This is a genomic window from Jiangella rhizosphaerae (assembly GCF_003579925.1).
Lineage (GTDB): Bacteria > Actinomycetota > Actinomycetes > Jiangellales > Jiangellaceae > Jiangella > Jiangella rhizosphaerae.
The window spans coordinates 1-57,498 of the sequence record NZ_QUAL01000016.1; the positions used below are offsets into that span (position 1 = coordinate 1).

Genomic DNA, 57,498 nt, shown 5'->3' on the forward strand with positions numbered 1-57,498 from the left:
GGCGCCGCGGCCGGACGGGGTCCGCGGGCCGGGGCGCGGGGCCGGGTCCCCCGCCGGACGCACGCCCGGCCGGGGACCCGTGGGTGACGGCGCTGGACGCCGAGGGTGCCGCCATGGAGGTCAGAGCCTCGCCGGGTCGGCCGCCGTCGCCGCGAGCAACTCGTCGGCGAACTGCTCCGGCGTCAGCTCGCCGATGAACAGCCGCTCCGACAGCGACGTCAGGCTCTCGAACGCCCCGGCGGTGAGCTTCTCGTCCAGCTTGTCGGCGAACTCCCCGGACGCGACGGCGTCGGTGCGGGTCTGCAGCATGTCCTGCACCAGCGGCGGCAGCGCGGCGGTGTCGACGTCGAGCTGGTCGGCCAGCATCGGCGACGGGTACCACGAGATGTCGACCAGATCGGTGTTGACCTCCGGCCCGGCCAGGTACTCGGCCAGCGTCAGCGCCGCCTCGCGCCGATTCTCGTCCTCCCACGCGTCGGCGCTGATGTACACGTAGTAGCCGGCGCCGGCCAGCGTGCGCACGCCCTCGCCCGGGTAGGTCGACAGCGTGGTGGTCTCGATGACGGACTCGGCGAGGTTCCCGATGGTCCAGGTCTCGTTGTAGAACATCGCCGCCGCGCCGGAGTTGTACAGCTCCAGCGCCTGCAGGGTCTGCAGCGTCTCAGCGCCCTCGGGGAACGCGCCGGCCGAGCGCAGCTCCATGACCTTCGCCGCGGCCGTCACGATCGCGTCGCGGGTGGCGGCGTCGCCGGTCGCGACGCCGTCCAGGCCGTCCGCGCCCAGCTCCCGGGCCAGGAACAGCTCGAACAGGTACCGCTCCGCGGTCCCGTTCACGGCGAGCGGGATGACGTCGGCGGCCACCAGCTCCTCGACGGCGCGGAGCACGTCGGCCTCGTCGGCCGGCGGCTCGACCCCCGCCGCGTCCATGACTGCCTTGTTGATCAGCAGCACCTGGGCGTACGCCCCGATGGGCAGCCCGTAGACGCGGCCGTCCCAGGTGACGGAGTCGAACGCTCCGTCCTCGTAACGGTCGCGGATCTCCGGGTTCTCGTCGAGGTAGTCGGTGAGGTCGGCCAGCCGGCCGTCCTCGACGTAGGGCGAGGTGTCGCGCGTCCCCCAGTGCAGGAACACGTCGGGCTCGCGGCCGGCGGCCATGTCCGACGAGACCAGCGTCTTGATCTCGTTGCCGGCCGCGGTCTCGACGGTGAGGTCGATCTCGGGGTGCTCCTCCTGGAACCGCTCGACGGCGGGCTCGAACGCCCGGGCCTGCGGGACCTCGCCGGTCCAGCCGTGCGCCAGGCGCAGGCTCACCGTCCCGCCCTCGGTCGCGCTGCCGGTCGTGTCGTCGTCCGACGAGCCGGCGAAGCACCCGGTCAGCAGCAGCGTGCCCACCGCGGCGGCCGCGACTCGCGCCGTCCATCCAGCCATCATGACAGGTGTCTCCTTCTCAGGTGTCGATGCGCGACAGCGCGATGTCGTCCACGTGGAACCGGCCGGTGTCGCCGGAGTAGGCGCCGAACTGCAGCAGCGCCAGGTCGCCGGTGGTGCCGCGGAACGGCACGTCGGTGGCGAGGATCACGCCGTCGACGGCGACGCTGTAGCGCTGTGCCGGGACGTCGATGCGCAGCGTGAGGTCGTACCAGCGGCCGGCCTGGTAGGGCCCGATGCCGCTCCAGGCGTTCGTGCGGTAGACGCCGAACGTTGCGTCGTCGAGGACCGCGGCCATCGGCCCCTGCACGCCGGCGGCGTCGCGCAGCCACGGCCCGTAGCCGATCGCCGTCGTCTGTTCGGCCCGCATGCGCAGCCGCAGCACCAGGTCGCCGCCCTGCGCGGCGAACGGCAGCTGCGTGGTGAACGACGACGACCCGGTGGCCGGGTGGTCGATCCGCAGGCTGCGGCCGGTGCCGTCCGGATCGGCGACGACGGCGGCCGTGCCCGGCGTGCCGGTGGTGGTCCAGCCGGCCGGGAGCGAGCCGGTCGCCGTCGTGTCGAAGTCCTCGGCGAACAGCACCGTCTCCGGCGCGACGACCACCTCGTGCGGGGCCGACCACACCAGCGCGCCGGTGCCGGGCGCGGCGGCGTCGGCCAGGCCGAGCCGAACCTGATGCGTCCCAGCCGGCACCGGGCCGCTGATCGGGATCACCCGGCCGTCCATGCCCTGCAGGTCGAGGGCGTCGCCGAACCGTTGGGCCGTGCCGAAGACGGCGCGGCCGGTGGCGTCGGTGGTGATCTGGCTCTGGCCGGCGGTGAAGGTACGGCCGGCGAGGCCGGGGCCGGCGTCGAGGACCCAGCGCACGGTCGCGTCGGGGTCGACGTTCGCGGCCCGTGCCACGCGCGCCGTCAGGTTCATCACCGCCTCGCCGTTCTCGAGGCCACCGGTCGTCGAGGTGAGGTGGAAGACCGCATAGGGGTCGCCGACGGACCAGTGGGTGCCCGGGATCCCCGCCTCGCGGGCGATCTGGTCCGCCGCGGCCGGCCACTCGGTCCCGGCCGGCACGCGGACGTTCCCGCTGAGCGTGTTGTCGCCGTTGAGCCGCGAGACCACGCCGTCGGCCGCCGGGCCGGAGGAGCCCTGCCAGTAGGTCTCGCGCACCGTGTTGTCGAACGCGCCGGTCGGATACGGGCGGTTGGTGAAGTCCTGTTGCAGCGTCAGGGTGGCCGATCCGGTCGACACGTTCTGGGCGACGTCGATGCCGCTGGACCCCTCGTCGAGGTAGAGGGCGAGGACGGAGTTCGCGACGAGGTTGCGCTCGATCGTCGTGCCCGGCTGGCCGCCGAGCGTGTAGATGGCCCCGCCGTCCTTCAGCGTGGCCATGGCGCCCCGGATGCTGTTGCCGACGATCGCGTTGTCGCCCGCGATGGAGCCGGCCAGGACCTGCGGCTGTGCCCAGCCCCAGCCCAGGCTGATCGCGCTGTACGGCAGATCGGCGAGGTCGTTGCGGGCGATGAGGACGTCCTGGGTGTAGCCGGCGAAGACGCCGACGGCCGAGGCGTAGTCCAGGCCGACCCGGGTGATGTGGTTCGCCGTCACGTCGATGCCCCGGATGATGTCGCGCTCGTCGTCGGGGTCGTAGTTCCTGGTGTCGTACGGCGACGTGGTGTCGTAGGTGAGCGAACCGTCGGACAGGTCGACCTCGCCGATCTGCACGCCGCTCCCGGCGATGTCCTCGATCCGGTTGCGCGCAACGGCGACGTCCCGCGACCCGCGGGCGACGTCGATCGCGGCGTTGCCGAGCCGGGTGAAGGTCCCGTCCGTCACGTCGACCCGGTGCGCGTACTCCAGGTGCACCGCGCCGGGGGTGACCAGCATGGGCGCCACCCGGTTGTCCTGGCCCGGCTCCGGCAGCCGGACCAGGTTCCCCTGGATGTCCGGGTGTCCGCCGAGCGGGCCGCTGGGCTGCAGCCACGTCGAGTGGGCGAAGGTCAGGCCGTCGAACACGATGTCGTGCACCGGCTGGCCGGCCGTGCCGTGCACCGTCACCAGCCGCTCGACGGCGGGCAGCACGACGTCGGCGGTCGTGAGGTCCTCGCCCTCGCGCGGGATGTAGTAGACGGTGTCGGCGACCGGGTCGAGGTACCACTCGCCCGGCTCGTCGAGGAACGTGTAGTCGTTCTCGATCCAGGCCGGCGGGGTCGTGGTGGCGGTGCCGCCCTTGCGCCGGTTGTAGCCCCAGCCGGGCTGCGCCATCGTGACGCGGGTCCGGCCGTCGGAGGCCTGCGACACCGACGCGACCAGGTTGCGCGGCTGGGTCCAGATGCGCCGGTACACCAGCTCGACGCCCTCCGGGCGCTGCCAGCTCAGCGGCGCGGTGTCGGTTGTCAGATGGCCGGTGTCGTCGGTCGACGTGGTGCCGGCGAAGGTCTCGGTGCGGGCCCGGGTGGCGCGGACGCCGTCGACGTAGAGCTGGCGCGCCGTGAGCCCACCGGCCGGTGCCGACCAGATGCCGGCCGCCGCGTCGTGCACCGTCCAGCCGTCGACCAGCCGGCCGCCGTCGAGCACCGGTCGCTCGCCCGGCCACGCGGCCCACGTGACGGGGTGGCCGGCCCGGCCGGAGTCGCGGGCGTCGAACGCGAGCGTGTCCGGCAGTTCGTACCGGCCGCCGCGGAGCAGCACGGACACGCCGCCGTCCGGAATCGTGGAGAGGTCGCGGACCGCCTGCTGCGCCGCCATGAGGGTCCGCAGCGGGGCCGCCTCGGTGCCGGGGTTCGCGTCGTCGCCGTCCGGCGCGACGACGATCGTCACGGCCGGTTGCGCCCGCGCCTCGTCCGGCGGGACGGCCACCGGGAGCGCGGCCAGCAGCACGCCGCTCAGGGCGGCGACCCAGGGTCGGCGGGTCGAAGCACGCATCGTTGCGCCCTTCCTCGGCAGTCGTCGGTGAATGCGGTCCCGCCGAGGCTATTGATGGATCTGTGGTTTCAACAAGGTGCTATTGAGACGAGCTGTCGATCAGTAGGCGCCGCGCGAGGTTGACTTCGAGCTCGCGACGAAGGTGCACTGCCCGATGGGCGACGAGCCGAACCGGGGCGGCAATTCGCGCCGCTGGATCGTCACCGCGGTCGAGGACAGCCTGCGCCGCCTGCAGACCGACTGGATCGACCTCTACCAGGTGCACCGGCCCGATCACACCACGGACGTCGAGGAGACGCTGTCCGCCCTGAGCGACCTCGTCCACCAGGGCAAGATCCGCGCGTTCGGCTGCTCCACGTTCCCGGCCGAGGAGATCGTCGAGTCCCATCACGTCGCCGAACGCCGCGGGCTGCTGCGGTTCCGCACCGAGCAGCCGCCGTACTCACTCCTGGCCCGCGGCATCGAGACCTCGGTGCTGCCGACCTGCCAGCGCTACGGCATGGGGGTGCTGACCTGGAGCCCGCTCGCGTCGGGCTTCCTGTCCGGCGCCCAGCGCAAGGGCCGGCCGGTCGACCTCACCTCGGGGCGGGCGAAACTGACGCCGGCCCGGTTCGACCCGGCGCTACCGGTCAACGCCGCCAAGCTCGAGCTGGTCGAGCGGCTGGTCGAGGTGGCCGACGATGCCGGATGCACGCTGCCGCAGCTGGCCGTCGCGTTCACGCAGGTGCACCCCGCTGTCACGTCGACGATCATCGGGCCGCGCACCATGGCACAGCTGGAGTCGCTGCTCGACGGCGCCGAGGTCACCCTGGACGACGCGATTCTGGACCGCATCGACGCCATCGTGCCGCCGGGGACGAACGCCTACCATCCCGACGGCGCGTGGAGCCCGGTCTCGCTGTCCGACCCCGCCCGACGGCGCCGCCCGCTCGAGGAACGCAGCGCCGCCTGACGCCGGCCACACCGCACGCGAGCGCGCCTGCCGAAAATGTGTCACCACGATGATGGAGATGCGGCTCGTGTGTCACAAAGTGCGCCCAGACAATCGAGCCTTGAAGCATTGCGCCGTCGGAAGCACGGCCCATTCCGGCCGAATGGCCGATCAGAAAGAAGATGTGCGAGAAAAGAAGATGATCGGCGAAAGTAGCGGACACGGGCGGCCACCCTGCTTACCGCCCGTGTCGACGCCTGGCGGCTACTGCGAGGCGACCTGCAGCCACACCCCACCCGGGGCTGAGCTCATCGCACTCGCGACGCCGACCCGATCTCGTGTGATCCTGCACCACAGGTCACACGACTTCTAGTTACGCGTTCCCGCGCAGCCCCCGCCGCAGGCCTGGCCCGCCGCCTACGGGCCCAGCCTTGACTTCCCCGTGTACCGCCCCCGCTCGGCAAGTCGAGCGTATGGTGGGACGATTCTCACCCCTCAGAGCTCGCCGACCTCGACGCGCTCCACTGCGGACCCTTGCCCGTTGAGCAGCGCACGCACCTCGGACTCGCGGTACCGCCGGTGGCCACCGAGCGTCCGGATCGACGTGAGCTTGCCGGCCTTGGCCCACCGGGTCACCGTCTTCGGGTCAACCCTGAACATGGCCGCCACCTCGGCAGGAGTGAGGAGGGGCTCGGCGTCTTGTGTCCTGGTCGCCATCGTCACCTCCTTAGATCCCATAGCGGGAGGTTTCCCGCCACACCGGATATTCCACCTTGTCGACCCCTGCGAAGGACACCGCCCGTACGGCTCGACCCGAGCCAGCCATTCGGCTGATGTCCACCCAGGGTGTCTCTAGCCTACGTAAGGTTCACGTAAGCCGCGAACCGACCCAAGTCGTGCCGAGTCGGCCTAGCCGGCATCGGAGATCGTCCGCCTGCCGGCACCACCCGCCTCCACTTCTCGCGCCGTTCGTCCACCCTTGACTGCGAGACACAGCAGTGCCCCACATGCCACGGCGGCGACCGGAACGATCAGCGTCGGCTTCATTGCATCAACATAGCCCTGTATGAACACATCGTGGGCCATTTTGGCGATCTTTTCCGCGACTTCTTCAGAAACTCCCGGTGGAAGTGCCATGTCAATTCCGCTCTGCGGCGCGCTGACCTGCAGTCCGCCCTCCGCCGCACCTTCGAAGCCGTCGACGAACGGCTGACGAACGTCGGCCGGCAAAGCGGTTGCGGCCGCAACGGCCCGGGAATGCAGCTGGCTGGCGAGCAGCGCCTGCAGCACCGCTCCGGCCACCGAACTGCCGACCACCTGACCCAGTTGCCGGTTGGTGTTCAGCACCCCGGACGCGGCGCCGGCCACCCGGCCCGACACGTCGCGCATCGCCACCGTGTTCATCGGCGCGAAGATGCCGCCCAGGCCGAGCCCCGCCACCAGCAACGACGGCAGGAAGTGCCACCACTGCGCGGAGTCCGTCGCCACCAGGGCGAAGGACAGGATGCCGGCGCCGTAGAGCAACAGCCCGGCGATCAGTATGTACTTGCCGCCGACGCGGTCGGTGAACCGGCCCGCGGCCGGCGCCACGAACATCGACACCACCGACATCGGGGCGAGCGTCAGCCCGGCCTCCAGCGCGGTGTGCCCGAGCACGGTCTGCAGATAGATGGTGATCGGCAGGAACGTGCCCACCATCCCGATCGCGACCAGCCCGGCGACGCCGTTCATCACCGAGTAGTTGCGGTCGCGGAACAGCGCGAACGGGATCAGCGGCTCGCGGTCCTGGCGCAGCGCCTGGAGCACGAGGAAGACGGCCAGCAGGAGACCGCCGGTCACCAGCAGTGCCGGGATCGACACGAACTCCCACACCTGCCCCCACCCGAACCGTTCGCCCTCGACCAGGCCGAACGTCAGGAAGACCAGCGCGGCACTGGCCAGCGCGACACCCGGCAGGTCGAGGCGGTGCCGCTCGCGCCGTCCCGCCTCCGGGATGATCGACCATGCCATCGTCAGCACGACGGCGCCGACCGGCACGTTGACGAAGAAGATCCACCGCCAGTCGAGCACCGTCACCAGCAGCCCGCCCAGTGTCGGGCCGGCGACGGTGGCGACCCCGGCCACGGCACCCCAGATGCCGAACGCCGTCCCCCGTTTCTCCGGCGGGAAGGTGGTGATGAGCAGCGCCGAGGTCTGCGGCATGAGGATCGCCGCCCCGATGCCCTGCAGCACCCGGCAGGCGATGAGCATGGCCGGGCCCTGGGACAGCCCGCAGGCCAGCGAGGCCAGCGTGAACACCGCGACGCCGATGATGAACATGGTCCGCTGGCCGCGCAGGTCGCCCAGCCGGCCGGCGGTGATGACCAGCACCGCCAGCATGATCACGTAGGCGTTGATGACCCAGAGGATCTCGTCGAGCGACGCGCCCAGCTCGTCCATCATGCTCGGGATGGCGATGTTGACGATCGTCACGTCGAGCAGCGTCATGAAGAACCCGAGACACAGCGTGAGCAGGATCGCCCAGGGATTCCCGTGCCATCGCCTCACCGTGCTACCTCCTCGCCGCCGCTGCCCGATCCCTCCTAGAGTGAGCTTGACACCCAGCCCGCCCACCCCGCGGGCCCGGACGTGAAAGGGTCACCACCATGACCAAGGCGTCGCCCCTGGTGTTCGGACGGCACTCCGGACACGAACAGGTCGTCTTCTGCCACGATGCCGGAAGCGGCCTGCGAGCCATCATCGCGCTGCACTCCACCGCTCTCGGACCCGCCCTCGGCGGTACCCGGTTCTACCCGTACGAATCCGAAGAGGCCGCACTCGAGGACGTCCTGCACCTCTCCCGCGGCATGACCTACAAGAACGCCCTGGCCGGCCTCGATCACGGCGGCGGCAAGGCGGTCATCGTCGGCGACCCGGAGCTGGACAAGTCCGAGACGCTGCTGCGCGCCTACGGCCGGTTCGTCGAGTCGCTCGGCGGCCGTTACATCACCGCGTGCGACGTCGGCACCTACGTCGCCGACATGGACCTCGTCGCGCGCGAGAGCCGGTGGGTCACCGGCCGCTCGCCGGCCGAGGGCGGCGCCGGCGACTCCAGCGTGCTCACGGCGTTCGGCGTCTACCAGGGCATGCGCGCCGTCGCCGAGCGGCTGTGGGGCGGCACCAGCCTGGCCGGCCGCCGGGTCGGCATCGCCGGCGTCGGCAAGGTCGGCTCCAAGCTGACCGGCCTGCTGCTGGACGAGGGCGCCTCGGTCGTCGTCACCGACGTCTCCGAGCAGGCGATCGAGCAGCTGCGCGCCGCGCACCCGCAGGTCGACGTCGTCGGGACCGCCGACGAGCTGCTCGGCGCCGGCATCGACGTGTACGCGCCATGCGCCCTGGGTGGTGCGCTCGACGACGACACGATGACGTTGCTCGCCCAGGGCCGGGTGGCCGCCGTCTGCGGCGGAGCGAACAACCAGCTGGCCCACCCCGGCATCGAGAAGAGCCTCGACGACGCCGGCGTGCTGTACGCGCCGGACTACGTCGTGAACTCCGGCGGCGTCATCCAGGTCGCCGATGAGCTGCACGGATTCTCCTTCGACCGGGCCAAGGCCAAGGCGGCGAAGATCTTCGACACCACCCGCGAGATCTTCCAGCTGGCCGCCGACGACGGCGTGCCGCCGGCCGTCGCCGCCGACCGCCTCGCCGAGCGCCGCATCGCCGCCGTCAGCCGATTGCGCGACGTCTACCTGGGTCGATGACGCCCGGACAGGCGCTAGTTGGTACCGGATGAGGCGGAACAGCCTCAGACCCTGTACCGTTGTCCCTACGAGTAGATGTCATTCGAACGGAAACGAGGGCGTCCAGTGAGCTGGTCGCCCCGGTTTGTGCGAGGGGGTCGACCCTATGGGGCGCGGCCGGGCGAAGGCCAAGCAGACAAAGGTCGCCCGTCGGTTGAAGTACCAGACTCTGGACACCGACTTCGGCGCTTTGCAGCGCGAGTTGGGCGCTGACGGGCATGCCGGCAACGACAACGACCTCGACGAGGAGAACACCGACGAGTACGAGGCGTACTCGCGCTACCTCGACGACGATGACGACGAACCTCGTCGTCACGCGGGTTGACCCGGGTCGCTAGCGATATCGCACCGTCCGGGCGGTCTGCCGGCCTCGGGTGTCCGTGGCCGGCAGTCCGACCGAGCTGATCAGTCGCGCGCGATCACCCGCGGTAGGCGCCGTGCAGCGTCGCCGAGCCGTCGCCGTCGACCACCTCGCCGGCGACCCACGCGGGCACCCCTCGGTCCGTGAGCAGCCGTACCGCGGCGTCGGCCGCGTCGGCCGCCACGACGGCCACCATGCCGACACCCATGTTGAGGGTCTTCTCCAGCTCCGGCTCGGACACCCCGCCGACCTCGCCGACCAGCCCGAACACCGGCTGCGGCGCCCACGTGGCGCGGTCGAGCCGGGCCGTCACGGTGCCGGGCAACACTCGGGCGAGGTTGGCGGCCAGCCCGCCGCCGGTGACGTGCGACATCGCGTGCACCTCGACGCCGGCCGCCAGCGCCAGGCAGTCCTGCGCGTAGATGCGGGTCGGCTCGAGCAGTTCCTCGCCCAGCGTGCGGCCGAGCTCCGGCACGTCGCGGTCGAGCGCCCAGCCGGCGCGTTCGAGGAGAACGTGTCGCACCAGCGAGTAGCCGTTCGAGTGCAGCCCCGACGACGCCATCGCGACGACGACGTCACCGGCCCGCACGCGGTCGGCGCCCAGCAGCGCGTCGGCCTCCACGACGCCGGTGACCGCACCGGCGACGTCGTACTCGTCCGGGCCCAGCAGCCCCGGGTGTTCGGCCGTCTCGCCGCCGCTGAGCGCGCAGCCCGCGGCCACGCAGGCCTGGGCGATGCCCTTGACGATGGCGGCGGTGCGCTCCGGGACGACCCGGCCGCAGGCGATGTAGTCGGTCATGAACAGCGGCTCGGCCCCGCACACGACGATGTCGTCGACCACCATGCCGACGAGGTCGAAGCCGATGGTGTCGTGGACGTCCATCCGCTGGGCCACCGCGACCTTGGTGCCGACGCCGTCGGTGCTGGTGGCCAGCAGCGGCCGCCGGTAGGCCTTGAGCGCGCTGGCGTCGAACAGCCCGGCGAAGCCGCCGAGGCCGCCGACGACCTCGGGGCGGCGGGTCTTGGCGACCCACTCCTTCATCAGCTCGACGGCGCGGTCACCGGCCTCGATGTCGACCCCGGCACTGGCATAGGTGGCACCCGCGGGCGCGCTCTCGCTGCTCGACACGGGTAAAAGGGTATCCGGTGGCTGGTGCTAGGCTCGCGCCCAGCGTCCGGGCCGATCGGCGACCCGGCTCGGCAGGAGAGGAGGTCGCGATGTACCGCCAGGTGTCCCGCGCCGCCCTCCACGGTGAGGACGGCGCCTGACTCTCCAGGAGGAGAGCCATGCACAACGTCAGCATCACCCGCCCCAGCACACCCGAACAGGCGCTCGCGCTGCTCCGCGGCGCCCGGTCCGACCTCGGCACGCCCATCTCCGACCTCGTCGTCACCGACCACCACCTCACCACGGCGTTCGCCAACCGCAACCGCCGCCCCGAATGGGTCTGGACGGCATCGCGCGAGGGCCGGGTGGCCGGCCGGGTCGCCGGCTGGGGCGCGCCGGCCAACGACCAGCCGTGGATCCTCGACCTCTTCGACCTCGGCGACGAGCCGGACCGGATCGACATCATGGCCGCACTCCTGCAACGCGCGGCCGCCGACCTGCGTGCCGGCGGGCTGGAGCAGGTCGAGCTGAACCTGTTCCCGCCGGCCGGCTGGCGCGACGATCCCCCCGCGGCCCTGCCCGACCTGCTGGCCGCGGCGAAGGCGGCCGGCTTCGAGATCCTCGTGACGCGGCGCCGGTTCCGCTGGACGCCCGCCGCCGGCGTCCCGTCCGTCGGCGACGGGCTGCGCTTCGAGCCGGTCGCCGGGCCGGACGACCCCGTGCTCGCCGACGCGTACCGGCGCACGTTCGTGGGCAGCCTGGACGCCCACACGCGGCGGTCGCTGCAGACGCGCGACGCCGCTGAGCTGGCCGCCGAGGAACTGGCCGACATGGTCAACTACGCCGGTCCGGTCGACGGCTGGCGGGTCGCCTACGACACCGGCGGCGCGCTGGTCGGGCTGGTCACCGGCAACCCCGGCGCCAAGGTGTTCACCGGCTACGTCGGTGTGGTCCCGGAGCAACGAGGCCACAGGTACGCGCGCGAGCTGCTGGCGTGGATGACGCGATGGCAGGCCGAGCACGGCGCCGAGAAGGTCGTCGGCGAGACGGATGACGAGAACCTCCCCATGCGGCGAGCGTTCGAGGCGGTCGGGTTCGAGGAGGAGAGCGCCCGCATCGACCTCGTCGGCTGACGATCCTCACGTTGGCGTAGGTCCCCGTCCCCCTGCTGCCCCATTCTCTTGCCGCGAACCCGCGCCTCAAGTCCGCCATGGAGTCGCTTCGCGACGAGGGGCGGACTTGACCCGCGGCTTCGCGGCCAAGAACGGGCAGCTATCAGGGGGACGGGGAGGATGTGGGTACGCCTCGGCGTTGGCGTGCCCGTTTCGCGCGCTCTGTCGGGCTGTGGACAGCGATGATCATCGGCGATCGCCGACATCACGAGGATTCCGCGAACATCAACATGACTGTAGGGGTGTTGACGCTGGGGTAATCCTCGTGATGGCCCCCCGAATCACGGTGAAATCTCACCAGGTGGACACTCCACGACACCAACGTCACACCGTTACGGGGCCAACGGCCCGGTAGCCGTCGCCGCTCTTCCCCCGTCCCCCTGATAGCTGCCCGTTCTTTGCCGCGTGCGCGCGGGTCAAGCGGTCCGCATCGGCGCGAAGCGCCTCCATCGGTCCGCTTGAGGCGCGCGTGCGCGGCCAAGACAATCGGGCAGCAGGGGGACGGGACCAACGTCAGGGGACGGGGCCAACGCGGCCGAGGACAACCAGGCCCGTCACGCCGACGCGGCGAAGAGCGCACGGTGAGCAGCGGTCCACGCGATCCGGGAGCGCAGCTCGTCGAGGTGACCGGCGGCCACCCAGTCGGACTGGGGCTGCTGCCCCGCCTCGGCCAGCCGGCGGACCGCGTCGAGGCCCTCGCGCTGGACGGCGAGCACGTCGTCGACCAGCTCGTCGGCCGAAGCGGACGCCGCCGGCGACCCGTAGGCCGCGGTGAACAGACGCAAGCGGCGCCCGCGGTCGGGCGGCGCCGGGTACCGCAGCCAGCGTAGGCACTCGGCGTCGTCGCGGAAGGGGGCGAGGTACTCCAGGGCGTAGGCGAGGTCGTAACGGCGCGGACCCGGCCGGGCGAGGTCCCAGTCGATGATCGCCACCGGCCGGCCGTCGCGCCAGACGACGTTCCACGGGCCGAAGTCGCCGTGCAGGATCACGTCGGCCGGGCCCAGCCCGGCGGGCGGCGCGGCGAACCACGTCACCCCGCCCGGCGGCTCGAAGTCAGCCACGGCGTCGTGGTAGTCACGCAGCAGGTGGGCGAAGCGCACCAGGCCGTCGTCGGGGACCACGTGGGCCCAGCCCTGCGGCCCGGACTCGCCCTCGACGTGCGTCAGGACCTCGCGGCCCTGCTCGTCGACGCCGAGGAAGCGGGGCGCGGCCGGGAAGCCGGCCGCCTCGAGGTGCCGCAGCAGCGCGTGGACCGCGGGCGACCACGGCTGCAGCGGCCGGCGGACGGTGTCGCCGATCCGCACCACGCGGCGGTGCGGATCGCCCTGCAGGACCTCTTCGGCGCCCGGCACCGGATCAGGTGGTGCCCTCGTTGCCGTAGACCGTCACGTGGACGTGGTCGTAGTGGTTCGCGGTGTCGTCGCCGCGATCCTCCATCCAGCGCCAGCCGTCCTCGGAGCGCTCGACGGTCCAGATGCGCTGCTCCCAGATGATCTCGCTGACGCCGAGCTCGCGGTAGTGGTCCTGGACGAACGCCGCGATCTGGTCGCCGACGGAGCCGCGGATCATGATGTCCAGCGCCCGGCCGTCGCCGTGCTCACCGCTGTCGCCGGGGCGCAGCCCGCCGTACGACTCCACCTCCGGGAACGCCGCACAGACGGCGCGGTGCACCCGGATGGCGTCCTGCGTGAGGCCTTCCTCGACCGCGGAGCCGGACTCGCACTCGGCGGCGGAGATGCCGCCGGACGGCTCCTCGGCGGGCGGCTCCTCCGAGAGGTACTCGGTGGCCACCCAGTACGGCTCGCCGTCGAGCAGGATCTGCGACCAGGTGCCCTCGGTGGCGCCGGTGATGTCGACCTGGGTGCCGGTGCCGAGGACCGTCACGACGTCGGCCTCGAGGTCGGGGCTCGTGCGCACGTTCAGGCCCGCCGTGACGAAGAGCTGCCCGGCGACCGTCGGCTCCGGCGTGGGGGTCGGGGTCGGTGTGGGCGTGGGCGTCGGTGTGGGGGTCGGCGTCGGTGTGGGGGTCGGCGTGGGCGTCACCGTCGGGGTCGGTGTGGCCGTGGGCGTCGGGGCCGCGTTCGGCGTCACCGGCGGCAGCGGCGGGCGGTCCTCACCGCGGCTGGCGGATTCCTCACGCTCGGGTAGGCCGAGCGACGCGCTCGCGTCCTGACCGGCGTCGGCGGAGCCGTCGGGCCACACCGTCACGCCGGCGACTGCGGCCCCGGCCAGCACCACCGGCGCGGCCATGAGCGCGAGCCGGCGACGGGTGAGGGCCGGCAGGCTGGCGAGCGCCGGCAGACGGGTGAGCGCCGGCAGCTTGGTGCGTCGATGACGCGAGCGTCCGTGACGAGCTCTCGGCACTACGTGATCTCCATCCTCAGGCCGATACCATTTCGTGACCGAGGAGCAGGCAACCACATTTCGGGCGATTTGTCACAACCCGGCCTCACGGACGCCGCAGCGCATCGGCGGCTCCACCAGCGCTGAGCAGGGAGTTCAGGCCGTCGGCGGGATCGCCGAGTGATGCGGCTCGCGCCAGGCCGTCGCGGTCAGGGGTCTCGCAGCCGGGGATGGTCTCCTGCTCGAGGACGTCCTTGCCGGCGCGGGCCGGCGGCTCGATCGGGTAGACGCCGTCGAAGCAGGCCCGGCAGAGGCCGTTCTTCGGCACCGTCGACGCCTCGATCAGGGCGTCGAGCGAGACGTAGCCGAGGGAGTCGGCGCCGATCGAGCGGCAGATCTCGTCGGTGGACAGGCCGGTCGCGATCAGCTCGGCCCGCGAGGCGAAGTCGATGCCGTAGAAGCAGGGCCAGGTGACCGGCGGGCTGGAGATGCGCACGTGCACCTCGGCGGCGCCGGCCTCGCGCAGCATGCGCACCAGCGCCCGCTGGGTGTTGCCGCGGACGATGGAGTCGTCGACGACGACCAGCCGCTTGCCGGCGACGATCTCGCGCAGCGGGTTGAGCTTGAGCCGGATGCCCAGCTGGCGCAGCGTCTGCGACGGCTGGATGAACGTGCGGCCGACGTAGGCGTTCTTGACCAGCCCCATGCCGTACGGGATGCCGGACTCCTCCGCGTAGCCGACGGCGGCCGGCGTGCCGGACTCGGGCACCGGGATGACGAGGTCGGCCTCGACCGGGTGCTCGCGGGCGAGCCGGCGGCCCACCTCGACGCGGGTCTCGTGCACCGACCGGCCGGAGATGTGGGTGTCGGGGCGGGCGAGGTAGACGAACTCGAACAGGCAGCCCTTCGGCTCGGCCGCCGCGAACCGATGCGAGCGCAGCCCGTCCGCGTCGATGACCACCAGCTCGCCGGGCTCGACCTCGCGGATGAACGACGCGCCGACGATGTCGAGGGCGGCGGTCTCGCTGGCGACGACCCAGCCGCGCTCGAGCCGGCCTAGGACGAGCGGCCGGACGCCCTGCGGGTCGCGCGCGGCGTACAGCGTCGACTCGTCGGAGAACACCAGCGAGAACGCGCCGCGCGCCAGCGCCAGCACCTCGATGGCGCTCTCTTCGAGCGTGCGGTCGGCGTAGGAGCCCATGAGCGCGGTCATGAGCGCGGTGTCGGTGGTGTTGCCGTAGCGCAGCTCGCCGCTGGACGGCCCGACCCGCTCGCGCACGATGTCGAACAGCTCGGCGGTGTTGGTGAGGTTGCCGTTGTGCGCCAGCGCGACCGTGCCGGCGGGCGTCGCGCCGAGCGTGGGCTGCGCGTTCTGCCAGTGGCTGCCGCCGGTGGTGGAGTAGCGGGTGTGCCCGACGGCGACGTGGCCGACCAGGGTGTTCAGCGTCGACTCGTCGAAGACCTGGCTGACCAGGCCCATGTCCTTGTAGACGAGGATCTGCTCACCGTTGCCGACGGCGATGCCGGCCGACTCCTGGCCGCGGTGCTGCAGCGCGTACAGCCCGAAGTAGGTGAGCTTGGCGACCTCTTCGTCGGGTGCCCACACCCCGAAGATGCCGCAGGCGTCCTGCGGCCCCTTCTCCTGTGGGTTGATGTCGTGCGTGAGTCGTCCATCGCCCCGGGCCACGGCACCCAGTGTACGGAGCCGGCCCCGGATTGCGAGCGGAGGGAAGAACACCGGGGCGGCGGGTGGTTGCCTTAGGACATGAGCCCCACGACGGTATTGATCACCGGCGCGACCGATGGCCTGGGCCGATGGCTTGCGCTGCGGCTGGCGACGTCGGGCGTCGGCGTCGTCCTGCACGGCCGGAATCCGGCGCGTCTGGACGAGACCGCCCGCGAGATCCGCTCCGAGGGCGGCCGCGAGCCGGTCGGCGTCGTCCGGGCCGACCTCGCCGACCTCCGCCAGGTCGACCGGCTGGCCGACGAGGTGCTGGACCGCTTCGCCGGGCTGGACGTCCTGGTGAACAACGCCGCGGTCGGCTTCGGCGAACCCGGTGCGGGACGCGAGCTGAGCCCGGACGGCATCGAACTGCGGTTCGCGGTCAACTACCTGGCCGGCTACCACCTGACCCGGCGGCTGCTGCCGGCGCTGGTCGCGGCGGCGCCCGCGCGCATCGTCAACGTGGCGTCGATCGGCCAGGCGCCCATCGACTTCGCCGACCCGATGCTCGAGCACGGCTACGACGGCTACCGCGCCTACCGGCAGAGCAAGCTCGCGCAGATCATGTTCACCATCGACCTCGCCGAAGAGCTGCGCGGCAGCGGCGTCACGGTGAACGCGCTGCACCCGGCCACGCTGATGGCGACGTCGATGGTCCGCGAGGCCGAGCTGACGCCGTTGAGCACGCTGCACGACGGCGGCGAGGCGACACTGCGGCTGATCGCCGACCCCGACGTGGCCGACGTCAGCGGCGTCTACTTCGACCAGACGATGGCGGCGACGCCGAACCCGCAGGCGCTGGACCCCGACGCCCGCCGCCGGCTGCGTGAGCTGTCCGACGCGCTGGTCGCCCGGGCCCTCGCCCGGCGCGCCTGATCGGGCTTGGCCGCCCGGGTGGGCGGACGACGTCGTCGAACGCGGCGGTGAACGGCCTGTCAGCCGTTGTGCGCCACCACCTGGCCGACCATCCACTCCACGGCCGGCCCGACCGTGCCGTTGGCGGTGAGCAGGCCGGGCGGGTCGCCGACGTAGCGCTCGGACAACAGCCCGCGCGTCTCCAGCCGGTCGACCAGCGCCGCCTTCACCGCGGCGCGGTCGAGCCGGTCGGCGACGGAGAACGCGAGCACGTCGAGAGCGTCGTGCGTGACGTCTGGGTAGCGCGCCTTGAGCCGCCCGACGTCGGGATCGGCGTCGTGCAGGTGCAGCCAGGTGCGCACCACCGGCGGCACGCCCGTGCTGCCGACGTAGACCACCGGGCGGTCGGCGCCCGGCCGCAGCCACACGTACACCCAGGAACCGACGCCGACCAGGTCACCGTTGCGCACCTGCAGGAGGATGGCCTCGTTCTCCATGCCCGCAGTCTCTCAGCGCGAGTCCGCACCGGCGACGCGAATCGACGTGCTCGGCGGGCGGCCGGGCCGGGGACCGCGCCCGGCCGCCCGTCACGGCGTCACTCGTCCTCGTCGCCGTCCACCGACGGGCCGCGCGGCGGGATGGCGTCGGCCAGGCTCGGGTCGATGTCGGCGAGCGTGCCGTCGGCCGCCGCCTGGGCCACCGCCATCATCGCGAGGTAGGCCTGGCGGATGAGGTAGCCGGCGCTCTTCTGCCCGATGCCGCCACGCAGCTCGACCAGCAGGCTGGCGCTGCCCTGCAGGCCGAACGAGTTGCGCGCGATGCCGGCGAGGTCGTCGCCCGGGTACTGGCTGACCTCGCCGTGCCCGTACGCCGACAGCGCGTCGAAGACCGTCACCGCGACCTGCTTCGACGCGTCGACGACGGCCGGCGCGACGTCGGGGTTGGTGGGCCACAGGATCGACGTGGTGATGAGGCTGCCGTCGTCGGCGACGTAGGAGCCCTGGTGGTGGTAGTCGACGGTGATGTCGGGCTGCCACTCGCGCACCAGCGTCTGGATCGCCGCGGCTTCGGGCACCGGGTTGTCGGCGGGATCGATCGCCGGGTCGTGGTGGCGGTTGATGTCGTAGCCGACGCCGGGCCGGCAGAACGCGCCGGAGCAGCCGGGGTCGACGTTCTGCCGCTGGTAGCGCTCCGTGCCGTCGGGGTTGGCGCGGACGACCACGCCGAGGGTGATCTCGCCGAGCAGGTCACGCACCCAGGACGCCTGCGAGGTGCCCAGCTGCTGCAGCACCCGCAGTGCCGCCTCGGTGCCCAGGGGCTCGTTGCCGTGCTGCTGGGTGATGTAGAGCAGCTTCGTGGCGCCGGTGCCCACCTGGGCGTACCAGATGTCGCGGCCCTCGTTGGTGGTGCCGATGCTGCTGACGTCGACCCGGCCCCGGCTGCGCTCCTCCAGCCGGTGCAGGGCGTCGGTCAGCTCGGCGTACGTGTGCAGGCGTTCGAGGGAGACGTGCTGGGAGTCCTCGACCCACGGCCCGTTCGGGACGGTGCCGGGCTCGGCGACGGCCGGTGCGGCCGACAGCGTCAGGGCCAGGGTGGCTCCGAGGCCGAGGGCGAGACCGGCGAGTGGTCGGCGACGTGGACGCAGCATGGCAGCTCCTGAGGATGGCGCCGTCCCGCTGCGGAGGACGATGACACGGCGGACGAACAGGACACCCCTGCTCTTACCGGCCGAAATGACCCGTTGTCAAGATCCTTCCGGCGGCTCGTCACGCGACAGGTCGATCAGCTTGCGGACGGTGCCGAGGTTGCGGGCGGTGCCCACCGGCCCCTTCACCCGGCCGAGCGCTTCGGCGAGCTTGCTGCGCCCGATGCCGTCGGGGCAGTGCAGGTACAGCGTCGTGCCCACGACGCGGAACTCGTCGGCGCCGGACCGCACCCGCTCGGCCGCGGCGTAGGCGCCCGCGGCCGGCTCGTCGCGCAGGAACGTGAGCAGCAGCCGCGCCGGGACGGCGTCGGGGAACGGGTTGGCGTCGACGGCCGCCGCGAGCTCGTCGTGCGTACGGACGAGGACGGCGACCTCCAGGCCCAGCTCGGCCTCGATGGCCCGCTCGATCGCCGCCTCCAGCTCGTCGCGCCCGGCGTCCGGGGTGCCGCTGGTGAAGACGACGTTGCCGCTGTTGATGTAGGTGGCGACGTCGGTGTGGCCGACCCCCGCGACGAGGGCGCGGAGGTCGGCCATCGCGACCTTCTTCTTCCCACCGACGTTGATGCCCCGCAGCAGGGCGACGTGGCGCGTCACGGCCGGGCGCCCGTCAGCCGGGCAGGCGCGACAACCGGTCGAGCAGCAAGGCCTCGGCCAGGCAGCCCTTGGCGAACATGCCCAGGTGCAGGCTCTCGTCGAGCCCGTGCGCGCGGGTGTCGGGGTCGCCGGCGCCGGTGGCCAGCACCGTCGCCTCGGGGAAGGCCTCCTGGAACTCGGCGATGAACGGGATGGACCCGCCCATGCCGGCGCGGACCGACGCGACGCCGAAGGCCTCGGTGAGCGCGGCCTCGGCCGCCTCGAAGGCCGGACCGGACGTCGGCAGCACGCAGCCGCCGCCCACCGCGCCGTCGGTGACCTCGACCTGCACCCCGAACCCGGCGTGGCTGCGCAGGTGCTCAGTCAAGGCCTCGAGCGCCGCCTGCGGGTCCTGCGACGCGGCCAGCCGCAGGCTCACCTTCGCGCTGGCCCGGTGGATGAGGATGTTCGCGGCGTCGGCGACCGCCGGGGCGTCGATGGCCAGCACCGAGATGGCCGGGCGGCTCCACAGCCGGTCGGCCAGCGGCCCGGTGCCGGACAGCTCGACGCCGTCGAGGACGGCGGCCTCGCCGCGGTAGCGCTCCTCGGGGTACTCGACGTCGGCCGCGGGGTCGGTGACCAGCCCGGCCACGGCCACGTCGCCCTTCTCGTCGTGCAGCGTGGCCAGCAGCCGGCACAGCGACGTGAGGGCGTCGAGTACCGGCCCACCGAAGACGCCGGAGTGCACGGCGTGCTCCAGGACGCGCACCGTGACCGTGCAGTCGGCCAGGCCACGCAGGCTCGTGGTCAGCGCGGGGGTGTCGGGCGTCCAGTTCGCGGAGTCGGCGACGACGATGACGTCGGCGGCCAGCCGATCGCGGTAGGTCTGCAGGAACGTCGTGAACGTGGGCGAGCCGATCTCTTCCTCGCCCTCGACGAACAGCACGACGCCGACCGGCGGGCGGCCGTCGAACGCGCGCAGCGCCGCGAGGTGCATGGCGACGCCGGCCTTGTCGTCGGAGACGCCGCGGCCGTAGAGGCGTCCGCCGCGTTCGGTGGGCTCGAACGGGCCGCTGGACCACTGGTCGGCGGGGCCGGTCGGCTGCACGTCGTGGTGGGCGTAGAGCAGGACGGTGGGCGCGCCCTCCGGCGCCGGCCAGGTGGCGATGACGGCCGGCGCGCCGCCGTCGACGCTCACGACGTCGGCCTGCGCGGCACCGGCGCCGCGCGCCAGCTCGGCCACGGCCTCGGCGCTGGCGCGGACGTCGCCGGCCCGGGTGGGGTCGGCGCTGATGCTGGGGATGCGCACCAGCCGCTCGAGGTCGGCGCGCACGGACGGGAGAACGGCCTCGACGGCGGCCCGGAGATCGGTCATGGACACTCCCTATCACGTACCGGCGTTGATCTTGGAGTTGTTCGTGCATCTATCGGGCATTTCACCCCACAATTGCCGAACAACTCCAAGATCAACCGGCGGGTCGGACGGTTGCCTCGGCGTGGTGTCGCGTCAGAGCTGCTCGCGCAGCCTCTCGGCGGCGTCGATCAGCGTCTCGCGGGCGTCCTCGTCGGCGATCCGCTCGGCCACGGCGGCGAACCGGTCCAGCGACTCGCCCGCGGGCCCGGTGAGGCCGCGCCCGGCCAGCCGCTCGGCGGTCGACAGGTGCGCGAGCAGCTGGGCCGCCTGCGACCGATTGACGGCGCCCGCCGCGGCGTAGCGCTCCACCAGCGCCCGCACGCCCTCGAACGTGACCGGCGTCTGCACGCCGACCAGGATCGGGTCGTGGTCGCTGGCACGGTAGACGGTGCCCGGCTGGAACAGCTCGCTGGCGAAGTAGTTGTACCGCGAGTACTCGAACAGCACCGACTCCACCGAGTTGATGTTCCAGACGTCCGCGCCGGTGACGAGGCCGGCCTCGACGACGGACGGGCTGGCCAGCACGTGGTCCAGCGAGCCGACCTTGCCGTCGAACACGTAGGTGTGCTCGCCGGCGTACTCGTTGTTGAGGTCGGTGTAGCCGGCGTCGTACAGCGCCCGCATCGGGTTCTCGCCGCTGTAGGCGTTGAAGTCGCCGAGCAGGAAGGTGTCCTCGGTGCCGGTGGCCGCGGCGCGCGCGTCGGCGAAAGCCACCAGTGCCTGCGCCTGCGCGGTGCGGTCGGCGTCGAAGCAGCCCTCCGGCAGGTCGCCGCACTCGCCCCCCTTGGACTTGAAGTGGTTGACGATCGCGGTGAACTCGTAGCCGGTGGTGAGCGTCCGGAACTCCTGCGCCAGCGGTTCGCGCGCGTTGTGGAAGGCCGGGTCGTCGATGAGGATGACCGACTCGCCCACCGGCTCGACCACCGCCGTCCGGTAGATGAACGCGGTGCGGATGACGTCCTCGTCGGACGGCAGCCGCGCCGGCGACGGCACGTACGCCCAGGTGCCCGCGCCGGCCTGCTCGTTGAGCGCATCGACCAGCGTGGCCAGCGCGACGTCGCGGTCCTGGCCGAACGCGGCGGAGTTCTCGATCTCCTGCAACGAGACGACGTCGGCGCCGAGGCCGTTGATCGCCGCGACGATCTTCGCCTCCTGGCGCTCGAAGTTCGTCTCGTCCCACGCGCCGCGGGCGTCGCAGCCGCCGGCGACGGTGATCGGGTTGCCCTCGCGGTCGGTGTACGGCTCGCAGCCGGGCACGTCGACGCCGAGGGTCGTGAAGTAGTTCAGCACGTTGAACGCGGAGAGCTGGAGGTCGCCGCCGACCTCTTCCGGCGCCGCGTTCGCCTCGCGGGTGTTGCCGGTCCCGAACGTGACGACGTCCGGCGCCGGGCCGGCGACCGGCGAGGTCGGCTGGAAGTTCCACTGGAACCGGTAATCGAAGATCACGTCGTCCTGGAACGTGACGCCGGCGCCGGTGCGGGCGGGGTCGTCGTTGGTGAGGTACGGCACCAGGCTGCCGGTCGCCGTCCGGTTCGACTGGCCGTCGTCGAGCGTGACGGCGCGGGCCGCGTTGGCCGCCACGGCGGCGGCGTACTCGGGCGTGCCCGGCGCCGCGACCTCGGTCTCCTGCACCAGCGGGCCGCCGAAGCCCAGACCGATGGAGCCGAACGCGCTGCTGCCCCAGCCGCCGAGCGCGTAGGTGTCGGAGACGACGTAGCCCTCGGCCGGGCGGACCAGCATGCCCTCGTAGACCTCGCGGCCGGCCTCCGTCGCCGGCAGCGTGAACGGCACCGGCTTCACGGCCTCGGCCGGCTCGGTGAGCACGTCCAGGCCGTCGGACGCCAGCTCGATCTCGGTCAGCCCGAAGTACTCGGTGACCTCGCCGGTGACGCGCACGTGGTCGCCGATCTCGACCTCGTCCGCCGTCGACGGCGAGTAGACGAACACCGCGTCGGACGCCGTCCGCGCGCCCTCGCCGCCGCTGCCCGGCGTCTGGACGTAGTAGCCGGCGAACCCGCCGGTCGGGTACGCGGCCGTGACGACGCCGCTGGTGACGACCGTCGTGCCGGCCAGCGGGGACGCGGCGCCGGTGCCCTGGATCTCCGCGATGGTGGCCGGTTCGGGCTCCGGGTCCGGATCGGGGTCGCCGCCGTTGACCGCGCCGAACGTGCTCGCCAGCGGGCCCGTCCACGCGCCCTGGACCTTCTGCAGCGACTGACCGGCCGGCGTCGAGCTGGCCTGGGAGACGCCGATGTCCACGCTGGTCATGCCGTTCGCCGGGCCGCCGGTCGCCGTCATGCCGCCCTCGTAGGACAGGAACTCCGCGACGGTGCCGTCGGGGCGGACCAGCGCGATGCCGTCGGGCGAGCCGTTCTGGATGCCGTCGGTCGGGTAGGTCGCCACGACCACCCCCGCCGCGGGGACGGCGCCGCTGAGCGTGCGGGTGTTGTACGGCGCGCCGCCGTTGCCGTTGTAGAGGACGATCTGCCAGCCGGTGAGGTCGGTGCCGGGCTCGGCCTGGATCTCGATCGCCTCGCCGGTGTCGGTGCCGGCGTTGTCGTAGTGGAGTTCGCTGATGAACGGGTCGCCGTCGGCCGCGCCGGCCGACAGGACGGGCACGGCCGCCATGCTCGCGCCGGCCAGGCCGGCCGCGGCGACCGCCGCGAGCCAGCGGAGAGGACGTCTGGTCGAGTGCATCGGTCGTACCTTTCGGGTCGAGGGATCGGGCCTCGGTGAGGGTGTGGCGCCCCGCCGGGTGGGCGGGGCGCCACGGTCGCGCTGCATTCGGCCGAGGTGGCCGGCTCGTGGTCGGACGGTGCGATCAGGCCGCGTGGCCGCCGCTACCGCCGGCGTCGCCCTTGCGCCGCGAGACGGCGAACAGCGCGCCGCCGATCGCGAGCACGGCGACACCGCCGATGACCCACCAGAGCACGCCGGACGAACCGGTGTCGGGCAGCTCCTCGCCGTCCTCGGTGCCGTCCTCGGCCCCGTCCACGGTGCCGGTGTCGTCGCCGTCCTCGGCGCCGGTGTCGGCGCCGGGGTCGTCACCGAGGTCGAGCGTCACCGGCAGGGTGACCGTCGTGCCGGTCTCCGGCAGCTCGACCACCAGGTCCGACTGCGTCAGCTCCTCGGCGGCGTCGGGCACGATCGCGGGGACCGTGACCCGGACCTGCGCCCGGCCGACCTCGTCGGTGGTGTCCACCGGCGTCGGGTCGACGTCGACCTTGCCCACCTCGACGCCGCCGAGCGTGACCGTCGCCGTCGCATCGACCGGCTCGCCGGCGCTGAACAGCAGCGACGACAGGTCGACGGCGATCTCGTCGCCCGTGGTGTACACGGCCGCGGGGTCGGAGACCCAGTTGACGCCGACGGCGCGCTGCCCGTAGTCGGGCGACGCGGGCGAGTTCTCGGCGAGGTAGGACACCATGGCCTGCAGGTCGACCTGGCCGGTGTCGGTCGGGTCGGCGCCCTCGGCCAGGGTGGCGAAGTTGTCGCCGCCGGAGGCCAGGAACGAGTTCACCACGACGCGGTACTCGGCCGCCGGCTCGACCGGGTTGCCCATCAGCGACATCGACGTGATGCGCTCGCCGGCCGGCGCGTCGGGGTCGTAGGTGTAGGTGAGCTCCCGCGAGACGCCCAGCTTGAGGAACGGCCGCGAGGCGCCCTCGGGCTGCCACTGCTCCTCGAGGACCTGCCGGATCTGCTCGCCGGTCAGCGTCGTGGTGACGAGCGTGTTCGCGAACGGCTGGATCTGTGCCGCCTCGCGGTAGGTGACGTTGCCGTCCGGGTCCTCGGCCGCGCCGCTGCTGGCGAACGGCAGGTCGGCCCGCAGGCCACCGGGGTTCATGAACGCGATCTGCGCGTCCGGGTCGGTCACCTGCGCCGCCCTCAGCTGCACGTCGGCGACGAAGTTGCCCAGCGTCGACTCGCCGCCGCGGTTCTCGGTCTCGCCGTCGGACTGCCGCGCGCGGTTGAAGTCGGCGGTGATCTCGCCCAGCGACTCCGCGCCCAGCTCCTCGGCGACGTCGACCGCGTCGGCGACGATCTGCTCGACCTCCGGGTCCGCCGGGTACAGCTGCTGCCAGTCCTCGCCGGCCTCCTCCGTCAGCGGGAACGCGTCGGCGGCGATGTCGATGATGCCGCCCTCGGCGTCCAGCTGGACCGTCAGCTTCGACATCGCCTGGCCGTACTGACCGCCCTGCACGACCGGCAGCGGGCGCTCACGGCCGTCCAGCTCCAGCTCGTGCGCGTAGAGCTGGTGCGTGTGCGCCGAGACGATCGCGTCGACGTTGGCGTTGACGCCGTTGACGACCTCACCGAAGTCACCGCTGGCCGCGGCCTCGACGGACTCGTCGGTGGCGCCCTCGTGGACCAGCAGGACGACGACGTCCGCCTCGCCGTTGGCGTCGTCGCCGTCGGAGAGCTGGTCGGCGACGGTGTTGACCGACTCGGCGATGTCGCGGAACTCCAGGCCCTCGATGCCCGAGGGGCTGACCAGCGACGGCATCTGCTCGGTGACGGCTCCGACGAAGCCGACCTGGACGCCGTCGACGTCGACGACCTCGTAGGCCTGCAGCGCGGGCTCGTCGGCGCCCTCCTCGAACACGTTGGCGCCGAGCCACGGGAAGTCCGACGCCGGGATGACGCGGTCGGTGAGGTCGGCGAAGCCCTGGTCGAACTCGTGGTTGCCGACCGCGGACACGTCCAGCTCCGCCGCGTTGAGGAAGTCGAGGGTGGGCTGGTCCTGCTGGATGAACGACTCGAAGGTCGAGGCGCCGATGTTGTCACCGGCGGAGACGAAGAGTGAGTTCGGGTTCTCGGCGCGGAACTGCTCGATCGCCCCGGCCACGTGCGCCGCGCCGGCCTCCGGCGCGAACGGCGGCCCGGCCACGATGCGGCCGTGGAAGTCGTTGATCGCGTAGATGTCGATGGTGGTGGCGGGCGGCTCGGTGTCGGCAGCGGCCGGAACGGAGGCGACTCCCCCGCCGGCGAGTCCCAGGACGGTAGCGGCGCCCAGGGCACGTTGGAAACGCCTGTTCAGGCGCATATTCTCTACCCCCTACATGGCAGATTGACGGCGGCGACGCTATCTCCGCCGGGTGAACGGAGGGCATACGCCACGGCACAGGCTGGTCGCGACCACGGCCCCTCGTCAACACGTCCCGGAGTCGAGATGCATTCGTGACACGCCGTCGGTTCGCTCCGTTATGGTCGGCTTCGTGACCAGGACCAGCCTTCCCCGGACGATGTCCCCGATCCTCACGCGGACGCTGGCCGCGGCCGCCGCCGTCGCGGTGCTCGCCGCGTGCACGTCGGCGGGCGAGGAGCCGGCCGGTCTCGACGACACCCCGTCGGCGGCACCCACGACCGAGGCACCACCTGACGAGCCGGCCGCCGGCGGCGATGCCGAGGCCGCCGTCCTCGACGTCTACGAGCGCTACTGGGACGCCCGCATCCGGTCGGTCAACGGCCCCGACACCAGCCCCGACGCGTTCGCCGGAGTGGCGACGGAGTCCACCATCGCGCTGCACACGCAGACCGCCCGGACGTACGAGGAGCAGGGCATCGTCTTCACCGGCGAGCCCCGTGTGTACGACACCGCGGTTTCGATCGACGGCGAGCGGGGCACCGTCACCTCGTGCGTCGACGACAGCGAGTGGGTGGGGACGCAGAACGGCGAGCCGCTCCCCGTCAACCCGGACAAGCCGGCCGTGTATCCGGTGGAGTTCCAGGTGCTCTTCCTGAACGGCTCCTGGCTGATCGGCGACCCCGTCGACGTGGAGGGCGACGTCTCGTGCTGACCCGCCGGCTCACGCACGTCCTGATGGCCGCCGCCACCCTGGTGGCCGGCACCGTCATCACGCTCGTCCAGGTGACGCCGGCGTCCGCGGACGACTGCATCCAGCAGGTCGAGATCAGCCCGGGCGTCTGGGTCTACACCAACATCTGCGACGACGACGAGGGCGGCGGTGGCGACGAGGGCGGTGGCGGCGACGAGGGCGGTGGCGGCGACGGCGGTAACGCCGAGCCCGAGTGCTATCTCGGCCGCGAGGACCAGTTCGACTACGACTGGTCCTACTGCGAGGGCGACCTGAGCTGCTACGTCTACAGCCCGCCGCCGTCGGCGCCCGACCCCGAGGACTGGCCCGAGAAGCCCGCCGGCACCCCCGACGACGCGGTCTACGCCGTACTCACCTGCTTCACCCAGCCGCCCGAGGAAGACGTCGTCATCTACGAGAACATGTGGCTGCCGCCGCCCGAGGACTACGTCAACTGGGAGCAGGAGGCCCTCCAGGCCTTCGGCCGGCTGGCGGCGCCCGAGTTCGACCTCGCGTTCAACCCGCCGCAGCGCGCCTACGTCACCCTCGACACCTGGTACTGGGCCGAGGGAGCCACCGACGACGAGCTCACCGGCACGTCCGCCGCCGGCCTGGTCGCCATCGCGACCCCGGAGCGGCTCGAGGTGCGGCCGGGCGACGGCTCGCCGACGCTGACCTGCCCGTTCACGGTCGCCCAGAGCGACGCCTGCTCGTACGTGTACGCGCGGGCCTCGATCGACGGCACCGCGACGGCCGACGGCCAGCCGGCGTACGAAGGCCAGGCGCGCCTGGTCTACACCGTCCGGTTCGAGCTGGACGGCGAGGTCATGGAGATCGACGGCGCCCCGGTGGTGTTCGAGACCCCCTGGCAGACGACGCCCGTCCCCGTCGCCGAGATCCAGGCCATCGTCGAGGACACCTGACCCTTCGACCCACGGAGGTTCGCCGGTTCCCGGCCCACCCACCGAGTTGATCATGCAGAAATCGGGGTTCCCGGCGCGTCGGAATCCCGACTTCCGCATGATCAACAGCCACGGGACCGGCTTCACACGCGCCGAAGGGCACTTCACCCGCGCAAGGACCGTCTGACCACCGACGACGACCGCCATCCGGCGCTGCGGCGGGTGAGGTGCATTCGAGGCGCGCGAGCCCGCACACCGGAACAGGCCAACAGAAGGCTTCGAGCTAGCGCACGGACGAGTCGCGCACGATCAGTTCCGGCTCGAACACGACCTGCCGGTGTTCGTGCTCGTCCTCCGTCGTCTCCGCAAGCAGCAGCTCCGCCGCCGTCCGGCCGAGCTGCTGACGGGGCTGGCGCACGGACGACAACGGCACCGCCGCGGCCGCCGCGAAGTCGATGTCGTCGTAGCCGACGATGGCGACGTCGGCCGGCACCCGCAGCCCCGCGTGCGTCAGCGCCTGCAGGACGCCGAGCGCCAGCAGGTCGTTGGCGCAGAACACCGCCGACGGCAGCGCGTCGCGGCCGCCGGCGGCCAGCCGGTCGCCCGCCGCGCGCCCGGCCGCCACGTTGAGCGCCGTCGTCGTCAGGACGGTCAGCTCGACGTCGTCGTGCGCGGACACGACCGCGGCCGCGCCCTCGTACCGCTCCTGCACCTGCCGCAGCGTCAGCGGCCCGCCGACGAACAGGATCGAGCGGTGGCCGGCCTCGATCAGGTGCGTCGCCGCCAGCCGGCCGCCCAGGACGTCGTCGACCGCGACGGAGCACTCGACCGCGGGGTCGCCGAGCCGGTCGAACAGCACGACCGGGATGCCGCGTCCGCGCAGCGCGGTGATGCGGCCGTCGATGTCGATCGGGTTGATCAGCACGCCCTGCACCCGCATCTCCGCGAGCAGGTCGAGGTGCGAGGCCTCCTTGCGCGGGTCCTCGTCGGTGTTGCACAGGATGACCGCGAGGCCGTGCTGGTTCGCGGTGTCCTCGACGCCGCGGGCGACATCGGTGAAGAACGGGTTCGCGACGTCCAGCACGACCAGACCGAGCGTGCGGCTGCGGCCGACCCGCAGCTGCCGGGCGGAGTCGTTGCGGACGAAGCCCAGCTCGGCGATGGCGGCGTAGACGCGCTCGCGGGTCGGCTCGGCGACCAGCTCGGGCCGGTTGAGGACGTTCGACACCGTGCCCACCGACACACCGGCCCGCAGCGCCACCTCACGGATGTTCGGGGCTCCTGCCATCGCCGCAGCTTACCGGCTGCCCGGCGTGGCCGATGGCGGCCGGGCCGGTTGACGCGCCCGGCGGGGACCGCGTAGCTTGAGCGCAGAGCTGAATCGGTTCAAAGACGGCCGTTGGAGGACATGGATGAGAACCCGCGACGAGGTGAAGGCGGCCGTCCGCGCGCTCGGAGTCGAGACGGCGTCCTGGGCGTTCGCCAACTCCGGCACCCGGTTCAAGGTGTTCGGCCAGCCGGGCGTGCCGCGCGACCCGTTCGAGAAGATCGCCGACGCCGCGCAGGTGCACCAGTACACGGGCTCGGCGCCGCGGGTCTCGCTGCACATCCCGTGGGACCTGGTCGACGACTTCACGGCGCTGGCGAACCACGCCCGCGACCTCGGCGTCGAGATCGGCGCCATCAACAGCAACGTGTTCCAGGACGACGACTACAAGCTCGGCTCGCTGGCCAATCCCGACCCCTCGGTCCGCGCGAAGGCCGTCGCCCATCACCTGCAGTGCATCGACGTCCTGCGCGCCACCGGCTCGAAGGACCTGAAGATCTGGCTGGCCGACGGCCTCAACTACCCCGGCCAGGACTCCCTGCGCGACCGCCAGGAGCGGCTGGCCGACTCGCTCCGGCAGATCTACGCCGCGCTCGACGACGACCACCGCATCCTGCTCGAGTACAAGTTCTTCGAGCCGGCGTTCTACGCCACCGACATCCCCGATTGGGGCACGTCGCTGACGCACTGCCTCGCGCTCGGCGAGCGGGCACACGTCGTGCTCGACACCGGCCACCACGCGCCGGGCACGAACATCGAGTTCATCGTCATGATGCTGCTGCGCGCCGGCCGGCTCGGGGCGTTCGACTTCAACTCGCGGTTCTACGCCGACGACGACCTCATGGTCGGCGCCGCCGACCCGTTCCAGCTGTTCCGCATCCTGCACGAGATCGTCAGCCAGGACGCGCACCAGCCGGAGTCGCGGGTCAACTTCATGCTCGACCAGTGCCACAACATCGAGCCGAAGATCCCGGCGGTCATCCGCTCGGTGCTCAACGTCCAGGAGGCGCTGGCCAAGGCGCTCCTGGTCGACGCCGACGCGCTGGCCAAGGCGCAGGCGAGCGGCGACGTGCTCGGCGCGAACGCGGTGCTCATGGACGCCTACAACACCGACGTCCGTCCGTTGCTCGCCGAGCTGCGCGAGGAGCAGGGCCTCGACCCCGACCCCATCGCGGCGTACCAGCGCTCGGGCTACTTCGAGAAGATCAGCGCCGAGCGGGCCGACGGCGCGCAGGCCGGCTGGGGAGCCTGACGGTGCCGCGGTACTGCTTCGTCTCGCAGGTCCGCACCGACCGGCTGGAGGAGTACCGTCGCCGGCACGCGGCGGTCTGGCCGGAGATGCTGCGGGCGCTGCGCGACACCGGCTGGCGCAACTACTCGATCTTCCTCGGCGACGACGGCCTGCTGGTCGGCTACGTCGAGGCCGACGACCTCGCCGCGTCGCAGGCGGCCATGCAGGCCACCGACGTCAACCGCCGCTGGCAGGAGGAGATGGCGCTGCTGTTCGCCGACGGCGGCAAGCCCGACGAGAACTGGCGGCTCATCGACGAGGTGTTCAACCTCGACGACCAACTGGCCGCCGCGCCCCGAGAAGAGGACCGATGACCAACCCCACCGTCACCGAGCTGATCGAGCGGAGCAACCGGCTCGGGTCGGACCCGCGCAACACCAACTACGCCGGCGGCAACACGTCGGCCAAGGGCACCGCCGTCGACCCGGTCACAGGCGGCGAGGTCGAGCTGCTGTGGGTCAAGGGGTCCGGTGGTGACCTCGGCACGCTGACGGAGTCCGGCCTGGCCGTGCTGCGGCTGGACCGCATGCGCGCGCTCGTCGACGTCTATCCGGGCGTGGAGCGCGAGGACGAGATGGTCGCCGCGTTCGACTACTGCCTGCACGGCAGGGGCGGCGCGGCGCCGTCCATCGACACGGCCATGCACGGGCTGGTCGACGCCGCGCACGTCGACCACCTGCACCCCGACTCCGGCATCGCGCTGGCGACGGCGGCCGACGGCGAGGCGCTGACGAAGGAGTGCTTCGGCGAGAAGGTCGTGTGGGTGCCGTGGCGGCGGCCGGGCTTCCAGCTGGGGCTGGATATCGCCGCCATCAAGGCCGCGCACCCCGAGGCGGTCGGCTGCGTCCTCGGCGGGCACGGCATCACCGCGTGGGGCGCCACCAGCGAGGAGTGCGAGGCGAACTCGCTGTGGATGATCCGGACGGCGGAGGAGTTCCTCGCCGCCCGCGGCAAGGCCGAGCCGTTCGGCGCCGTCGTCGACGGGTTCGGCCCGCTGCCCGAACCGCAGCGCCGGGAACGCGCCGCCGCGCTGGCCCCGGTGATCCGCGGCCTTGCCTCGACGGACAAGCCGCAGGTCGGCCACTTCACCGACAGCGACGTCGTGCTCGACTTCCTGTCCCGCGAGAAGCTCGCCGCGCTGGCCGAGCTGGGCACGTCCTGCCCCGACCACTTCCTGCGCACCAAGGTTCGGCCGCTCGTGCTGGACCTGCCCGCCACGGCGCCGCTGGCCGACGCCGTCGCCCGGCTGCGTGAGCTGCACGCCGCCTACCGTCAGGAGTACGCCGCCTACTACCAGCGGCACGCCACGCCCGACAGCCCAGCCATGCGGGGCGCGGACCCGGCGATCGTCCTGGTGCCGGGCGTGGGGATGTTCTCCTTCGGCAAGGACAAGCAGACCGCCCGCGTGGCCGGCGAGTTCTACGTCAACGCCATCAACGTCATGCGGGGCGCCGAGGCCGTCTCCACCTACGCGCCGATCCCCGAGAGCGAGAAGTTCCGCATCGAGTACTGGTCGCTGGAAGAGGCCAAACTGCAGCGGATGCCCAAGCCCAAGCCGCTGGCCACCCGCGTCGCGCTGGTCACCGGCGCGGGGTCGGGCATCGGCAAGGCGATCGCCGAACGGCTGGCCGCCGAAGGCGCCTGCGTCGTCGTGGCCGACCTCAACGGCGACAACGCCGCCGCGGTCGCCGCGGGCATCGGGTCCACCGACGTGGCCGTGCCGGTCACCGTCGACGTCACGTCCGAGGAGCAGATCGCGGCGGCGTTCCAGCAGGCCGTGCTCGCCTTCGGCGGCGTCGACCTGGTCGTCAACAACGCCGGGCTGTCCATCTCCAAGCCGCTGCTCGAGACCACCGCCGCCGACTGGGACCTGCAGCACGACGTCATGGCGCGCGGATCGTTCCTGGTCTCGCGCGAGGCGGCCCGGGCGATGATCGACCAGGGGCTGGGCGGCGACATCGTCTACATCGCCAGCAAGAACGGCGTCTTCGCCGGCCCGAACAACGTCGCCTACGGCGCCACCAAGGCCGACCAGGCGCACCAGGTGCGGCTGCTCGCGGCCGAGCTCGGCGAGCACGGCATCCGCGTCAACGGCGTCAACCCCGACGGCGTCGTCCGCGGCTCCGGCATCTTCGCCGGCGGCTGGGGCGCGCAGCGCGCCGCCGTCTACGGCGTGCCCGAGGACGAGCTCGGCGCGTTCTACGCCAAGCGGACCCTGCTCAAGCGCGAGGTGCTGCCCGAGCACGTCGCCAACGCGGTCTTCGCCCTCACCGGCGGCGACCTGTCCCACACGACCGGCCTCCACATCCCGGTCGACGCCGGGGTCGCGGCGGCGTTCCTGCGATGAGCCCGGTGCTCACCGCGGCCGCCGTGGATCTGGGTGCCTCGAGCGGCCGGGTCATGCTGGCCCGGATCGGGCGGGAGCGCTTGGACCTCACCGAGGTGCACCGCTTCCCCAACGTGCCGGTGCGGCTCCCCGGCGGGCTGCACTGGGACGTGCTGCGGCTGTACCGCGACGTGCTCGACGGCCTCGGACAGGCAGCCCGGGCGGCCACCGGCGGCGAGCCGCTGCGCAGCATCGGCATCGACTCGTGGGCGGTCGACTACGGCCTGCTCGACGCCACCGGCGCGCTGCTCGGCAACCCGTACCACTACCGCGACGGGCGGACGGCCGACGCGGCGGCGACGGTGCATGCGAAGGTCGGCGAGCGCGAGCTGTACGACGTCACCGGGCTGCAGTTCCTGCCGTTCAACACGATCTACCAGCTGGCCGCCGAGTCCGGCCCCGCGCTGGAGCGGGCCGCGCACGCCGTGCTCGTGCCCGACCTGCTGACGTACTGGCTGACCGGCACGCTCGGCACCGAGTTCTCCAACGCCTCGACGACCGGCCTGCTCGACGTCCGCTCCCGCGAGTGGGCGGCACCGCTGTTCGCCGCGCTCGGGCTCCCGGCCGCGCTGTTCCCGCCGCTGCGCCTCCCCGGCGACGTCGTCGGGCCGCTGCTGCCGGAGGTGCTCGACGACACCGGGCTCGACCCGTCCGCCGTCGTCACCGCCGTCGGGTCGCACGACACCGCGTCGGCCGTGGTCGGGGTCCCGGCCGCGGACGAGCGGTTCGCCTACATCTCGTGCGGGACGTGGTCGCTGGTCGGCGTCGAGCTGGACCGGCCGGTGCTGACCGAGGCGGGCCGGGCCGCCAACTTCACCAACGAGGGCGGCGTCGACGGTACGGTGCGCTACCTGCGCAACGTCATGGGGCTGTGGCTGCTCAGTGAGTCGATCGCGACGTGGAACCGCGTCGGGCCGGCGGCCGACCTCCCGGCGCTGCTCGCGGCCGCCGCCGACGTCCCCGCCGGCGGCCCGGTCTTCGACCCCGACGACCCGGTCTTCCTGCCGCCCGGCGACATGCCGGCCCGCATCGCCGAGGTGCTGCACCGGTCCGGTGCGCAGGTGCCCGAGACCCGGCCCGAGCTGGTCCGTTGCATCCTCGACAGCCTGGCCGCCGCCTACGCGCGCACCGTCCGCGAGGCCGCGGAGCTGTCCGGCCGCGCCGTCGACGTCGTCCACCTCGTCGGCGGTGGCGCGCAGAACGAGCTGCTGTGCCGGCTGACGGCCGACGCCTGCGGCCTGCCGGTGCTGGCCGGCCCGGTCGAGGCGACCGCGCTGGGCAACGTGCTGGTCCAGGCCCGCGCCCACGGCGCCGTCGACGGTGACCGGTGGGCGCTGCGGGCGCTGCTGCGCGCCACCCAGCCGGTGCGGCGGTACGATCCGGCCGCCCGTTAGGCTCGGCCCGTGGAGGGCCAGGAACACCGGCGGCGACTGGGGGCCGGAGGCTCCCACGAGTCGTCGGTCCGGGGGCGCGAGTGGATGGGAGTCAGTGACGTGAGGTGCATGGCCCGACACATGAGCGTGGGGCGATGATTCGGCCCACCACCGCCACCGACCTCACCCGTCTCGTCGCCGAGGAGCAGGCCGGCAGCCGGCTGCCCTCCGTCGCCGCCGGCATCGTCCGCGACGGCGAGCTCGTCTGGTCCGCCGCGCGCGGCACCATCGACGGCCGCGAGGGCGGCCGCGAGGCCGACGAGCACACGCAGTACCGCATGGGCTCGATCACCAAGACGTTCGTCGCGGTGGCGGTCATGCGGCTGCGCGACGAGGGCCGCCTCGACCTCACCGACCCGCTGGACAAGCACCTCCCCGACACCGCCATCGGGGACGTCACCATTGCGCAGCTGCTGTCGCACGGCGCCGGGCTGCAGGCCGAGACCGACGGGCCGTGGTGGGAGCGCACCGAGGGCGGCCCGTGGCGGTCGCTGTCGACCCAGCTCGGCCGGCGGCACCCGGCCGGGCAGCGGTTCCACTACTCCAACGTCGGCTTCGGCGTCCTCGGCGAGCTGGTCGGCCGGATGCACGGCCGGTCGTGGGCGAAGGTCGTCTCCGAGGAGCTGCTCGAGCCGCTCGGCATGGGCCGCACGACGTCGCGGCCGGTCGCGCCGCACGCGCACGGCCTCGCCGTCCACCCGTTCGCCGACGTCGTCCTGCCCGAGCCCGAGCACGACGGCGGCGCGATGGCGCCGGCCGGTCAGCTCTGGTCGACGGTGCGTGACCTCGCGCGGTGGGCGGCGTTCCTCGGCGGCCGGACCGACGGGCTGCTGTCCGCCGACACGCTGGCGGAGATGTGCCGCCCGCTGGTCGTCGTCGACGTGCCCGGAGCGCCGTGGACGGGCGCGCACGGTCTCGGCCTCCAGCTGTGGAACGACGGCGGCCGCCGCTTCACCGGCCACGGCGGTTCGATGCCCGGCTTCCTCGCCGAGGTGCGGGTCGACGTCGAGACCGGCGACGGCGTCGTCGTGCTCACCAACACCACGGCGGGGCTCTCGCGCGGCTTCGCCGCCGGGCTGCTCGACGCGTTCACCGCCGCCGAGCCGCACACTCCGCCCGTCTGGCGGGTCGGCTCGGTGCCGCCTGAGCTGTTCGAGCTGGTCGGACACTGGTACTGGGGATCGACGACGTTCGAGCTGCGGGCCATGGACGACGGCTGGCTGCGGCTCGGCCCTGCACACGGCGCCGGCCGGGCGTCGCGCTTCCGCCCCGACGGCGACGGCGGCTGGGTCGGCCTGGACGGCTACTACGCCGGCGAGCCGCTGCGGGTGGTCCGGCACGCCGACGGGACCGTCCGGCACCTCGACCTCGCGTCGTTCATCTTCACCCGCACCCCGTACGACCCCCGCGCCGACGTCCCCGGCGGCGTCGACCCCGCCGGCTGGCGCTGACGCGGACGCCGCGGCGGCCATCCACCCGCTCCCGGACCGTTCACGCCACTCGAGCTCTGCCGTCCGGGGCCGACGCCGCGGCGGCCATCCGCTCTCCCCCGGACCGCTCACCCCGCTGGAGCTCTGCCGTCCGATCAGACCGCAGACCTCCAGCACGCCGCCGACGCCCGGGGCGGCCGCGGCCCCCGCCGGCCGGCACCGACGCGGACCGACGCGGACGCCGCGGCCGTCCTCCGCTCTCCCCCGGACCGCTCACGCCACTGGAGCTCTGCCGTCCGATCAGACCGCAGACCTCCAGCACGCCGCAGGCCCCGGCCCCGTCCGGAAACGCCGCATTCGTCACACCGAGTGTGACTGGTACTCGCGGGTAAGGTCACCGGGGATTTCCGGCTACNAGGCCCCGGCCCCGTCCGGAAACGCCGCATTCGTCACACCGAGTGTGACTGGTACTCGCGGGTAAGGTCACCGGGGATTTCCGGCTACGGGAGGTACCGATGACCCTGGTCGCGGACGCGAGCCTGCGGTTGGACGCGGGATTCTGGGACTACACACTCATCGCCGTCTATTTCGTGTTCGTGCTGGGTATCGGGTTGATGGCGCGATATGCCGTCTCGGACAGCCTCGACTTCTTCCTGTCCGGCCGGTCGCTGCCGGCGTGGGTGACGGGGCTGGCGTTCATCTCCGCGAACCTGGGCGCGATCGAGATCGTCGGTATGTCCGCGAACGGCGCCGAGTACGGCATGCCGACCATGCACTACTTCTGGGTCGGTGCGGTGCCGGCGATGCTGTTCCTCGGCGTCGTGATGATGCCGTTCTACTACGGGTCCAAGGTGCGCAGCGTGCCGGAGTTCATGCTGCGCCGGTTCGGGCCGACGGCCCACCTGGTCAACGCGATCAGCTTCGCGCTCGCGCAGGTGCTGATCGCCGGCGTGAACCTGTTCCTGCTGGCCACGCTGGTCAACGCCCTGCTGGGCTGGCCGCGGGAGGTGGCCGTCGTCGCCGCCGCGATCATCGTGCTGAGCTACATCACGCTGGGCGGGCTGTCGGCGGCCATCTACAACGAGGTGCTGCAGTTCTTCGTCATCGTCGCCGCGCTGTTCCCGCTGACGGTGGTGGCGCTGGACCGCGTCGGCGGCTGGAGCGGGCTGACCGACGGCATCCGCGACGCCACCGGGTCGACGGAGCAGCTGAGCGCCTGGCCGGGCAACGAGCTGGCCGGGTTCGACTCCAGCGTCCTGTCCGTCATCGGGATCGTGTTCGGGCTCGGCTTCGTGCTGTCGTTCGGCTACTGGACGACGAACTTCGTCGAGGTGCAGCGGGCGATGGCGTCGAAGAGCATGTCGGCGGCCCGGCGCACGCCGATCATCGGCGCGTTCCCGAAGATGTTCATCCCGTTCCTCGTGGTGATCCCCGGCATGATCGCCGCGGTCATCGTCCCGGAGCTGGCCCAGTACAAGGAGGACCAGTCCGCGGACGCCGGCGTCGACTACAACGACGCGATCCTGCTGCTGATGCGCGACCTGCTGCCCAACGGGATGCTCGGCCTCGCGATCGCCGGCCTGCTGGCGTCGTTCATGGCCGGCATGGCGGCGAACATCAGCTCGTTCAACACCGTCTTCAGCTACGACATCTGGCAGCGCTACGTCGTGAAGGACCGCGAGGACGGCTACTACCTGCGGGTGGGCCGCACCATCACCGTCGTCGCGACGGTGGCGGCGATCGGGACGGCGTTCATCGCGGCGGGCTACTCCAACCTGATGGACTACCTGCAGCAGCTGTTCTCGTTCTTCAACGCGCCGCTGTTCGCCACATTCATCCTGGGCATGTTCTGGAAGCGCATGACCGCGGCGGCCGGTTGGACCGGTCTCGTAGCGGGAACGCTGTCGGCCGTGACGGTGTTCGTGCTCTCCGAGACCGGGGCCCTCGACCTCCCCGGCCAGGGCTCGGCGTTTCTCGCCGCCGGTGTCGCGTTCGTCGTCGACATCGTCGTCAGCGTCGCCGTGAGCCTCCGGACGGCGCCCAAGCCGGCCACCGAGCTGGTGGGCCTGGTGTACGGGCTGACCCCGAAGGAGAACCTGCGCGACCCACGCGACCGCGACGAGGCCTGGTACCAGCGGCCGGGCCTGATGGCCGGCATTGCGCTCGTCCTCATCATCGTCCTCAACATCGTCTTCTTCTGAGGGGAGCCGAACCATGAGCGTCAGTGGACACCGGACGCGCCGCGCCGGCGCCTTCGACATCCGCATCGTCATCGCCGCCCTGTTCGGCGTCTTCGGCCTCGTCCTCACCGGCATGGGCCTGTTCGGCACCAGCGACGCCGACCTCGAGAAGGCCGACGGCATCAACATCAACCTGTGGACCGGCGTGGGGCTGCTCGTGGCCGCCGCGCTCTTCGCGCTGTGGACCTGGCTGCGCCCGATCATCGTCGACGCCGAGGCCGCCGCGGGCGCCGGCCGTGACTGACGCCACATCGGGATCCAATCGATTCCCCGGCCGGCCCCGTATATGAGGATGTGAGGGTGTCGGACGAGGCGCTGCTCGCCGGGATGGCCGCCGGCGACGCGGACGCGATGGCCGCGTTCGTCCGCCGCCACCAGGGGCGCGTCTACGGGCTGGCGTTGTCGGTCGTCGGGGTGCCCGCGATCGCGGAGGAGGTGGCACAGGAGGCGTTCGTCCGGGCGTGGCGGCACGCCGGCAACTACGACGCCCGCCGGGCGCAGGCGTCGACGTGGCTGCTGACCATCACCCGCAACGTCGCCATCGACGTCCTGCGGGTACGCCGTGAGCTGACCGTCGAGCCGGCCGTCGTCGCGGAGATGCTGATCTCCACGACCAACGACAGCGACCGGGTCGCCGACAGCGAGCGCATCACCACCGCGCTGCGGGCGCTGCCCCGCGAGCAGGCGACGGCCGTCCTGCTCTCCGTACATTTCGGCCTGACCGCGCGCGAGATCAGCGAGCAGCAGCAGATCCCGCTGGGTACGGCCAAGACACGCATCCGGACCGGTCTCTCGCGGCTGCGTGCGATGCTCGAGGTGAGTCATGGTTGATCCGAACAGGTGCGGCGAGGTCGCCGACGCCTTGGCCGAAGTGGCCACGGGCGCCGCCAGCGGCCCCGATCGCGCGCGCGTGCTCGCGCACCTGGCCGACTGCCCCGACTGCCGCCGCGAGCTGGACGAACTCACCCGGGTCGCCGACGAAGTCCTGCTCGTCGCGCCGGAGCACGACCCGCCCGCCGGCTTCGAGGGCGCGGTCCTCGCCCGCATCGCCGCCCTGGCCTCCGAGTCGCCCGCGGTTCCGCCGCCGTCACCGCCGCCCGCGCCCGCCACGGACGCTGAGCCGGACGCCGTCGTGACCCCGCTGCGGCCGCGACGCCGGCGGCGGGCGCTGCCCTACGCCGCCGCGGCCGCGATCGCCGCGCTCGGCGGCGCGGGGGTGGTCTGGCAGGCGACCTCCGACGACCGCGACCTCGCGGCCGGCTACCGCGAGACGCTCGACGTCGCGAACGGCCGCTACTTCCACGCCGCCCCGATCGTCGACGACAACGGTGAGCAGGTCGGGCACGTGTTCCTCTACCAGGGCGAGCCGTCGTGGGTGTTCACCGTGCTCGACGACACCGTCGACCCGGGGACGTACGACGTGTCCGTCGTCACCGAGGACGGCACGCAGCCGCTGGCCGAGTGCGAGGTCGACCGGACCGGCGGCGGCGCCGGCAGCACCGTTGACGCGGACATCTACCAGATCGAGCGGATCGACCTGGTCGGCCCCGGCGGCACGACGCTCGCGGCCGACCTCTCCGACGACGACTAGAACAACGGCAGGTACGGCGACAGGTCGGCGCGCTGCCCGCTGGCCAGCACCGTGCCGGCCGCGACCTCCTCGGCCCACGTGGTGCGTCCACCGGCCAGCCGCAGCCACAGCGGCGGCGTGAGGTCGACGGTGTTCGGCGGCGTGCCGCGGGTGTGCCGTGGGCCCTCGATGCACTGGACGGCGGCGAACGGCGCCACGCGCACCTCGACGCTGCGGCCCGGCACCCGCTCGGCCAGGACGTCGAGCAGCGTGCGGACGGCAAGCCGGGTGGTGTCGCGGGGCAGGACGGGCGGGTCGGCGGACGGGACGGATCGGGCGAGGTCATCGGCGTGGACGGCGATCTCGATCACCCGGGTGAGCAGGTAGTCGCCGAGCCGGACCGGAACCCGTCGCGTCGTCACGAGGACGTCGTCGAGTCCGAGGTCCTCGACGGTACGGGTCGCCGCCGCGTAGCGTTCGTCGATCGCGGCGACGATGCGGGCCGGATCGTGACCGGCGTCGGCCGCGATGGTCCGGGTGCGGTCGGCCAGCTCGCCGGCGACCGGCGCGTAGGCGGCCAGGTAGTCGTTGACCGTCTGTGCCCGCACGCCTCGCGGCGCCACCGCGAGCGCCGTCACCGAGTCGGCCACCAGCGCGATGTGCGCGGCCAGCTCGGCCACGGTCCAGCCGGGCAGCACGCTCGGCCCGGTCCAGTGCTGCGGTGGCAGCCCGGCCACCCAGCCGCGCAGCGCCTCATGGCCGCCGCGGTACGTCGTCCACACCGTCGCCGGGTCGATCCGCTTCGCCACCCCGGCAGGCTACCGGGCGGCGACGTCACGGGGCGTGCGGGAGCGGCCACTGCTCGCCGGTGCCGCTGTCGATGAGCGCGGCACGGTCGGCCACCGCCTCCAGCGGCAGGACGTCGTACACCGTCGCGGCGAGCGCTCCGAGGTCGGCGAGGTGGACACGGGGCGCGAGCGAGCAGTGCGGGATCCAGGCGCCCGGCCGATAGTGGTGATGCAGCTCGGCGCCGCCGTCGCCCAGCGCGCGGGCGACCCGCTCCTGACGGGCGACGAGCTCAGCGCTGACGGCCGGGATCAGCCAGGACCGGCCGCGCCGGAACGTGCCCAGGCCGTCGAAGCGCAGCGGCACCGGACCGGCGTCGGGCAGGGCCTCGACCGTGGCCCGGACGTCGTCGAGGTCCCAGCGGCGCAGCACCGCCAGCGAGACATGCGGGACGTGGCGGCCGTGCGTGTGGGAGGCCAGCGTGGCGATGCCGCGCTGTTCGAGACGGTCCCACAGCCGGCGGACGGCGGCGTCGGCCCGCTGGTCGAGGAGCAGGCAGACGGCGAGGGCCATGGCTCCACGCTAGGGTCAGCGCGATCCCCAGTTCCACGACGGCCGGTCGAACCGCTCCAGCCCGGCGATGCCGGTCTCGCCGGTGTCCTTGACCAGCTCGACCCGGGCGGCGCCGGCGCCGATGTGGTCGATCAGCGCGTGCGAGTGCGTGACGACGACGATCTGGGTGGTCTCGCGCGCCTTGACCACCAGTTCGGCCAACGCGGGCAGCAGCTGCGGGTGCAGGCTGGTCTCGGGCTCGTTCAGGACCATCAGCGCCGGCGGCCGCGGCGTGAGCAGCGCGGCCGCCCAGAGCAGGAAGCGCAGCGTGCCGTCGGAGAGCTCCGCCCCCGTCAGCGGGCGGAGCAGGCCGTGTTGCCGGAAGGAGAGGTCGAGCCGGCCGCCGACCTGGGTGATCTCCAGCCGCGACCCCGGGAAGGCGCGGTCGACGGCGTCGTCGAGGGCCTCGACCGCCCCGATCTCGCGGATCGTCTGCAGCGCGGCGGCCAGGTCGGCGCCGTCGTCGGCCAGGACCATGGTGCGGGTGCCCAGCCGCGGCTGCCGGGCCGGTGCGTCGGCGTCGGTGCGGAACTGGTCGTAGAAGCGCCAGCTGCGGACCTGCTCGCGAACGGTGAGCAGCTCGGGCGCGCGGACCGGATCGGCGACCTCGTTCAGCATGCTCTCGAACGTCCGCAGCCCGTGGGCCAGGTGCTCCCAGTCGCCGCTGCCGGAGCGGACGCGCACCAGCTCGTTGCGGCGGTCGGCCAGCCAGGTCCCCGGCCGCAGCACCGGGCCGCTCCAGATGGCCTCGCGCTTGATCTCGGGGTCGAGCTCGAAGTACGACGGGTTCGTCTTGCTGATGGGCTGGGGCAGCCCGAGGTCGATCAGGTAGCCGAAGTCGTCGCCGGCGAAGCCCATGCGGACGTTGACCGGCTGGGACCGCCGGGTGCCCTGGATCGGCTGCTCCCCCGTCCGCATCTCGCGGCTCAGCTTCTCGGGCCCCGCCCACGTGACCGACGGCATGCCACCCTCGCGGGCGAGCGAGGCGATGATGGCGCCGCGGGCGCAGTCGGCGAGCAGCCGCAACGCGCGGTACAGGCTGGACTTGCCCGTCCCGTTCGCGCCGGTGACGATGTCGAGGCCGGTCAGCGGCAGGACGACGTCGCGCAGCGACCGGTAGTTCGCGATGGCGACGGTCCGCAGCATGGCCCTACTCGGCCTCGCTCAGCCAGGGGTTGAACAGCTCGACCCCCATGGGAACGAAGTCTTCGACATTCCGGGTCACGAGCGTCAGCCCGTACCAGAGCGCCGTGGCGCCGATCTGCGCGTCGATGGGATCGACCGGCCGCCCATCGGCCTGGCAGGCGGCGACCGTGCGACCCCACAGGTCGGCCACGTCGGTGTCGATGGCGAGGATCCGGCCCTCGAACCGGGGCACCAGACCGTCGGTCAGCCAGGCCTCCAGGTTGCTGCGGCGTCGGCCGAGCGGCAGCTTCTCGATGCCCTTCCGCACCTCCCCGACGGTGACGGCGCTGATGAACGTGCTCTCTTCCGGCACATCGTCGAGCCATTCGATGACGTCGTGGTCGGGGAATCTACGGAATCCCTCGGAGAGCACGTTGGTGTCGAGCAGGAAGGTCACAGGTCGACCTCACGCATCCGGCCACCCCTGTCGCGCTCGAGAATGAGGTCCTCGTCGCCGACCGGCGCGGTCGCGAGGAACTCGGCGAGCGTCCCCTGACGGCGCTTGCGGCGCTCCCACTCGTCGACGGAGACGACGACGGCGACCGGGCGGCCCCGGCGGCTGATGGTCTGCGGGCCGTCGCGCCCGACGGTGTCGAGCAGTTCGCTGAGCCGCGCCTTGGCGTCGGCGACGCTCCAGGTGTCCGCTGCGGTCATGGCGAACCACCTCCATGACCATACTAGTCATCATGGTCAGGTAGCGCCATTCGCGGGCGATCGCAGGGCGTCCAGGAGAGAGTGGAGCGCGGCCACGGTGTCGTCGAGGTCGCGCGGGTCGTCGGAGCGGGCCAGCCAGAGAGCGGCCTCGTTCATCGCACCGGACAGCAGGTGCATCAGCGGCTCGACCGGCTGCGGCGCGATGACGCCGTCGTCGATGACGGCCTGCAGGGCCTCGCGCAGGTGCCGCCCGGACGAGGCGTCGTCGAGGGCGCGCCAGACGTCCCAGCCCAGGACCGCCGGGCCGTCGATGAGCATGATCCGCTGGACCTCGGGGTCGGCACTGGCGCGCAGGAACGCCTCGCAACCGGCCGTGAGCTGGCGCCAGGAGCCGGGCGCGGCCTCCGCCGCGGCGACGACGCGGGCGGCGACCTGCTCCTGGACCTGTTCGACGACGGCCCGGAACAGCGCGGCCTTGCCGGGGAAGTGGTGGTACAGCGCGCCCTTCGTGAGCCCGAGCGCGTCGACGATGCCGGCCAGGCTCACCGCCGCATAGCCGTCGCGGGCGAACTGCCGGCGCCCTTCGGTGAGTAGCGCGTGCACCGTGGCCTGACGCTGCTCGATCTTGGTCGGGGACACCGCACCTCCAGTTGACATACCGAGGGTATGCATTCTATCGTCAACTCAACATACCGACGGTAGGTATCCGAGGAGACCTCATGACGATCACGAGCTTCTACCCGGTCATCTGCAGCACCGACGTCGCCGCCGCGCGCGACTTCTACCTCAAGTACTTCGGCTTCGCCCCGACCTTCGAGGCCGACTGGTACGTCAGCCTGCGCCATCCCGACGCCCCGCAGGTCGAGCTGGCGTTCGTCGACCACCGCCACCCGACCATCCCCGAACGGTTCCGCCAGCCGGCGCGCGGACTACTGCTCAACCTCGAGGTTCCCGACGTCGACGACTGGTACGCGCGGCTGGTCGGCGGCGCCGGACTGCCGGTCGCGCTGGAACTGCGCGACGAGGCGTTCGGCCAGCGGCACTTCATCGTCGAGGCGCCCGACGGCGTGCTCGTCGACGTCATCACGCCCATCGAGCCCACGGGTGAGTACGCCGAGCAGTACGTGCCTTGACAGTATGGTCGGGATTGGCCGACCATACTGGAATGGCCGACCAGTCCGCCGTTCCCGACTATGAGCTCGCGGACGAGCTCGAGCTGACCGATCCCGCGCAGTACCGGGCGCTGTTCGACGAGACCCGGATGAAGCTGGTGCACCTGCTGCTGGAGCGGGCCGCGACGACGACGGAGCTGGCGATCGCGCTGGACAAGCCGAAGGGCACCGTCGGCCATCACCTCAAGGTGCTGGAGTACGCGGGGCTGGTGCACGTCGTGCGCACCAAGCAGGTCCGCGCCATCGAGGCCCGCTACTACGGCCGCACGGCGCGGGTCTTCCTGTACCACGACTGGGACCGCGCCTCGTTCGACGGCATCGGGCTGGAGCCGAAGGGGGTGCTCGCGGAGACCGTCACCGAGATCCAGCAGTTGCCGGCCGAGCTGCTGGACCTGCCCATGATCACGAACGCCCGCTACGCCCGCATCCCGGCCGAGCGGGCGGCGGAGTGGCGGCAGCGCCTGATCGACCTGCTCGACGAGTTCGTCCGGCAGCCGCGCGGCGGCGAGGTGACCTACGGGCTGCTGGTCGGAGTCTTCCCGACCCAGCGCGGGCACCTGCCGGAGCCGAAGGACGGTGCGTCGTGACGACGACGGACGCGCCCGCGAGGCAAGGGCTGGGCCGCAACTACTGGAAGCTCTGGAGCGCGTCGGTCGTCTCGAACTTCGGCGACGGCCTGTCGGCGGTGGCGATCCCGTGGCTGGCCACGGCCGTCACCCGCGACCCGCTGCAGATCGCGCTGGTCACGCTGGCCACCCGGCTGCCGTGGCTGCTGTTCTCACTGCCGGCCGGGGTCATCACCGACCGCCTCGACCGGCGCAAGCTGGTCGCGGCCATGGACGTCCTGCGCTTCGCCGTCATGGGTACGTTCGCCTTCGCGGTGCTGGCGTGGCAGTCCGGCCTGCCGACGCCGGACCAGATCGCCGGCGGCACCGCCGACCTGCCCGAGAACGGCACCGTCCTGCTCGTGCTGCTGTACCTGATGGCGTTCCTGCTGGGCTCGGCCGAGGTACTGCGCGACAACACCGCGCAGACGCTGCTGCCGTCGATCGTCGCCAAGGACCGGCTCGAGAAGGCGAACGGCCGCATGTGGGGTGCCGAGGTCGTCGTCAACAACTTCATCGGGCCGCCGCTGGCCGGCCTGCTGCTCGGGCTGGCGTTCGCGCTGCCGTTCTTCATCAACGCCGGCACCTTCGCCGTCGCGGCCGGACTGGTGTTCATGCTGGCCGGGCAGTTCGCCCCGAAGGGCAAGGTCACCAGCGGCCGCATCGCCTGGAAGAGCGAGATCGGCGAGGGCGTGCGCTGGCTGTGGGACCACCGCCTGCTGCGCTCGCTGGCGTTCCTGCTCGGCGCGACGAACGGGCTGGCCAACGCCGCGGCCGCGATCTACGTCCTGTTCGCGCAGGAGATCCTCGACGTCGACGCGACGCAGTTCGGCATCCTGCTCACCGGGGCGGCGGTCGGCGCGGTGCTCGGGTCGCTCGTCGCGCACCGCATCAGCGCGCGTATCGGCCCCGGCACGTCGCTGTTCCTCTCGCTGGCCACGCTCGGCGGCGGCCTTGCGGTCATCGGCCTGGTGTCGTCGCCGATCGTCGTCTACGCGGTGTTCGTGGTCGAGGGGTTCTTCGTCGTGCTGTGGAACGTCATCACGGTGTCGCTGCGGCAGAGCATCATCCCCGACCACCTGCTCGGCCGGGTCAACTCCGTCTACCGATTCTTCGGCTGGGGCGCCATCTCCGTGGGCACGCTGCTCGGCGGCGCCATGGTCACCATCGCCGACACCTGGCTCAGCCGCGAGTGGTCGCTGCGGCTGCCGTACCTGGTCGCGGCGGGCGTGCACGTGCTGCTGCTGGTGTACGCGCTGCCGCGGCTCACCAACGCCCGCATCGCAGAGGCGAAGAATCAGGCCTCGAACGCCGACGACAGCGTCGACTCGTGAGCGGTGCGCAGCTCGTCGAGCGGCACCGTGAACCGGCCCTGCACGTCGAGCACGCCGCCGTCGTCGACCACGCCGATGCGCTGGTGCGGGAACCGCCGCGCCGAGCACATGTCGGTGAACCGCACCTCCTCCGAACGCGGCACCGCGACGATCGCCCGGGCCTGCGACTCGGAGAACAGGAACACGAACGGGTCGAGGCCGTCGGGCACCCACACCCGCGCGCCCACGCCGTAGCGCAGCACCGACTCGGCCAGCGCGACGGCCAGCCCGCCGTCGGAGAGGTCGTGCGCGGCGTCGATCAGACCGTCGCGTGAGGCGTTGACCAGGATCTCGGCCAGCTCGCGCTCGGCGACGAGGTCGACCGACGGCGGCCGCCCGCCCAGGTGCTGGTGCTCGGCCCACGCCCACTCCGAGCCGCCGAACTCGTCGCGCGTCTCGCCCAGCAGGTAGATCACCTGGCCGGACTCACGGAAGCCCTGCGGCGTGCGCCGGGCGACGTCGTCGAGCACGCCCAGCACGCCGACGATGGCCGTCGGCAGGATCGCGGCGTCGCCGGTCTGGTTGTACAGCGACACGTTGCCGCCGGTGACCGGGGTGCCCAGCGTCTGGCAGCCGTCGGCCAGGCCGCGGATGGCCTCGGCGAACTGCCACATGACGGCGGGGTCCTCGGGCGAGCCGAAGTTCAGGCCGTCGGTGACGGCGAGCGGCCGGGCGCCGGTGGTGGCGACGTTGCGGTAGGCCTCGGCCAGCGCCAGCTGAGCGCCGGTGTACGGGTCGAGCTTGGCGTAACGGCCGTTGCCGTCGGTGGCGATGGCGACGCCCAGCCCGGTCGACTCGTCGATGCGCAGCACGCCTGCGTCCTCGGGCTGCGCCAAGACGGTGTTGCCGAGCACGTAGCGGTCGTACTGGTCGGTGATCCACGCCTTCGACGCGACGTTCGGCGACGCGAGCAGCCGCAGCAGGGTGCCGCGCAGCTCGTCGCCGCCCGACGGCCGGGGCAGCGACTCCGGCCCGGCCGCCTGCAGCTCGTCCTGCCAGGCCGGCCGCTCGAACGGCCGCTCGTACACCGGGCCGTCGTGCGCGACGGTGCGGGGGTCGACGTCGACGATGGTCTCGCCGTGCCAGTCGATGACCAGCCGGCCGGTGCCGGTGACCTCGCCGATGACGGCGGTCTCGACGTCCCACTTGGCGGTGATGGCGAGGAACGCGTCGAGGTTCTCGGGCGTGACGATGCCCATCATGCGTTCCTGCGACTCCGACATCATGATCTCGCCGGGCGTCAGGCTGGGGTCGCGCAGCAGCACCTTCTCCAGCTGCACGTACATGCCGCCGTCACCGTTGCTGGCCAGCTCGGACGTCGCGCAGGAGATGCCGGCCGCGCCGAGGTCCTGGATCGCCTCGACGACCTGCGCCTCGAACAGCTCGAGGCAGCACTCGATGAGCACCTTCTCCATGAACGGGTCGCCGACCTGGACGGCGGGCCGCTTGCTCGGTTTGCTGTCGTCGAACGACTCCGAGGCCAGGATCGACGCCCCGCCGATGCCGTCGCCGCCGGTGCGCGCACCGAACAGCACCACCTTGTTGCCGACACCGGTCGCGTTGGCGAGGTGGATGTCCTCGTGCTTCATGACGCCGACGCACAGCGCGTTGACCAGCGGGTTCGCCGCGTAGGACGGGTCGAAGACGACCTCGCCGCCGATGTTGGGCAGCCCGAGGCAGTTGCCGTAGCCGCCGACGCCGGCCACGACGCCGGGCAGCACGCGGTGGGTGTCGTCGGCGTCGAGCGGGCCGAACCGCAGCGAGTCCATGACGGCGACCGGCCGGGCGCCCATGGCGAGGATGTCGCGGACGATGCCGCCGACGCCCGTCGCCGCACCCTGGTAGGGCTCGACGTAGGACGGGTGGTTGTGCGACTCGATCTTGAACGTCACGGCGTAGCCCTGGCCGATGTCGACGACGCCGGCGTTCTGGCCGATGCCGACCAGCAGCGCGTCGCTCTCGGGCGCCTTCTCGCCGAACTGGCGCAGGTGCACCTTGGAGGACTTGTACGAGCAGTGCTCGGACCACATGACGCTGTACATGGCCAGCTCGGCGTTGGTGGGCCGGCGGCCGAGGATGTCGCGGATGCGCTGGTACTCGTCCTCCTTGAGGCCGAGCTCGTCCCAGGGCTGCGGCTGGTCGGGCGTCTTGGCGGCCAGCTCGACGGTGTCGATGGTCACGCGCGGACCAGTCCTTCCAGAACGGACGTGAAGAAGCCGAGGCCGTCGGTGCCGGGCCCGGTGAGCGACTCGACCGCGTGCTCGGGGTGCGGCATGAGCCCGACGACGTTGCCGCGAGCGTTGGCGATGCCGGCGATGTCGCGGTAGGAGCCGTTGGGGTTGTCGCCGAGGTACCGGACGACGACCCGGCCCTCGCCCTCGAGCTCGTCGAGCGTGCGCTGGTCGGCGACGTAGCCGCCCTCGCCGTTCTTCAGCGGGATGACGATCTGCTGGCCGGCCTGGTAGCCCGACGTCCACGCCGTCGCCGTGCTCTCGACCCGCAGCGGCTGGTCGCGGCAGACGAACTTACGGTGGTCGTTGCGGATCAGCGCGCCGGGCAGCAGGTGCGACTCGCACAGCACCTGGAAGCCGTTGCAGATGCCGAGCACCGGCAGCCCGCCGCGGGCGGCGTCGACCAGCGGCTCCATGACCGGCGCGAACCGGGCGATGGCGCCGCAGCGCAGGTAGTCGCCGTAGGAGAAGCCGCCCGGCAGGACGACGGCGTCGACGCCGTGCAGGTCGGCGTCGCCGTGCCAGAGCGCGACCGCTTCGGCGCCGGCGACCCGGACGGCCCGGGCGGCGTCGCGGTCGTCGAGGGAGCCGGGGAACGTGACGACGCCGATGCGCATCAGACGCCGGCCTCCACGTGGACGGTGAAGTACTCGATGACGGGGTTGGCGAGCAGCGTCGCGGCGGCGCGCTCGATCTCGGCCACCGCCTCGGGCGTCGCCTCGCCGTCGAGCTCGATCTCGAACCGCTTGCCCTGCCGGACCGAGGCGACGCCCTCGAATCCGAGCCGGCCGAACGCACCCTGCACGGCTTTGCCCTGCGGGTCGAGAATCTCGGGTTTGAGCATGACGTCGACAACGACGCGGGCCACGGGCACGCTCCTCGCGCGGCAGAAGAACCGGGAACGTGCCCCAGGATACCCAGCCCGGCCGGCGACACCCATGTCCAGCCCGCGGAACCGGGCAGGACCAGGTCGTCGACCACGGCCCGGCGGGGTTCGGTCCGCACCCTGCCCGAACCGAACCACCGCCGGCCGCACCCAACCCATCACCGGCCGCGACCGCGGCCGGCCGCGGTCAGTCCGGCACCACGAGCCGGAAGCCGACGCCCCGGACCGACACCACCCGGAGCTCGTCGACCACCAGCGCCAGGCGCCGGCGCAGACGCTTCACCGCCGAGACGACGGGGTCGGCGTCGCCCAGGTAGCGGGTCTTCCAGATGCGCCCCATCAGCTCCTCGAACGTCCAGACCCGCCCGGCCTCCGTCGCGAGCGTCGCGAGGAGGTCGAACTCGCGAGCGCTGAGCGCGATGTCGACCTCGCCCCAGGTGACCTGGCGCGACACCAGGTCGACGCGGAGGCAGCCGCGTTCGATGACCCTGGTCTCGAGCTCCTCCACGCCCGCCGGGCTGTCGGGTACGCCGCCCTCGCCCATCAGCAGCCTGCGGGCCGCCTCGGTGTCCGGCGCGATCATGACGATGGCTCTGCGGTCGATCGCCTGGGCGATCGCGGTCGAGTCCTCCAGCGTCGTGCCGACACAGATGACGAATGGCGTGATCGTTTCAATGTATGGCGCTGCGGACACCATGCATCAACTCCCTGCGAACCGCCCCACCGATTGCTTGGCAGCATGACAGGTTTCGCGACGGTTTGGTATGTCTCACGGAATATTTCCGGTTAAATCCGGGGCATCCGGGAGTCAATCCGCCTGACATCGCCCGCCAACGGCCTCGGTCTTGCCCGTGAACCGACCTTGTAGCGGTAGCCGGACGTAGCCAGGATGGCGCTACCGCATTTCGGACAAGTGTGACACGGCGTCCGCGTCACCTGCCTCCGCCGCGTCGCGCCCACACAGGAGGTCCACTGTGCAGCTACCAGCCCACCCAGGCCGAGGCCGACCGCGAGGTCGCGAGGCGGCAGCAATTCCCACGAGGAGAAGGGGACCGCGGCGATATCTCGCCGCCGTACTCTCGGTCTTCGCCTTGGTGTCGGCCGTCCTGGCCGCCACGCCGGCGCAGGCCGGGTTCGGCCGGCCGGCGCAGCCGGCGTCCACGATCGAGCCGGGCGTGTTCGACCCCGACGCCGTCAAGGACAGCGCCGACTTCTGGGTCCGGTTCAGCTCGTCGGCACGGACGACGTCCGCGACAGCCATCGAGGACTGGACCGAACGTGGTCAGTTCGTGGTCGACCAACTCAAGGCGACCGCCGACCAGTCGCAGGCCGCCGTCCGCAAGCTCCTCGACGAGCAGGGCGTCGGCTTCGAGGCCCACTGGATCACCAACGCGATCCTGGTCCACGACGGCAGCCGCGCCCTGGCCGAGCAGCTCGCCGCCCTCGACGGCGTCGAGCAGATCAGGGCGCCGCGGACGTACGAGCTGCCCGAACCGGTCGACGCGAAGCCGTCCGGCGGCATGGGCACGGCCGCGGTGGAGTGGGGCATCGCGAACATCAACGCCGACGACGTCTGGTCGCAGTTCGGCGTCCGGGGCGAGGGCATCGTCGTCGCCAACATCGACAGCGGCGTCGACTACGACCACCCGGCGCTGATCGAGCAGTATCGCGGCAACACCGGAACCGGGTTCGACCACGACTACAACTGGTTCGACGCCACCGGCACCAGCGACGTCCCGTTCGAGGGGGCGAGCAACTCGCACGGCACCCACACGATGGGCACGATGGTGGGCGACGACGGCAACGGCAACCAGATCGGCGTGGCGCCCGGCGCGACGTGGATCGCCGCGAACGGCTGCAACACCTGCTCCGACGCCGACCTCATCGAGTCCGGCGAGTGGATGCTCGCGCCGACCGACCTCAACGGCGAGAACCCGGACGTGTCGATGCGCCCGCACATCGTCAACAACTCGTGGGGGTCGATCTTCCCGTCGAACGACCCGTTCATGGAGGACATCCTCATCGAGTGGGCCAACGCCGGCATCTTCGGCGTCTGGGCCAACGGCAACAGCGGCGACTCCTGCGAGAGCAGCGGCTCGCCGGGGAGCCGGACGATCAACTACTCCGTAGGAGCGTACGACGTCAACAACGCCATCGCCGACTTCTCCGGCCGCGGTCCGGGCCAGGACGGCGAGATCAAGCCGAGCATCGCAGCGCCCGGCGTGAACGTCCGCTCGTCGATCGACAACGGCGGATACGGGTCGCTGTCGGGCACGTCGATGGCCACGCCGCACACGGCGGGCGCCATCGCGCTGCTGTGGTCGGCGGCTCCGACGCTGGTCGGTGACATCGAGGGCACTCGTGAGCTGCTCGACGACACCGCCATCGACGTCGAGGACCTCACCTGCGGCGGCACGGCGGACGACAACAACGTCTGGGGCGAGGGCCGGCTCGACGCGCTGGCGCTGCTCGAGGCCGCACCGACCGGCGAGACCGGCACGCTGGCGGGCACCGTCACCGCGGCAGGCAGCCCGGTCGACGGCGCCACCGTCACCGTCGCCGGCCCGATCGAGCGGGAGACCACCACCGCCGGCGACGGCACCTACTCGCTCGTCCTCACCGCGGGCGACTACGACGTGACGGTGTCCGCGTTCGGCTACGAGACGGCGACCGCCACCGCCACCGTCGCGGCCGACGGGACGACGACACTGGACGTCGCCCTCGAGCTCGCCGACAGCCACCCCGTCACCGGCACCGTCACCGACGCGCTGTCCGGCGACCCCGTGGCCGGCGCCACCGTCACCATCGAGGGCGCCCCGGTCGAGGCCGCGACGACCGGCGCCGACGGGACGTACACGTTCGCCGCGGTCCCGGCCGGCTCGTACGAGCTGACCGCCGACGGCGGACGCTGCACCGAGCCGCTCACGCAGGCGCTGACGGTCGGCGGGCCGTCGGCGCTGGACTTCGCCCTGCCGAAGCGGACCGACGGCTACGGCTACTTCTGCACCACCGGCCCGTCGGAGTACGTCGAGGGCACCACCCAGGTGGCGCTGACCGGCGACGAGTCGACGGCCACGGTCGAGCTGCCGTTCGCCTTCCCGTTCTACGGCGAGAGCTACGACACCGCGTACCTGTCCTCCAACGGGCACGTGAACCTCCTCGCCCCGATCACCAACTACTCCAACACGGCGCTGCCGAACGCGGGCGCGCCCAACGCCACGATCGCCCCGTTCTGGGACGACCTGGAGATCAACGCCGACGGCGGCGTCTACACCGGCATCGTCGACGGCGGCTTCGTCATCGAGTACCGCAACGTCGCGTTCTTCAACGTCGACGACCTGCGGGTGGACTTCAGCGTGACGCTGTACGAGGACGGCTCGGTCACCTTCGCCTACCGGAACCTCGACCCGGCGCAGGCTCAGGAGCTCGGCAACGGCGCCACCGTCGGCATCGAGAACGCCACCGGCACCGACGCCCTGCAGTACTCGTTCAACCAGGCCGCGCTGTCCGATGGCACGGCGATCACCTTCGCGCTGCCGCCGAACGGGTTCGTCACCGGCACGGTCACCGACGCCAACGACGGCCTGCCCGTCGAGGGCGCCACCGTGGCCGCCGTCGCCGCCGACGGCACCGTCGTCCGTCAGGTGAGCACGGACGAGAACGGCGCCTACCGCATGCAGCTGTTCTTCGGCGCGTACGCGATCGAGGCGAGCAGCAGCGGCTACGTGACCGGCAGCGACGACGTCGTCATCAACCAGGACGGCGAGGTCAACACGATCGACTTCGCGCTGCCGACCGGCATCGCCGTCGTCGAGTCCGACGAGCTGTCCTGGACGATCACCGAGGGCCAGACCCGCTCCGGCGAGGTGACCATCACCAACACCGGCTCGGCGGACCTGACCTGGGAGGCCACCGAGGTCAACCGGGGCTCCGGCCGGCAGACGGCGCTCACGCCGGCGCTCATGGGCAGCTCCGACGTCGACGCGGACGCTCGCACGGCGCTCAGCACGTACTCCGAGGAGCAGCTGGCCGAGCTGGCGTCGCGCGACATGGCGCCGGCCGCACCGGGCGACGTCGTCACGCAGTGGGAGACCGAGGGCGTCTCGGTCGCCTGGGGCGTCGGCTACGACGGCGACGTCTGGGTGTCCGACCCGGACTCGATCACCAACCACCAGTTCTCCACCGAGGGCGAGCCGGGCGAGGTGTTCCCGGGCAACTGGGGCGGCGTCTGGAACGGTGACATGGCGCTGGACGCCAGCACCGGGGCGATGTGCCAGGTCAACGTCGGCGGCGACAACGCGATCCACTGCTTCGACACCGCCGACGGGTCCGAGCAGTACGTGATCTCGGGCTCGCCGTGGACCGGCATCTCGCAGCGCGGCCTCGCCTACAACCCCGTCGACGACGTCTTCTACATCGGCGGCTGGAACGAGGGCGTCATCTACACCGTCGCGGGTCAGTCCCACGACGACCCGGGCGCCACCCTCGCCCAGTGCTCGACGGAGGACTCGTCGATCGCGGGCCTGGCCTACAACCCGACGGCGGACGTGCTGTGGATGGTCAACAGCTCGCTGACCACGTTCATCTACCAGATCGACCCGTCGACCTGCGCCACGATCTCGACCATCGAGTTCCCCGAGCAGGGCGAGGGTCCGGGCGCCGGCCTGGAGATGAGCGACAGCGGTGAGCTGTGGGCGTCCAGCCAGCTCACGAACACGGCGTACCTCATCGACACCGGCGTCCCGAACGCCAGTGACGTGTCGTGGCTCTCCGAGGACCCGTCGTCGGGGACGCTCGCGCCGGGTGAGTCCGTGACGGTGACCGTCACCGCCGACAGCACCGGGCTCGAGCCGGGCCTCTACGAGGCGACGCTGTCGATCGTCACCAACGCCGGGCGCGTGCCGACGCACCAGATCCCGGTGTCGCTGCTGGTGCCCGCGTACCAGGTCGGCGTCAACGCCGGCGGGGCCGCGTACACCGACGGCGACCAGGACGTCTGGCAGGCGGACAAGAAGTACACCTCCGGGTCGTGGGGCTGGGTCGGCCAGCGCGTCGAGGTCTCCTCGACCAACCGGGCGATCGGCGGCACCGAGGACGACCGGCTGTTCCAGGACCGGCGGTCGGGCATCTTCAGCTACCGGTTCGACAACGTGCCGGCCGGAACGTACGAGGTGGAGCTCGGGTTCGCGGAGTTCCAGGCGAACATGCTGCCCGGGCGCCGGGTGTTCGACGTCAGCGTCAACGGCTCCTACGTCCTCGTCAACCACGACGTGGCCGCCGAGGTCCGCGGCCTCTGGGCAGACCAGCACACGTTCGTGGTCGAGCACCAGGGCGGGCCGCTGACCATCCAGTTCCACGACCGCTTCGGCTACCAGCTGCCGATCGTCAACGCCCTGCGCGTGACCGACCGGCCCGACCTGTAGGAGGTTGTCGCTGTTCCGGGGGCGGTGCCGCTTGGCGGTGCCGCCCCCGGCGGCATGTCCGGCCCCGCGACGCACGACGGGGCCGGTTCTCACCAGCCCCGTTCGCTCCCTGCGGTCCGCCCCGCTACCTCAGCAGCGCGACGAACTGGTGCAGGGCGACACCCAGGACGGAGAACGCTCCCGCGATCAGTGGCCAGAGATCCCTCAGGATCTGGCCGATGATCTCGGTGTGCCGGCGCAGCTGTCGAAGCCTGGTCAGCATCGTGCGCTCTTCCCTGTTGCCTTGACTCACCGTGCATCCTCTCTTTCGAGAGCCACCGGTGAGCCGCTGGTAACAGCCCGCCCGGTAGCCCATCTCTGGACTACGCCGGGCGGATTCCCGATGTAGTTAGCCCTTCAGAATGACATCTGGTCAAGCCATCGTCAATGGCCGTAGACTGTTCCTGCCGGTGGAGGTGCTGGTAACACCGTTGATCCCGGCCGGACCCCGGCGCGTGGCTTCGTTGCCTTGACTCCGCGCCGGGGTTTCTGCTGCTACAGGATCGGCGACGGGGTGTAGGCGGCGGCGACCGGGTGAGCGGCGGCGACCTCCTCGACCCGGGCGACGACGGCGCCCACCTGGGCGCGGGCCGCGCCGGTGAACTCCAGCGGCGACCGGACCAGCGAGTCCAGGTGGGCGCGGTCCAGCCCCAGCCGCTCGTCCCCGGCCAGCCGCTCGAACAGGTCGTTCTCAGACGCGCCCTGCTCGCGCATTGACAGCGCGACCGCGACGGCGTGCTCCTTGATGGCCTCGTGCGCCGTCTCGCGGCCGACGCCGGCCTTGACCGCGGCCATGAGCACCGACGTCGTCGCGAGGAAGGGCAGGTAGCGGTCGAGCTCGCGGGCGATGACCGCGGGGTAGGCGCCGAACTCGTCGAGCACGGTGAGGAACGTCTCGAACAGGCCGTCGAGCGCGAAGAACGCGTCGGGCAGCGCGACCCGGCGGACGACCGAGCAGAACACGTCGCCCTCGTTCCACTGCGCCCCTGCCAGTTCCGCGGCCATCGACGCATAGCCGCGCAGCACGACGGCCAGGCCGTTGACGCGCTCGCAGGACCGGGTGTTCATCTTGTGCGGCATGGCGCTGGACCCGACCTGTCCGGCCTTGAACCCCTCGGTGACCAGCTCCTGCCCCGCCATCAGCCGGATCGTCGTGGCCAGCGACGACGGACCGGCGGCCACCTGGACCAGCGCGGAGACGACGTCGTGGTCGAGCGAGCGCGGGTAGACCTGGCCGACGCTGGTGAGCACCCGCTCGAATCCCAGGTGTCCGGCGACCCGCCGCTCCAGCTCCGCCAGCCGCTCCGCGTCGCCGCCCAGCAGGTCGAGCATGTCCTGCGCCGTCCCGACCGGCCCCTTGATGCCCCGCAGCGGATACCGGGCGAGCAGCTCCGAGACTCGTTCGAAGGCCACCAGCACCTCGTCGGCCGCCGACGCGAACCGCTTGCCCAGCGTCGTCGCCTGCGCCGGGACGTTGTGGCTGCGCCCGGCCATGACGGTCTCGGCGTGCTCGGCGGCGCGCGCGGCCAGCCGGACGAGGACGGCGACCATGCGGTCGCGCACGTGCTCCAGCGACAGCCGGATCTGCAGCTGCTCGACGTTCTCGGTGAGGTCGCGGCTGGTCATGCCCTTGTGGACGTGCTCGTGGCCGGCCAGCGCGTTGAACTCTTCGATGCGCGCCTTGACGTCGTGACGGGTCACCCGCTCGCGGGCGGCGATGGAGTCGAGATCGACGTTCTCGAGAACCGCCTGGTACGCCTCGACGACGCCGTCAGGGACGTCGACGCCGAGGTCGCGCTGCGCCTGAAGCACGGCCAGCCAGAGCCGCCGCTCCAGGACGATCTTGTTCTGCTGCGACCAGAGCCGGGTCAGTTCCGGCGAGGCGTAGCGGGCGGCGAGGACGTCGGGGATCGCGGGCTTGTCGGGCACGACGTCCATTCTCCCGCACGACGCAGGCCAGGTCGGCACCACCCGTTTGGGAACCAGGCATTCGGGGCACCAACTGATCACCGAGCTCGACCGCCGATGCCGTCGGTGGCCGGAAGCGAGGGAAAGGAGACACGATGGAGTTCCTGCTCTGGATCCTGGCCGTCATCCTCGTCATCGCGGGCATTGTCTCGCTGGTGCGTGGCCAGATGTTGTGGGGCATCGTGCTCATCGTCGTCGGCCTGCTGGTCGGGCCTGGCGGCGTGAGCGTCTTCACCTGACGCAGGCCTCACCCGACCAAGGGCGGCGGCACCCGGGTGCCACCGCTCAGCCGACGCCGTCGCCCACGGGCCCTCACCGGTCCGCGGGCGGCGGCACGTCTGCGAGTGGGGGAATCTCGGCGAGGAACGCCCGGAGCACCGCGCGGACCCGGTCCGGCGGCATGTCGTCGGGGACGAACATCGCCTGCGCGGCCAGTCCGTCGACGAAGACGTGCAGGTACTCCGCCCAGGCCGCCACGCGCGGATCGAGGCCCTCGGCCGGCAACGGCTCGTTCGGGTAGCCCGAGAGCCGGTACACGATCTGCAGGTACATGTCGCGCTGCTCGGTCCACATGCGCGCCGACGCGGCCAGGTCGTCCTGCCGCGACCACTCCGTGATGGCCAGCCAGAGCTGGTACTCCTCACGCCGCTCCTCGTCCAGCGGGATCAGGTGCTCGAGGATGCCCGCCGCCAGTTCCGGCAGGGGCACGACGAGCTCGTGGTCGGCGATGTAGGCGCGGATGCGCCCTCCGACCCGCTCCGTGACCGTCCGGGCGGCGAACTCGCGCAGCTCGCGTTGCGAGGCGAAGTAGTGCCGCAAGGCGCCCGTCGACCAGCCGGCCTCGGCCGCCACCGTCCGCACCGACGCTCCCGCGGCGCCGTCGCGGACCACCACCCGCAGCACCGCGTCGACGATCTCGCGCCGGCGCTGTTCGTGATCGACCACCTTCGGCATGAGGCCTTTCTATCACGGGTGTGCTAATTTATTTCGCACAGTCGTGTTGGAAACGTGCCCACCTGGAAGGACGAGCCATGAACCGCCCCGAGCCCCAGCGAGTCGTCGTGGTGGTCGCCCTCGTGACCGCCGCCCACCGTGGCACCCTGCGGGGCTGACATGGGCCTCGACGTCATCCTGCCGGTCTACGGCCTGGCCCTGCTCGACACCATGAGCCCGGCCACCATCGGCATCTCGATCTACCTGCTGCTCAGCGCGGGCGCGCGGACGGCGCGGCTGTTGTTCAGCTACCTGGCGACGGTCGCACTGTTCTACTTCTGCCTCGGCACCGCGCTGATGGCCGGGCTCGGCGCCGTCGTCGACTCACTCGGCGACGCGGCGAACAGCCGGACCGCGTACCTGATCCAGGCCGGCCTCGGCGCCGCCCTCTTCGTCGGCGCGTGGTTCGTCCCGACGAAGAAGAAGAACGACGACGGATCCCCCGGACGCGGCGAGCGGCGGGCCGCACGCGTCCAGACGGTCCCGGCGATGGTGGGGCTCGGCCTCACGACCGGCCTGCTCGAGGCCGCGACGGCGCTGCCGTACCTGGCCGCGATCGGCCTGATGACGTCGGCCGAGCTGAGCCCGGCGCAGTGGGCGCCATTGCTGGCCGGCTACAACCTCGTCATGGTGGCGCCGGGCGTGCTGCTGTTCCTGGTCTGGCGGGTCGCCGGCGAGCGGGTGCGGGCGCGGTTCGAGCGGTTCCGCGACTGGCTGCAGGCCAACTCGGCCGAAACGTTGGCCTGGATCATGGGCATCGCCGGCTTCCTGCTCGCCCGCGACGCGATCGCCGTCTTGCACACCGAGTTCGGGCTGTTCGGCTGATCCACTAGCATCCTAGCCATGGCCGACAAGGTGCAG

At 72.0% G+C, this 57,498-nt stretch carries 50 protein-coding genes and 1 pseudogene (1 of these 51 only partly in view); 23 read left to right on the forward strand and 28 right to left on the reverse strand.

Annotated features, from left to right (window positions below):
* Positions 1 to 120: 120 nt before the first annotated feature.
* Complete coding sequence (locus tag DY240_RS01490) at positions 121 to 1,431, reverse strand: ABC transporter substrate-binding protein (RefSeq protein WP_119658206.1); 1,311 nt, start codon at positions 1,429 to 1,431, stop codon at positions 121 to 123.
* A 16-nt stretch (positions 1,432 to 1,447) separates the two neighbouring features.
* Positions 1,448 to 4,348: a right-handed parallel beta-helix repeat-containing protein gene (locus DY240_RS01495; protein ID WP_119658207.1), complete on the reverse strand. Its 2,901-nt coding sequence runs from the start codon at positions 4,346 to 4,348 to the stop codon at positions 1,448 to 1,450.
* A 112-nt stretch (positions 4,349 to 4,460) separates the two neighbouring features.
* Between DY240_RS01495 and DY240_RS01500 the strand changes: the two are divergent.
* Positions 4,461 to 5,300: pseudogene (locus DY240_RS01500) on the forward strand (aldo/keto reductase); the annotation flags it as partial.
* Positions 5,301 to 5,774: 474 nt separating this feature from the next.
* Here DY240_RS01500 and DY240_RS01505 read toward each other — a convergent pair.
* Together DY240_RS01505 and DY240_RS01510 are read right to left on the reverse strand one after the other, a co-directional pair.
* Positions 5,775 to 5,996, reverse strand: coding sequence for a BldC family transcriptional regulator (locus DY240_RS01505; RefSeq protein ID WP_026874431.1), 222 nt, complete (start codon positions 5,994 to 5,996; stop codon positions 5,775 to 5,777).
* A gap of 192 nt (positions 5,997 to 6,188) precedes the next feature.
* Positions 6,189 to 7,826, reverse strand: coding sequence for a DHA2 family efflux MFS transporter permease subunit (locus DY240_RS01510; protein WP_199700578.1), 1,638 nt, complete (start codon positions 7,824 to 7,826; stop codon positions 6,189 to 6,191).
* A gap of 98 nt (positions 7,827 to 7,924) precedes the next feature.
* Between DY240_RS01510 and DY240_RS01515 the strand changes: the two genes are divergently transcribed.
* On the forward strand, positions 7,925 to 9,019 hold the full coding sequence (locus tag DY240_RS01515; RefSeq protein WP_119658210.1) for a Glu/Leu/Phe/Val dehydrogenase dimerization domain-containing protein: 1,095 nt from the start codon (positions 7,925 to 7,927) through the stop codon (positions 9,017 to 9,019).
* Positions 9,020 to 9,164: 145 nt separating this feature from the next.
* On the forward strand, positions 9,165 to 9,383 hold the full coding sequence (locus DY240_RS01520) for a DUF3073 domain-containing protein (protein ID WP_119658211.1): 219 nt from the start codon (positions 9,165 to 9,167) through the stop codon (positions 9,381 to 9,383).
* 94 nt (positions 9,384 to 9,477) lie between these two features.
* On the opposite strand, the gene purM is transcribed toward DY240_RS01520, so the two are convergent.
* On the reverse strand, positions 9,478 to 10,548 hold the full coding sequence (gene purM / locus DY240_RS01525) for a phosphoribosylformylglycinamidine cyclo-ligase (RefSeq protein WP_119658212.1): 1,071 nt from the start codon (positions 10,546 to 10,548) through the stop codon (positions 9,478 to 9,480).
* A gap of 158 nt (positions 10,549 to 10,706) precedes the next feature.
* On the opposite strand from purM, the gene DY240_RS01530 reads away from it, so the two are divergent.
* Positions 10,707 to 11,660, forward strand: a complete 954-nt coding sequence (locus tag DY240_RS01530; protein WP_119658213.1) for a GNAT family N-acetyltransferase — start codon at positions 10,707 to 10,709, stop codon at positions 11,658 to 11,660.
* A 593-nt stretch (positions 11,661 to 12,253) separates the two neighbouring features.
* Here the strand turns inward: DY240_RS01530 and DY240_RS01535 are convergent.
* From DY240_RS01535 to purF, 3 genes are all read right to left on the reverse strand, one after another.
* On the reverse strand, positions 12,254 to 13,051 hold the full coding sequence (locus DY240_RS01535; protein ID WP_199700580.1) for an aminoglycoside phosphotransferase family protein: 798 nt from the start codon (positions 13,049 to 13,051) through the stop codon (positions 12,254 to 12,256).
* A gap of 4 nt (positions 13,052 to 13,055) precedes the next feature.
* A complete protein-coding gene (locus DY240_RS01540; protein ID WP_147375169.1) occupies positions 13,056 to 14,063 on the reverse strand; it encodes an SH3 domain-containing protein in 1,008 nt (335 codons plus the stop codon).
* Between the two features lie 85 nt (positions 14,064 to 14,148).
* On the reverse strand, positions 14,149 to 15,729 hold the full coding sequence (gene purF / locus DY240_RS01545; protein ID WP_119658215.1) for an amidophosphoribosyltransferase: 1,581 nt from the start codon (positions 15,727 to 15,729) through the stop codon (positions 14,149 to 14,151).
* 78 nt (positions 15,730 to 15,807) lie between these two features.
* Here purF and DY240_RS01550 point away from each other — a divergent pair, with 78 nt between their 5' ends.
* A complete protein-coding gene (locus DY240_RS01550; RefSeq protein ID WP_119658216.1) occupies positions 15,808 to 16,641 on the forward strand; it encodes an SDR family NAD(P)-dependent oxidoreductase in 834 nt (277 codons plus the stop codon).
* A gap of 59 nt (positions 16,642 to 16,700) precedes the next feature.
* Here DY240_RS01550 and DY240_RS01555 read toward each other — a convergent pair whose 3' ends face one another.
* The 6 genes from DY240_RS01555 to DY240_RS01580 form a co-directional block, all read right to left on the reverse strand.
* Entirely contained in the window at positions 16,701 to 17,117 is a 417-nt protein-coding gene (locus DY240_RS01555; RefSeq protein WP_119658217.1) for a hypothetical protein, read from the reverse strand.
* A gap of 98 nt (positions 17,118 to 17,215) precedes the next feature.
* Complete coding sequence (locus DY240_RS01560) at positions 17,216 to 18,268, reverse strand: M14 family zinc carboxypeptidase (RefSeq protein ID WP_119658218.1); 1,053 nt, start codon at positions 18,266 to 18,268, stop codon at positions 17,216 to 17,218.
* Positions 18,269 to 18,364: 96 nt separating this feature from the next.
* Complete coding sequence (locus DY240_RS01565; protein ID WP_119658219.1) at positions 18,365 to 18,919, reverse strand: DUF1697 domain-containing protein; 555 nt, start codon at positions 18,917 to 18,919, stop codon at positions 18,365 to 18,367.
* Between the two features lie 13 nt (positions 18,920 to 18,932).
* Positions 18,933 to 20,273 carry a dipeptidase gene (locus DY240_RS01570; RefSeq protein ID WP_119658220.1) on the reverse strand — a complete coding sequence of 447 codons (1,341 nt, stop codon included), beginning with the start codon at positions 20,271 to 20,273 and terminating at the stop codon, positions 18,933 to 18,935.
* A gap of 132 nt (positions 20,274 to 20,405) precedes the next feature.
* Positions 20,406 to 23,009 (reverse strand): ExeM/NucH family extracellular endonuclease, encoded by a 2,604-nt coding sequence (locus tag DY240_RS01575; RefSeq protein WP_119658221.1) that lies wholly within the window; start codon positions 23,007 to 23,009, stop codon positions 20,406 to 20,408.
* 124 nt (positions 23,010 to 23,133) lie between these two features.
* Entirely contained in the window at positions 23,134 to 25,359 is a 2,226-nt protein-coding gene (locus DY240_RS01580; protein WP_119658222.1) for a 5'-nucleotidase C-terminal domain-containing protein, read from the reverse strand.
* A gap of 172 nt (positions 25,360 to 25,531) precedes the next feature.
* On the opposite strand from DY240_RS01580, the gene DY240_RS01585 reads away from it, so the two are divergent.
* Together DY240_RS01585 and DY240_RS01590 are read left to right on the forward strand one after the other, a co-directional pair.
* Positions 25,532 to 26,113, forward strand: coding sequence for a hypothetical protein (locus DY240_RS01585; RefSeq protein WP_147375170.1), 582 nt, complete (start codon positions 25,532 to 25,534; stop codon positions 26,111 to 26,113).
* Positions 26,107 to 27,054: a hypothetical protein gene (locus DY240_RS01590; RefSeq protein WP_119658224.1), complete on the forward strand. Its 948-nt coding sequence runs from the start codon at positions 26,107 to 26,109 to the stop codon at positions 27,052 to 27,054. Before DY240_RS01585 ends, DY240_RS01590 begins: the two co-directional genes overlap by 7 nt.
* 262 nt (positions 27,055 to 27,316) lie before the next feature.
* Here the strand turns inward: DY240_RS01590 and DY240_RS01595 are convergent, their stop codons facing one another.
* Entirely contained in the window at positions 27,317 to 28,321 is a 1,005-nt protein-coding gene (locus DY240_RS01595; RefSeq protein ID WP_119658225.1) for a LacI family DNA-binding transcriptional regulator, read from the reverse strand.
* A 124-nt stretch (positions 28,322 to 28,445) separates the two neighbouring features.
* On the opposite strand from DY240_RS01595, the gene rhaI reads away from it, so the two are divergent.
* The 9 genes from rhaI (at position 28,446) to DY240_RS01640 (ending at position 38,731) form a co-directional block, all read left to right on the forward strand.
* Positions 28,446 to 29,612 carry an L-rhamnose isomerase gene (rhaI, locus tag DY240_RS01600; RefSeq protein ID WP_119658226.1) on the forward strand — a complete coding sequence of 389 codons (1,167 nt, stop codon included), beginning with the start codon at positions 28,446 to 28,448 and terminating at the stop codon, positions 29,610 to 29,612.
* 2 nt (positions 29,613 to 29,614) lie between these two features.
* The gene (locus DY240_RS01605; protein ID WP_119658227.1) at positions 29,615 to 29,965 is read left to right on the forward strand and encodes an L-rhamnose mutarotase; all 351 of its coding nucleotides are present in this window, start codon (positions 29,615 to 29,617) and stop codon (positions 29,963 to 29,965) included.
* Positions 29,962 to 31,998, forward strand: coding sequence for a bifunctional aldolase/short-chain dehydrogenase (locus DY240_RS01610; RefSeq protein ID WP_119658228.1), 2,037 nt, complete (start codon positions 29,962 to 29,964; stop codon positions 31,996 to 31,998). The genes DY240_RS01605 and DY240_RS01610 overlap by 4 nt, the downstream gene beginning before the upstream one ends.
* Positions 31,995 to 33,431, forward strand: coding sequence for a rhamnulokinase (locus DY240_RS01615; protein ID WP_119658229.1), 1,437 nt, complete (start codon positions 31,995 to 31,997; stop codon positions 33,429 to 33,431). The genes DY240_RS01610 and DY240_RS01615 overlap by 4 nt, the downstream gene beginning before the upstream one ends.
* 134 nt (positions 33,432 to 33,565) lie before the next feature.
* Positions 33,566 to 34,921 (forward strand): serine hydrolase domain-containing protein, encoded by a 1,356-nt coding sequence (locus DY240_RS01620; RefSeq protein ID WP_119658230.1) that lies wholly within the window; start codon positions 33,566 to 33,568, stop codon positions 34,919 to 34,921.
* Positions 34,922 to 35,415: 494 nt separating this feature from the next.
* The gene (locus DY240_RS01625; protein WP_119658231.1) at positions 35,416 to 37,101 is read left to right on the forward strand and encodes a sodium:solute symporter family protein; all 1,686 of its coding nucleotides are present in this window, start codon (positions 35,416 to 35,418) and stop codon (positions 37,099 to 37,101) included.
* A gap of 13 nt (positions 37,102 to 37,114) precedes the next feature.
* The gene (locus DY240_RS01630) at positions 37,115 to 37,384 is read left to right on the forward strand and encodes a hypothetical protein (protein ID WP_119658232.1); all 270 of its coding nucleotides are present in this window, start codon (positions 37,115 to 37,117) and stop codon (positions 37,382 to 37,384) included.
* 56 nt (positions 37,385 to 37,440) lie between these two features.
* The gene (locus DY240_RS01635) at positions 37,441 to 37,971 is read left to right on the forward strand and encodes an RNA polymerase sigma factor (RefSeq protein ID WP_199700582.1); all 531 of its coding nucleotides are present in this window, start codon (positions 37,441 to 37,443) and stop codon (positions 37,969 to 37,971) included.
* Positions 37,964 to 38,731 carry an anti-sigma factor family protein gene (locus tag DY240_RS01640; protein ID WP_119658233.1) on the forward strand — a complete coding sequence of 256 codons (768 nt, stop codon included), beginning with the start codon at positions 37,964 to 37,966 and terminating at the stop codon, positions 38,729 to 38,731. Before DY240_RS01635 ends, DY240_RS01640 begins: the two co-directional genes overlap by 8 nt.
* Here DY240_RS01640 and DY240_RS01645 read toward each other — a convergent pair.
* The 6 genes from DY240_RS01645 to DY240_RS01670 are packed head-to-tail and all read right to left on the reverse strand — an operon-like array spanning position 38,728 to position 42,604.
* On the reverse strand, positions 38,728 to 39,519 hold the full coding sequence (locus DY240_RS01645; protein WP_119658234.1) for a maleylpyruvate isomerase family mycothiol-dependent enzyme: 792 nt from the start codon (positions 39,517 to 39,519) through the stop codon (positions 38,728 to 38,730). The genes DY240_RS01640 and DY240_RS01645 overlap by 4 nt on opposite strands.
* Positions 39,520 to 39,544: 25 nt before the next feature.
* A complete protein-coding gene (locus DY240_RS01650; protein ID WP_119658235.1) occupies positions 39,545 to 40,069 on the reverse strand; it encodes a 2'-5' RNA ligase family protein in 525 nt (174 codons plus the stop codon).
* A 15-nt stretch (positions 40,070 to 40,084) separates the two neighbouring features.
* Complete coding sequence (locus DY240_RS01655) at positions 40,085 to 41,254, reverse strand: AAA family ATPase (protein ID WP_119658236.1); 1,170 nt, start codon at positions 41,252 to 41,254, stop codon at positions 40,085 to 40,087.
* 4 nt (positions 41,255 to 41,258) lie between these two features.
* Positions 41,259 to 41,690, reverse strand: coding sequence for a type II toxin-antitoxin system VapC family toxin (locus DY240_RS01660; protein WP_119658237.1), 432 nt, complete (start codon positions 41,688 to 41,690; stop codon positions 41,259 to 41,261).
* Positions 41,687 to 41,947, reverse strand: coding sequence for a type II toxin-antitoxin system Phd/YefM family antitoxin (locus DY240_RS01665; RefSeq protein ID WP_119658238.1), 261 nt, complete (start codon positions 41,945 to 41,947; stop codon positions 41,687 to 41,689). The genes DY240_RS01660 and DY240_RS01665 overlap by 4 nt, the downstream gene beginning before the upstream one ends.
* 36 nt (positions 41,948 to 41,983) lie before the next feature.
* On the reverse strand, positions 41,984 to 42,604 hold the full coding sequence (locus DY240_RS01670; protein WP_119658239.1) for a TetR/AcrR family transcriptional regulator: 621 nt from the start codon (positions 42,602 to 42,604) through the stop codon (positions 41,984 to 41,986).
* Positions 42,605 to 42,666: 62 nt separating this feature from the next.
* Between DY240_RS01670 and DY240_RS01675 the strand changes: the two genes are divergently transcribed.
* The 3 genes from DY240_RS01675 to DY240_RS01685 are packed head-to-tail and all read left to right on the forward strand — an operon-like array spanning position 42,667 to position 45,058.
* Positions 42,667 to 43,080, forward strand: a complete 414-nt coding sequence (locus DY240_RS01675; protein ID WP_119658240.1) for a VOC family protein — start codon at positions 42,667 to 42,669, stop codon at positions 43,078 to 43,080.
* 32 nt (positions 43,081 to 43,112) lie between these two features.
* Entirely contained in the window at positions 43,113 to 43,706 is a 594-nt protein-coding gene (locus DY240_RS01680) for an ArsR/SmtB family transcription factor (RefSeq protein WP_119658241.1), read from the forward strand.
* Complete coding sequence (locus DY240_RS01685; protein WP_119658242.1) at positions 43,703 to 45,058, forward strand: MFS transporter; 1,356 nt, start codon at positions 43,703 to 43,705, stop codon at positions 45,056 to 45,058. Before DY240_RS01680 ends, DY240_RS01685 begins: the two co-directional genes overlap by 4 nt.
* Here the strand turns inward: DY240_RS01685 and purL are convergent.
* The 4 genes from purL to DY240_RS01705 form a co-directional block, all read right to left on the reverse strand.
* On the reverse strand, positions 45,022 to 47,277 hold the full coding sequence (purL, locus tag DY240_RS01690) for a phosphoribosylformylglycinamidine synthase subunit PurL (protein WP_119658243.1): 2,256 nt from the start codon (positions 47,275 to 47,277) through the stop codon (positions 45,022 to 45,024). The two genes, DY240_RS01685 and purL, sit on opposite strands and share 37 nt — an antisense overlap.
* Entirely contained in the window at positions 47,274 to 47,945 is a 672-nt protein-coding gene (purQ, locus tag DY240_RS01695; protein WP_119658244.1) for a phosphoribosylformylglycinamidine synthase subunit PurQ, read from the reverse strand. The genes purL and purQ overlap by 4 nt, the downstream gene beginning before the upstream one ends.
* The gene (gene purS, locus DY240_RS01700) at positions 47,945 to 48,196 is read right to left on the reverse strand and encodes a phosphoribosylformylglycinamidine synthase subunit PurS (RefSeq protein ID WP_119658245.1); all 252 of its coding nucleotides are present in this window, start codon (positions 48,194 to 48,196) and stop codon (positions 47,945 to 47,947) included. Before purS ends, purQ begins: the two co-directional genes overlap by 1 nt.
* 205 nt (positions 48,197 to 48,401) lie before the next feature.
* Positions 48,402 to 48,797 (reverse strand): winged helix-turn-helix domain-containing protein, encoded by a 396-nt coding sequence (locus DY240_RS01705; protein WP_158602697.1) that lies wholly within the window; start codon positions 48,795 to 48,797, stop codon positions 48,402 to 48,404.
* A 511-nt stretch (positions 48,798 to 49,308) separates the two neighbouring features.
* On the opposite strand from DY240_RS01705, the gene DY240_RS01710 reads away from it, so the two are divergent.
* Positions 49,309 to 53,637, forward strand: a complete 4,329-nt coding sequence (locus DY240_RS01710; protein WP_199700586.1) for a carboxypeptidase regulatory-like domain-containing protein — start codon at positions 49,309 to 49,311, stop codon at positions 53,635 to 53,637.
* 124 nt (positions 53,638 to 53,761) lie between these two features.
* Here the strand turns inward: DY240_RS01710 and DY240_RS31570 are convergent, their stop codons facing one another.
* Positions 53,762 to 53,929, reverse strand: a complete 168-nt coding sequence (locus DY240_RS31570) for a hypothetical protein (RefSeq protein WP_158602698.1) — start codon at positions 53,927 to 53,929, stop codon at positions 53,762 to 53,764.
* Between the two features lie 242 nt (positions 53,930 to 54,171).
* A complete protein-coding gene (gene purB / locus DY240_RS01715) occupies positions 54,172 to 55,605 on the reverse strand; it encodes an adenylosuccinate lyase (RefSeq protein ID WP_119658257.1) in 1,434 nt (477 codons plus the stop codon).
* A 134-nt stretch (positions 55,606 to 55,739) separates the two neighbouring features.
* On the opposite strand from purB, the gene DY240_RS32675 reads away from it, so the two are divergent.
* Complete coding sequence (locus tag DY240_RS32675) at positions 55,740 to 55,883, forward strand: GPGG-motif small membrane protein (RefSeq protein ID WP_199700588.1); 144 nt, start codon at positions 55,740 to 55,742, stop codon at positions 55,881 to 55,883.
* Positions 55,884 to 55,956: 73 nt separating this feature from the next.
* Here the strand turns inward: DY240_RS32675 and DY240_RS01720 are convergent, their stop codons facing one another.
* Positions 55,957 to 56,598 (reverse strand): TetR/AcrR family transcriptional regulator, encoded by a 642-nt coding sequence (locus DY240_RS01720; protein WP_119658248.1) that lies wholly within the window; start codon positions 56,596 to 56,598, stop codon positions 55,957 to 55,959.
* A 159-nt stretch (positions 56,599 to 56,757) separates the two neighbouring features.
* Here DY240_RS01720 and DY240_RS01725 point away from each other — a divergent pair, with 159 nt between their 5' ends.
* Complete coding sequence (locus tag DY240_RS01725; protein WP_119658249.1) at positions 56,758 to 57,462, forward strand: GAP family protein; 705 nt, start codon at positions 56,758 to 56,760, stop codon at positions 57,460 to 57,462.
* 18 nt (positions 57,463 to 57,480) lie between these two features.
* A protein-coding gene (locus DY240_RS01730) for a ribbon-helix-helix domain-containing protein (protein ID WP_116949353.1) crosses the window boundary here: on the forward strand, positions 57,481 to 57,498 show its start. The gene runs 138 nt beyond the window's last position; only the first 18 of its 156 coding nucleotides appear in the window; its start codon is at positions 57,481 to 57,483; its stop codon lies off the right edge, out of view.

Coding starts and splice junctions, on each gene's coding strand:
- DY240_RS01490 (WP_119658206.1), bottom strand. CDS start 1,431: ATGATGGCTGGATGGACGGCGCGAGTCGCGGCCGCCGCGGTGGGCACG.
- DY240_RS01495 (WP_119658207.1), bottom strand. CDS start 4,348: ATGCGTGCTTCGACCCGCCGACCCTGGGTCGCCGCCCTGAGCGGCGTG.
- DY240_RS01505 (WP_026874431.1), bottom strand. CDS start 5,996: ATGGCGACCAGGACACAAGACGCCGAGCCCCTCCTCACTCCTGCCGAG.
- DY240_RS01515 (WP_119658210.1), top strand. CDS start 7,925: ATGACCAAGGCGTCGCCCCTGGTGTTCGGACGGCACTCCGGACACGAA.
- DY240_RS01520 (WP_119658211.1), top strand. CDS start 9,165: ATGGGGCGCGGCCGGGCGAAGGCCAAGCAGACAAAGGTCGCCCGTCGG.
- DY240_RS01530 (WP_119658213.1), top strand. CDS start 10,707: ATGCACAACGTCAGCATCACCCGCCCCAGCACACCCGAACAGGCGCTC.
- DY240_RS01550 (WP_119658216.1), top strand. CDS start 15,808: ATGAGCCCCACGACGGTATTGATCACCGGCGCGACCGATGGCCTGGGC.
- DY240_RS01555 (WP_119658217.1), bottom strand. CDS start 17,117: ATGGAGAACGAGGCCATCCTCCTGCAGGTGCGCAACGGTGACCTGGTC.
- DY240_RS01560 (WP_119658218.1), bottom strand. CDS start 18,268: ATGCTGCGTCCACGTCGCCGACCACTCGCCGGTCTCGCCCTCGGCCTC.
- DY240_RS01570 (WP_119658220.1), bottom strand. CDS start 20,273: ATGACCGATCTCCGGGCCGCCGTCGAGGCCGTTCTCCCGTCCGTGCGC.
- DY240_RS01575 (WP_119658221.1), bottom strand. CDS start 23,009: ATGCACTCGACCAGACGTCCTCTCCGCTGGCTCGCGGCGGTCGCCGCG.
- DY240_RS01580 (WP_119658222.1), bottom strand. CDS start 25,359: ATGCGCCTGAACAGGCGTTTCCAACGTGCCCTGGGCGCCGCTACCGTC.
- DY240_RS01595 (WP_119658225.1), bottom strand. CDS start 28,321: ATGGCAGGAGCCCCGAACATCCGTGAGGTGGCGCTGCGGGCCGGTGTG.
- rhaI (WP_119658226.1), top strand. CDS start 28,446: ATGAGAACCCGCGACGAGGTGAAGGCGGCCGTCCGCGCGCTCGGAGTC.
- DY240_RS01610 (WP_119658228.1), top strand. CDS start 29,962: ATGACCAACCCCACCGTCACCGAGCTGATCGAGCGGAGCAACCGGCTC.
- DY240_RS01615 (WP_119658229.1), top strand. CDS start 31,995: ATGAGCCCGGTGCTCACCGCGGCCGCCGTGGATCTGGGTGCCTCGAGC.
- DY240_RS01620 (WP_119658230.1), top strand. CDS start 33,566: ATGATTCGGCCCACCACCGCCACCGACCTCACCCGTCTCGTCGCCGAG.
- DY240_RS01625 (WP_119658231.1), top strand. CDS start 35,416: ATGACCCTGGTCGCGGACGCGAGCCTGCGGTTGGACGCGGGATTCTGG.
- DY240_RS01630 (WP_119658232.1), top strand. CDS start 37,115: ATGAGCGTCAGTGGACACCGGACGCGCCGCGCCGGCGCCTTCGACATC.
- DY240_RS01640 (WP_119658233.1), top strand. CDS start 37,964: ATGGTTGATCCGAACAGGTGCGGCGAGGTCGCCGACGCCTTGGCCGAA.
- DY240_RS01650 (WP_119658235.1), bottom strand. CDS start 40,069: ATGGCCCTCGCCGTCTGCCTGCTCCTCGACCAGCGGGCCGACGCCGCC.
- DY240_RS01655 (WP_119658236.1), bottom strand. CDS start 41,254: ATGCTGCGGACCGTCGCCATCGCGAACTACCGGTCGCTGCGCGACGTC.
- DY240_RS01665 (WP_119658238.1), bottom strand. CDS start 41,947: ATGACCGCAGCGGACACCTGGAGCGTCGCCGACGCCAAGGCGCGGCTC.
- DY240_RS01670 (WP_119658239.1), bottom strand. CDS start 42,604: ATGTCAACTGGAGGTGCGGTGTCCCCGACCAAGATCGAGCAGCGTCAG.
- DY240_RS01675 (WP_119658240.1), top strand. CDS start 42,667: ATGACGATCACGAGCTTCTACCCGGTCATCTGCAGCACCGACGTCGCC.
- DY240_RS01680 (WP_119658241.1), top strand. CDS start 43,113: ATGGCCGACCAGTCCGCCGTTCCCGACTATGAGCTCGCGGACGAGCTC.
- purQ (WP_119658244.1), bottom strand. CDS start 47,945: ATGCGCATCGGCGTCGTCACGTTCCCCGGCTCCCTCGACGACCGCGAC.
- DY240_RS01705 (WP_158602697.1), bottom strand. CDS start 48,797: ATGATCGCGCCGGACACCGAGGCGGCCCGCAGGCTGCTGATGGGCGAG.
- DY240_RS32675 (WP_199700588.1), top strand. CDS start 55,740: ATGGAGTTCCTGCTCTGGATCCTGGCCGTCATCCTCGTCATCGCGGGC.
- DY240_RS01720 (WP_119658248.1), bottom strand. CDS start 56,598: ATGCCGAAGGTGGTCGATCACGAACAGCGCCGGCGCGAGATCGTCGAC.
- DY240_RS01725 (WP_119658249.1), top strand. CDS start 56,758: ATGGGCCTCGACGTCATCCTGCCGGTCTACGGCCTGGCCCTGCTCGAC.